This window comes from Streptococcus sp. 20925_1_44 (assembly GCF_041432435.1).
Lineage (GTDB): Bacteria > Bacillota > Bacilli > Lactobacillales > Streptococcaceae > Streptococcus > Streptococcus infantis.
On record NZ_JAPVZQ010000002.1, the window covers coordinates 57,672 to 115,342 of the forward strand.

Genomic DNA, 57,671 nt, shown 5'->3' on the forward strand with positions numbered 1-57,671 from the left:
GTTCAAAATAAGTATTAACTGCTGCTTTTAACTCAGGCAAACCTGAAGCCACCGTATAGAAAGAAGCACGTCCATCTCGAATGGCTGCAACCGCAGCATCCTGAATATTTTCAGGAGTATGAAAATCGGGCTGACCTAAAGTCAAGAAAAGAACGTCTTTTCCTTCAGCTTTTAACTTCTTTGCTCTTGCATCACTAGCAAGAGTAACGCTTTCTTCCATCTCTAAGACACGTTTGGATAATTTCATTGTTTCTCCTTTTCGACTAAGGCGCCAGATTCAAAATCTACCAGATAATAGTCTCCTCCAGACTTGATTTCCCAGACAGGTTTTTCAGCGTACCGTCCGAAAGTAATCTTGTCGATTTTAGTTGCTCCTTTTTCTCTGACAACTGCTTCTGCTTTTTCTTGAGAAGTACCATTTTCTAGTTGATATACGTAAATATTATTGCTACTTTTCTCTATTAAGACAGCAACTGGTTTCTGGTTCTTATCTTGGCCAAGAACACTATAATAGCTTTCTAAACCATTGAAGATATCAATCTGGCTAACCGTTTCTAGATTTGCATACTGCTTAGCGAGTCTTTCACCTTCTACCTTAGCAGTTCGATAAGGCTTCATGCTGAGCCATACCAAGTAGAGAAAGGAAGAAGTGATGACTAGAGTTAACAAAGTTATACCAATAATGTACTGAAATAATAGGGAATTTTTTTCTTTTTTCTGTCTCTTTTTCACTCGTCTATTTTACCATCTATCCTAGTGAATTACAAGTGAAGTTAGGGGAGGAATCTGGATTTTCAATCCGTTTTTAGGATATCATTACACAACTTCAAGCCGTGTTTTTATAGACTTTTCTACAGTCTTCATTTTTAATTAAAAACTTAGATTCTATTGATTTTATTTTCTGAGCATATCCCTTGCAAATGATTTTATCGTGTTGTAACATATGTTATAACAACAGAGTGATTCTGATTAAAAGATTGAAATTTAAAGGAGACTCCCTATGTCTAAAAAAGTATTGTTTATCGTTGGTTCACTTCGTGAAGGTTCATTCAACCACCAAATGGCACTAGAAGCTGAAAAGGCACTTGCTGGCAAAGCTGAGGTAAGTTACCTTGACTACTCAGCCATTCCTCTCTTTAGCCAAGACCTTGAAGTTCCTACACTTCCAGCTGTTGCAGCGGCTCGCGAAGCTGTTCAAGCTGCTGATGCTATCTGGATCTTCTCTCCAGTTTACAACTTCTCAATTCCAGGGACTGTGAAAAACTTACTTGACTGGCTTTCACGCGCCATTGACTTGTCTGACACTCGTGGAGCATCTGCTCTTCAAGATAAGATTATTACTGTATCATCTGTAGCTAACGCTGGACACGATCAACTCTTTGCGATTTACAAAGACCTCTTGCCGTTCATCCGTACACAGGTTGTTGGTGATTTTACCGCAGCTCGTGTCAATGATTCTGCTTGGGCAGATGGTCAATTAGTCCTTGAAGATAGCGTCGCTGCTTCTCTAGAAAAACAAGCTGAAGATTTACTTCAAGCTATTCAATAATAAAAAAGATAGTAGAAAATCTCATTTATACTATCTTTTAGTTTATTCAACAAATTCTCCAATCATACTATGTTTTAATGGCAAACTACACATTACCAAAAGGAAGATGAAGGAGGATTGAATCCAAAAGAGGGCTAAATCAAAAATTCCATGCACAGCAACTACTGTTAAGAATGAAAGATAAAGACCAACAATTGGACGCTTGCTCGGCTCCTGACTCATATCAATCAACATTCGAATTGGACCAGAAGAAGCTATTCCTAACAATACCGTTCCTACCACACCGTAACTCAATATCGTATCAATGTATATACTATGAGCATGTTCGTGATAAGGAGCAAAAATACGAGGATAGGAATGCATATAGGTTAGGGGACCCTCACCCCAGAAGGGATTTTGTTTGAATAAGGTCATACCAGCATTCCAGATTGACACTCGTTCTTCCATAGACGAATCGAGCGTTCCCATTCGAACTCCCAAATCACTCGAGAAGAGAAAGGCTAGACCAACACCAAAGACTCCGATACTGAGCCAGAAGGCACGCCAGTTCTTAATGGTAGTGAAAAGATAAATAATCGCACCAAAGATAATGGCTGGAAAAGCTGTTCTATTTTGGGTGAAATTCAAGCCAAACAAATTCGCAAAGATCGCAATGAGAGAGAAAATTCTCAACCATCTCAATCGAGTTGTACTAATTAGGTAAAATCCAATCATAATACAGAAGCAACAGATAATCCCATAATAATTAGGATTAAAGAAGGCTACTTCTGCACGGTTCTGATGCCAGACCTGCATCTTAGGTGATAAGAAAGTATAATCAAATTTCTTTACAATCTGAAAATGCTCTAAGGCTGCAAAAACTGATGCTAGCACACTAAGCGACATAACCGATTGCAATACCAATCTGAAAAACTTAGGGGTTAAATGGGCTTGGTAATAATAAAAGAAAATTGCAAAGAGGAACATTCCTAAAGTGGAAACCATCCCCATCACATTTTGAGCTAAAAGAGAGATAACACCACTATAGCCGATAAATAAAAGTAAGATAGAATGGTGGGATAATCGTTTTAATATCCCCTTCATCTCTCCTGTAAATATTAGACCTATTAAGTAGGCGATAAAAATAATAACGAAAATATAAAAAGGCAAGAAAATACTTAGAATAACAGCTAGTAAGACTAGCTCTTGCTTGGATAAGCCTTTCAATTTTTCAATGATACCTATTGATTTCACAACAGATCCTTTCTCTCTGCGCTATAAAGCTCAGATAAATAAACTATTAAAACATTTTACCATTTTTCAAATGATTTGAAAACCACTTTGTCCATGTCATCCTGACTAAAACTAGGTAAAATTTTATAACGAGCTAAGATATCTCTCAAAGCGCGCATCCTTTTTTAAAAATATGGTACAATAAATCTAGTTGTTCCAGAAAGGACCTAGTATGAAATCCTATCAAGAAGTTTACAAAATCTTAGCTCATGAAACAGATTATTTAAGCGGAGAGAAAATCGCTGAAATATTAAACCTCTCTCGCACCTCTGTTTGGAAGGCTATCCAACGTCTCCAGCAGGAAGGTTTAGAAATTGACAGCATCAAAAACCGTGGCTACAAACTTCTTCACGGTGACCTAATCTTACCTCAAGAAATAGAAGCTAACAGCCCAATCTCAGTTCAATTTAAACCTATCACCAAATCAACCCAGAGTGATGCTAAGGAGGCCATGGAAGCTGGTGCCAAAGGAGACACACTCTACCTATCAACAGGCCAAACTATGGGACGTGGTCGATTTCAACGCCCCTATTATTCTCCAGAACAAGGTGGAATTTACATGTCTCTCCACCTCAAGCCCAATCTCTCTTATCTAGATCTACCAGCCTATACACTCCTGACTGCAGCCGCAATTTATAAGGCTGTAAAAAACCTTTGTCTAATTGATTTAGATATCAAATGGGTAAATGATTTATACCTAAATCAGAAAAAAATAGCCGGTATTCTAACCGAAGCCATCACTTCTATCGAAACAGGCCTTGTTACAGATGTTATTATTGGTGTTGGTATCAACTTTTCTATCGCTGATTTTCCAAAAAACCTACAAGGGAAAGCTGGAAGTCTCTTCTCTCAAAATAGCCCAATCACTCGCAACGAGCTGATTGCAGAAATCTGGAAATGTTTCTACGAAACTGAGGCCGATGAGCTGCTTTACCTTTATAAAAAACAATCAATTGTTTTAGGCAAAGAAATTTCCTTTAAGAAAGATCAAGAAATCATCTCAGGAAAAGCTTGTGATATCTCTGACCAGGGTCAACTACAGATAGAATTAACGACTGGTGAAAGAATCTGGCTCAATAGTGGCGAAGTTTCGCTCACTAAATGGTGAAGATTTTTAAAAAATAAAAATCGACCTCTCTTTCGAGAAGGTCGATTTTCTTATCATTTATTTTTTCAAACGTTCAACATCACGCGCAATCACAAGTTCTTCATCCGTTGGGATGACAAGTACACGAAGTGTCGCAGCATCTGTAGAAATGTCTCCAGTTACTCCAAAGACATTTTTCTCTGGGTCTAGATCACAACCAAACCAAGAGATACCTGAAATAACTTTCTCGCGCACAAGAGTTGCATTTTCACCAACACCAGCAGTAAAGATAATAGCATCTGCCCCGTTTAGGACTGCCAAGTATTGTCCAATGTATTTTTGGATACGGTCAACATACATTTCAAAGGCAAGAATAGCATCGTGATTGCCTTCGTTCACACCATTCTGAACATCACGCATGTCACTTGATAAGCCTGAAACAGCCTGAAGACCAGATTCACGGTTTAGAATACGACTAATATCTTCTGGAGTCTTGAAGTCATCTGTATGTTCCATCAAATAAGGAATGATAGCTGGATCGATATCTCCAGTTCTTGTTCCCATCATAACACCAGCAAGTGGAGTGAATCCCATAGAGGTATCGATTGATTGACCTCCCTTAACAGCTGTGATAGAAGCACCATTACCGATATGGCAAGTGATCAATTTCAACTCTTCTAGTGGACGTCCCAAAAGTTTTGCTGCTTCTTGAGCAACGTACTGGTGACTTGTACCGTGTGCTCCATATTTACGAACCTTGTTTTCTGTATAGTACTTAGTTGGTAATGGATAACGGTATGCTTTTTCTGGCATTGTTGTATGGAATGATGTATCAAAGACTGCTACACTTGTAATATCTGGCAACAATTCTTTGAAGGCACGAATACCAGCTGCATTGGCAGGGTTGTGCAATGGAGCAAGAAGTCCTAGCTCTTCAATTTTTTCCAAGACATCGCCTTCAACAACTGTAGACTCTTTGAAGTACTCTCCACCTGCAACAACACGGTGTCCAACACCAGTAATTTCATTATAAGCTTTAATAATTTCAAAACGAATCAAGTCATCAAGTAAAATCTTAACAGCTAAGGTATGGTTTTCAATATCAAGAACTTGTTCTTCAGAACGACCATCAAACTTAACTGTTGAAACAGAATCCTTCAATCCGATTCGCTCAATTAAACCCTTTGCAAGCACCTTTTCTTCTGGCATTTGATATAGTTGCCATTTCAAGCTAGAGCTTCCAGCGTTAATTGCAATGGTTTTTGTCATAAATTTATTCCCCTTTTTAAGCGTTTTCAACTATTATACCAAAATTTGCACTAGATTTCATGCCCTTGACACCAATTTTGAAAATTTTCCTTAAATTCCATCAAAATTTCAGGGTCACGAAGACTGGTAAGTGGATAAACAAATGGTTCAACTCCTTCTCCTGTCTTCTTTTGTAGGACAAAAATGCTCTTAGACTGAGCTCCTTGGGCGAAGAGATCCTCGGGTAAGGCCACAATAGCCACTAGTTGGGCCTGTTCAGTGAGCCATGATTTCAACAGGTCACTCTGAGGACTTGTCAGGAGATCTGTTGGAGCTAGAAAAATCGCATAGACTCCTGTTCTGAGATACTTGAGTGATTGTTCCATTAACAAATGATGAGCATAAGTATGTTCATTCTTAGCCGCTACTTGATAACGTGAGGCTATCTGATCATCTGGATAGTAACCGACAGGCAGGTCGCTCACAATGATGTCACTTTCTTTTAATACTTGTGGACGTACTGCATCTCCTTGGACAAAGCCCATTTGAAGATCCATTACTTCCGCCATGCTTGCCGCCAAGTCAATCAAGAGGTCATCAAGTTCTATTCCCAGGTAATCTACCTTTTTGTTCATGGACGTTAAGAAACTAGCTCCCAGAATTCCCATCCCAGATCCCAATTCCAATAAGCTCACATTTTCAGCAGTGAAAAGTTGTTCAATGATAAAAATCATCAAGTGACCAACCGCATCCGGTGTGAACTGGTGATTGGCTTGAAGAGGTTCTGTTTGAGCTGCCTTCATTAACAAAAATTGATAGGTCCGTAACCACTCCTCTTTTCGAAGTGCCAAACGTTTCAAAGCTTGATTGTTTTTCTTGACATCTTCCAGATTTGTCTGACCATCCAGATAGATCCCATTTTGTTCAATCAAGGCATCATAAAAACTTGTCGCCAAATCGTTTTGAATGATTTGGACATTTTCTAGTAAATAGGTATATGCTTGTTCAATTTTTTCAAAATCCATAATCTTATCTTACCAAATTCAGAGCTGATTTTCCAGATTTTCATAATACTGAAAACAAATAAAAACCTCTGAGATGACTCTCAAAGGTTTATTCTACTATTTACTATTTTCAACAGCTGCTGTTACAAAAGCAGTGTAAAGTTCTTCTGGACGATTTGGACGACTTGAAAGCTCTGGATGGTACTGACAAGCCACAAAGAATTTGTTTTCTGGGATTTCAACAATTTCGACCAAGCGATTGTCTGGTGAAACACCTGAGAAGACAAATCCTGCACCTTCAAACTGTTCACGGAAGGCATTGTTAAACTCATAACGGTGACGGTGACGGCGTTGGACCACTTCTTTGTTATGATAAGCTGCCGCTGCCTTAGAACCACGTTTCAACTTAGAAGGATAAAGTCCCAAACGAAGGGTACCACCCATGTCTTCAACATCAATCTGATCACGCATAATATCGATGATTGGATATTTTGTATCAGGATTTAGCTCTGCTGAATTAGCCCCTTCAAGTCCCAAAACATGACGGGCAAACTCGATACAAGTCAATTGCATTCCCAAGCAGACTCCCAACATTGGTACATCATTTTCTCGAGCATAGCGAACCGCTTGAATCTTACCCTCAGTACCACGTTGACCAAAACCACCTGGAACGATGATTCCATCAGCATCAGCTAGGAGTTCTGCTACATTGTCAGCTGTCACATCGTTAGCATTGACCCAATCAATCTTGACTTCTGTATCATTGGCATAACCAGAGTGTTTCAAGGCCTCTACGACAGAAATGTAGGCATCTTGCAGCTCGACATACTTACCAACAAGAGCAATTTTGACTTGTTTTTTGAGATTCATGACCTTGTCAACCATAGCTGACCACTCTGTCATATCTGCTGCCGGTGCATCAATTTTCAAATGGTCACAGACGATTTGATCCATGCCTTGTGCTTGCAGATTAAGCGGGATTTGGTAAAGATGATCTACGTCTAAGGACTCGATAACAGCTTCTGGCGCCACATCACAGAACTGGGCTAGTTTGTTTTTAATCCCTTGTCCTGCTGGTTTTTCTGTACGAATGACTAACATATTTGGCTGGATTCCCAAACCACGCAATTCTTTGACAGAGTGTTGAGTCGGCTTAGTTTTCATTTCTCCAGCTGCCTTGAGGTAAGGAAGCAAGGTCGTATGGATATACATAACATTATCTGCTCCGACATCAGACTTCATCTGACGAAGCGCCTCTAAGAATGGAAGGGACTCAATATCTCCAACTGTTCCCCCAACCTCTGTAATAATAACATCAGAGTCAGTTGTTAGGGCAACACGCTTGATTTTTTCTTTCAAGGCATCTGTAATATGAGGAATGACTTGGACAGTTGCACCGAGGTACTCTCCACGACGTTCTTTACGCAGAACTTCGCTGTAGATTTTACCAGTTGTCACATTTGAATATTTGTTGAGATTGATATCGATGAAACGTTCATAGTGACCCAAGTCCAAATCTGTCTCAGCCCCATCATCTGTTACAAAGACTTCCCCGTGCTGGTAAGGGCTCATGGTTCCTGGGTCGATATTGATATAAGGGTCAAATTTTTGGATGGTTACCTTCAAACCACGATTTTTCAAGAGCCGTCCTAGGCTCGCCGCAACGATCCCTTTCCCAATAGACGACACCACACCACCAGTTACAAAAATATATTTCGTAGACATAGATTCCTCTTTCTAAAATGCTCAAAATCTTGTTCCCTAGAGGGGGACTAAGAAAACAAGACCTTCACCGATAACTACAATCCAGGATGATAATTTCCTCGGAAAAACAAAAATAGCTCCCTAGTAACTAGGAAGCTCCGACCTCAAAAAGAGGTGCCCGAACAATATCTTACCTCAATTTAGCTCATTTGTCAAATGTCATTCTTTACTAGATTTATAGTTCTACTGCAGAAAAGAAAACAACAAGGAGATTTCCTTGTTGTTTGGTATTATTCTTCTTCTTCCTCAGAATCTTCGTCATCTTCTTCAACGAGTTCGACATCTTCCCCAAGATCATCTGGTGCGATTTCGTTGATTTCAGCGTCGTAGGCTTCTACTTCGTTCTTCTCATCGTCTGGATTTTCATCATCATAAGAAAGAGCTGGATCTTCTTCGTAGGCATCCTCATCCTCTGGATCATCTGCACCATAATCAATGGCATCCGTATCTCCATCCATAAAGGCATTAACACGTTTTTTCTTAGCCTTAGGTGCTACTTCTTCATCGTCACTTTCTTCAAGAGCAATGATTTCTTCGTCAATTTCATCAACTCCATACCATGAACGAAGGCCCCATTTGTTATCTCCAAGAGAGATGAAGCTACCATCAAAGTTCAACTCTGTATAGAACAAAGGTAGTGCTTCGCGAATATCACTATTAGAGGTACCAAGATAGTTTTGGATTTCATTGACCAAATCGCTAAAATGCATTTCGTGGTCGCGACCACGTTGTTCCAAGATGGCACGAGCCACCTCAATCATAGATAGTTCACTTTTTTCTTGCCCAGCAAATACTTCTAATTCCAAAGCGTTTCTCCTCTTTTTTTACTACTAATGCCAGAGTATATAAACTCTGGTCTCATTTTATCACGTACTCTTTATTGTACGATAATTTTCTTTATTAGTCAAAGGTTTAGAAGAAATTAATGTGAAATATTTCAGCTAATTGAAAGACCTGGGAGATACACTCACAGGTCTATTGATTTATTCATGACACAAGGCCTCAGCCCAATGCCAACCACAAACTGCCAGAGGATCCCTACTGAGATAAAGGAACATTTATTGCGCCAGATTAAGTAAAAGGCCCCTTTCAGGTCCTGCCAGTAACTCCGTTTCATCTCAATCCCTTTCCTTTCCTTTTCTTTCATTCCCCTAGAATAGCGGAAAAGCCTCCCTTGTCAATGCGTTTCAAAAGAAAAAGGCTGGGTAAGCCAACCTTTTCTATTTATTCAGCTAAGAGCACTTCTTTGATGGTTTGTTTTTGGAGTTTTCTGTTGGATAGATAAAAGAGACTTTCATAAACCACAGCAAAACCGAGCAAGGTCCAAAGGCAGACATTCCAATCAAAGTTATGCTCAATCTTTTCAGGAACGGTGTCTTTGATCACACCAATCAAGATTTCCATGATACCGTATTGATAAGCCGTCCCAAGGCAAAAGCCTAGATAGGCCCACAAACGATAGGGAGCGAGAATATGACTTTGGCATTCACGATCTGTGTAGCCAAAAGCCTTCATGAGGGCCAAGGTTTCACGACTTTCTGAGACCACAATTCCCAATGACAAAAAGAGGATCGAGAAAGAAAGGATCAAACCAATCATGATCATCATGCTTTGGATGATCTCATCTGTGTAGTCCCTTAGACCAAAGGACAATTGAACCATGGCCGCGAAACACATGGAGCCAAAGACTACAAAAAACAGGATTGATTTTCTCCCCCAAATTAGTGACGAAGACAGCTCTTTTAGGAAGGATTTTTCTTTCTTAGGAGCACTTTTTTTCCTTTTGACCTTAATCGGTGTTGGGGATTTTTTCAATAGGCGAAGGGCCGGCGTTTGTAGTTTTCTTCTAGCATAGCCAATCGCAAGAACCATAAAGAAAGTCGTTGGCAGTATCACTAAAGCGACCAAGAGCTGCCAGTGAAAATGAATGGTAATGTCTGGCAAAATCCCCTTCTCATTGCGAAAGTCATAAAAATGACCCATCATAAGAAAAGAAGCGAAATAGCCAAAAAGCGCTCCAACTCCAAAACTGAGCCCAAAAACCCAAAATCGTTTCGCCAACTGGCCATTGCTATAGCCCAAAGCCTTTAAAATCCCTAATTGTTCCTTGTGGTCATCGACAAATTGTTTGATATAAAAACACATGAGAAGGATCGACGTCAAAGACAAGACAACCCCACTGACCATGGCCACCATCCAAGATAGCGAAACCAGGGCATCATAGTAGGTCTGAATCATCGGATTGGTTTTAGAAATCTCCAACTGCTCGATATCAAGATAAAAATTCAAGAAGAGATTGGCCACAAAAACCGCACAAGCCCCAATGATACTGACGACAACTAATTTTCGAATATCTTTTACTGAAAACATGGCTTACCATCCAATCTCATAGGCAGTCTGAGGCTGATCGTTGGTCACAACTTGGGTAATCTTGCCACTATTGACACGAATGATGGTTCTGGCCATATCCGCAATATTTTGGTTGTGCGTCACCATGATTAGAGTAAAGCCTAGCTTTTCCTTCAACTTCCAGATATAGTCGAGAATCTTGCGACCTGTTTCTTCATCCAGGGCTCCCGTCGGCTCATCTAAGAAAAGAATCTCTGGCTTTTTGGCTAAGGCACGAGCAATAGATACTCTCTGCTGTTCGCCGCCAGACAATTCACTCGGATACTTGTCCAGCTTATCGCCAAGCCCCAAATCCTCGATAATCTGCAAAAAATCATGATTGTCTGCCAGGTCAGCTCCCATCTTAACATTTTGTCTAACCGTGAGATTCGGCAATAAATAATACTGCTGAAAAATAAAGGCAATCTTATCACGTCTAAAGGCTGTTAATTGAGCATCTGTGAGTTGAGACAAATCCTGTCCTTGAATGAGAATATGCCCCTCATCTACCTTTTCTAATCCGGATAACACGTTTAAGAGGGTTGACTTTCCTGATCCAGAAGGACCTAGTATAACCACATCATCCTGGTCTTGAATCTGTAGATCAATCCCTTTTAAGACCTTTGTTTGTCCGTAGCCTTTGTATACATTTTCTAGTTGAATCATTTCTTTGCTACCATTTCTTTGATGAGAGATTGACAAACTTCTGTCAATAAACCAATCACTTCTTCCATGCTGAACTGATAAATACCAGAAGCAACCATAGAGGCCATGCCGTGTGAGTAGATGAATAGATGCTGGTACAGGCGACTAGCCTCCTCTAGCGTCAAAGGATAGTCTGCGACAATCGAATCCAGAACCAATTGGTAACTATGATCCTTCATGGGAAGAAAATCTTGAAAGCGACGAATCGGATCTTTGCTAGGATTTTGGAAAAGCAATTGAAAAAGTTGGGGCTCTTTTGAGGCAAACAGGATATAAGCAACCCCGACAGATCGAAAAGGCTTCTCATCTTCTAAGGCCTTGCGAATATACTCCACCACGACCATTTCCGCAGCAACAATAACCTCTGCTTGTAACTCAGCCATATTTACAAATTGCCCAAAAATGACTCTTGGTGTGGCTCCCAGTTTTTCCGCTAATGCTCGAGCCGTCAAACTAGCTATTCCCTCTTCTCTCACCAATTGTAAAGCTGTCCCAATCATAGCCTCTTTACTAAATTTAACCTTGGGTGGCATAAGACTCCTTTCGTGCAACGTTTGTTGCGCAACACTTGTTGCCTAAAATATTACCATAACAAAGAAAACTTGTCAAGAAAAATCTGTAAAGCATATAACAAAAAAACCAGCCCACTGATACAAGTGACGTCTGGTATACTAAATCTAGTCCCGAAGATTCGAACGGCGCTTGAAAACTTTACCCAGCAGAACCTCACACTAGCCATAGCCATAGATATCCGTTAGGTCAAGGTATTGATGCCAATCGACAAGGCCGCCTCCACCTCATCTTCACTCATCTGGCTGATTAGCATCATCCTAAAGACAATGATTAACAAATGCTCATTTTCAGCAACATCCATATAGTTCATGTCCTTCTCCTTTTCATTCTTTTTTCATTATAAAGTAAAGAAGACCAGACAGCAATGAATTCGTAAAACAAAAACACCTCCAGTATTCACTGAAGGTGTCTCTTTTAGTGATAGCTTAAAGCTCGTTTGAAGGTTTTCCAGATACCTAAATCATCTGTTTGGAGAACTAGGCTGGCATACATACGTCCGATAAAGGCGGTTGCAGTTACGGCAAATACAACTGTTATTGCAAGAGAGATCCAAGCCTCGATGCTATTTGCATAACCATTAATAGCTCTGAAAGGCATAAAGAAGGTTGAAATGAATGGGATATAAGACCCAATTTTCAAAATCAAATTATCCCCAGAAGCTCCTAGGGCAGTAACGCCAACAAAACCAGCTATTATCAAAATCATCAAAGGGGACAAGGCCTTACCAGAGTCTTCAGGTCGAGAAACCATAGAACCTAAGAAGGCTGCTAAGACCACATACATAAAGAGACTGACCAATACAAACAACAAGGTATTGACCGAAAAGGCTTCTCCCAAGTGGCTCAGAATACCTGAATTAGCCAAGAAAGGCATATCCTTAAAGAATAAGATAGCTCCAAGTCCGCCTACAACATAAATACCAATATGAGTCAAAATGACAAGAAGTAAGGCAATCATACGTGCGTAAAAGTAGTGACTAGCACGAATACTTGAGAAGACCACTTCCATAATTTTTGTCCCTTTTTCACTGGCTACCTCTTGAGCAGTGACACTGGCATAAGTAATCAAGATCATATAGAGGAAGAAACCCAGTCCTGCAGCCGCAAAGGTTTGGACCATCTTTTTACTTTCCTTAGATTCATCAATCTGCTCTGAGAATTGAATCGTTTGTGCCAAGTGCTGTTCCTGTTCCTGAGATAAATGTGCCTCCGAACGATTGAGTTGGTATTGGAGCTCATTCAACTTAGTTGTCACAGCTAACTTTATACCACTTTCAAGTGAGATTTCACCGTGATAGACTGCCTTGAGGACACTATCTTCTTGGACAATGGTCAAATAACCTTTTATTTTTTCATCCTTGATGGCTTCTTGTGCGCTTGCTTCATCCTTATAGTCAAAATTAATGCCATTAGTCGATTTAAGACTCTCTGTTATAGCAGGTACCGAACTAACTACTGCCACCTTATTATTCTGAGCTAGAGAGGAACCTTGGAGATAGCCAATCCCGCCAGACAAGCCGATAAAGAGAAAAGGCGAGATTACCATAAAGAAGAAACTCCAGGATTTGACATGACGAAAATAAGTTTCTTTGATTACAACCAACATATTTCTCATACTTCCACCCCTGATTCTAGTTTAAAGATTTCATCTATTGTCGGAGCTTGCTGGTCAAAGGTCGCGATATAGTGTCCTTGAGTCAAGATAGCAAAGAGCTCCTGTCCAGCATTTTCATCATCTAGGATGAGCTTCCAAATCCCCTGCTTGGTCAAGCTAGCATGTGTGACATGTGGGAGTTTTTCCAAGTCTTCCTGACTCTTTTCACTTGCAACAAAGAGTCGCGTTTTGCCGTATTGATTACGAACATCTTGGACTGGTCCATGCAAGACAACACGCCCATCACGAATCATAAGGATATCATCACATAGCTCTTCGACATTGGTCATGACGTGGTCTGAAAAGATAATGGTTGCACCACGTTCTTTTTCTTTGAGGATAACCTGCTTGAGCAATTCAGTATTGACTGGATCCAGACCACTAAAAGGTTCATCTAGAATGATCAGATCTGGTTCATGCATTAAAGTAATGATCAGCTGAATCTTCTGTTGATTCCCTTTTGAGAGACTCTTAATCTTGTCTGTCAATTTCCCCTTGACTTCCAGTTTCCCCATCCATTGAGGGAGTTTTTCTTTGACTTCTTTGGCATCCATGCCTTTTAACATGGCTAGGTAACGAACCTGCTCTAGAACTGTCAACTTAGGCATGAGACTACGTTCTTCGGGTAGATAGCCAATCCGAGCATAGGTTTCCTGACGAATTTCCTGGCCATCAAACTGAATTTCTCCTTGATAATCCAAAAATTTCAAAATACTGTGAAAAATGGTTGTTTTCCCAGCTCCATTTTTTCCAACTAGACCTAAAATTCTTCCAGGCTGAGCTTGAAAATCAACGCCAAACAAGACTTGCTTAGGGCCAAAGCTTTTTTCAAGATTGCGGACTTCTAACATAATCCACCTCCTACTAATCTTACCCTCATTATACTCCTTTTTTTAGTCATTACAAGGATTTATGTACATTTTTATTAGTAGAATTTACTAGGCATTTTTTATATCAAAACGAAGAAGATTCAACTTCATTTTTCTTTCCAATATTCGTCATTTACAAAGACAAAAAAATCCATCCCTCAGGATGGATTTTAACTGTTAACGCACTTCTGCATGCACTTTTTCTTCGAGTGATGCTTGGATTTTTTCCATATAGCGTGAGACTTCTTCGTCGGTCAAGCTATCTTCTGGATTTTGGAAGGTCAAGCTATAAGCCATGGACTTCATGCCAAGTCCTAGTTTTTCACCTGAGAAGACGTCAAAGAGTTTGATGTCTGTCAAACGTTTCACGCCTGCAGCTTGGATGGCATCAACCACCTCTTGGTGAGTCACTTCTGCTTTGAGGAGAAGAGCGATATCACGGCTGACTGCTGGGAATTTAGTAATTTCCACAAAGGCTGCTGCTGGTTGAAGGGCTTCTTCAATAGCTGAAAGGTTAAGCTCTGCCACATAAGTTTCTGGAATATCGTATGCTTTAGCTGTAACAGGGTGCACTTGACCGAGGAAACCGACTACTTGGTCCCCTAGTGAGATCAAGGCTGTACGTCCTGGGTGAAGGCTAGCGATTTCAGAGGTTGCTGTATAAGTCACTTCAAGACCCAAGCGAGCAAATAGAGCTTCCAAGATTCCCTTAGCGTAGAAGAAATCAACTGGTGTTGCTGCAGTTTGGAAGTCTTTTTCAGCGACTAAACCAGTCAAAGCAAAGGCGAAACTGTTGATTTCATTTGGCAAGTCTTCTTTTGGATTACCTGTTTGTTCAAAAACTTTTCCAATCTCATAAAGAGCCAAGTCTTTATTCTTACGTGCTACGTTGTAGGCAACTGTATCAAGGATACCTGAAACCATATTTTGACGGAGAACAGAACGGTCCACAGTCATTGGCCACATGAGCTCCGTTAAGTTACTTGGGGCAGTCGTAAACTCAACGGCTTTTTCAGGAGTTGTCAGAGCATAGGTAATGATTTCAGTCAAACCTGCTCCTTCAGCAATAGTCCGAACTTGACGACGGAGTTTTTGAGTCGCAGTCAACTCACCTGCTGTCCCATCGTCTTTTGGAAGACTAGTTGGCAAGCGGTCATAGCCATAGATACGTGCGATTTCTTCAAATAGATCCGCTTCGATAGTGATATCCCAACGGCGACGAGGAACGCTTACTGTGAAGCTGTCAGCATTTCCAGAAAGGCCAAATCCAAGACGACGGAAGACATCTTCTACATCGGCGTAGGAAAGCTCTGTACCAAGGACACGGTTGACGTCTGCAAGAGTGGAAGAAACTTCTACATCTGAAGTATCAAGTTGGCCTGCTGAAACAATGCCCTTACGAACGGTTGCACCTGCAAGCTCTGCAATCATGCTGGCTGCCGCATCAAGGGCTTCATTGACAGTCGCCACGTTGATGCCTTTTTCAAAGCGAGAAGATGATTCAGAACGAAGGTTGAGACGACCACTTGTCTTTCGGATAGATTTGCCATTGAAGACAGCAGCTTCAAGGACGACACGAGTAGATTTTTCAGAGATTTCTGTAGCTTGTCCACCCATGACACCTGCAAGAGCTACTGGTTTGTCAGCAACAGTAATCACTAAATCAGTTGCTACCAACTCACGCTCTTCCCCGTCCAAGGTCACTAATTTCTCACCAGCACGTGCTTCACGTACACGGATGTCAGTCCCTTCAAAGGTATCCAAGTCAAAGGCATGCATCGGTTGACCAAAGTAAAGCAAGATATAGTTGGTTACGTCAACCACATTGTTAATAGGACGGATGCCTTCGTTCATGAGGAGGTTTTGCAACCATTGTGGACTTGGTGCGATAGTCACATTGTCCAAAATACGAGCAGCATAGTAAGGAGCCTTGTCTGTGTCAATGCTGACAGAAAGAGCATCCGCTGCAGCTTGGTCTGTTTCTGAAAGAGCAAATTCTTTAAAGTTGACTGCCTTGTCGTAGATCGCTGCTACTTCGTACGCTACCCCACGCATAGAAAGAGCGTCTGCACGGTTAGGTGTGATAGAAAGCTCGATGATTTCATCATCCAAGTCTAGGTATGAGAAGACTTCATCCCCTGGAACGGCATCTTGAGGCAAGATTTGGATGCCATCTGCAAATTCCTTTGGTACAACGGAGTCAGAAATCCCTAATTCACCAAGTGAACAGATCATTCCGAGAGATTCCAAACCACGGATTTTCCCTTTTTTGATTTTGTAGTTGTCAGCGATGCGAGCTCCTGGAAGAGCCACCATCACCTTGATGCCTGCACGCACATTTGGTGCTCCACAGACGATTTGACGGGCTTCTTCTTCACCCACATTGACTTGGCAGACATGCAAGTGTGTTTCTGGCACATCTTCGCAAGACAAGACTTCTCCGACGACAATTTTTGAGAGACCAGCAGCAGGTGATTCCACACCTTCTACTTCGATCCCTGTGGTTGACATTTTTTCAGCCAACTCTTGTGATGGTACATCAATGTCCACCAATTCTTTTAACCATTTATATGATACTAACATAATTCTGAGCATAAGATCCCGATCAGCGAGACCTTTTCAATTCCTTTCTTTTTCTTCGAGTTAGCTCTTATCATTTTTCAGCGAGAGGAAATGACTAGAACTGTATAGGACTGTATTTCAGGTTTTCTTCTTATTTAAACTGTTCTGAGAATCGGACATCGCCTTGGTAGAATCCACGGATATCGTTGATTCCGTAACGAAGCATAGCGACACGCTCTTGACCAAGACCAAAGGCGAATCCTGAATAGACTGTTGAATCAATGCCACTCATTTCAAGCACGCGTGGGTGAACCATACCGGCACCCATAATCTCGATCCAACCGGTCTTCTTACATACGTTACAGCCTTCTCCGCCACACTTGAAGCATGAAACATCGACCTCAACAGATGGCTCAGTGAATGGGAAATATGATGGACGCAAACGGATTTGACGTTCTTTACCAAACATTTTTTGCACAATCAACTGAAGCGTTCCTTGAAGGTCAGCCATAGAGATATTTTTCCCTACAACCAAACCTTCGATTTGGTGGAATTGGTGACTGTGGGTTGCATCGTCTGTATCACGACGGAATACACGTCCTGGTGAGATCATCTTCAAAGGACCTTTTGAAAAATCATGGGCATCCATCGCACGCGCCTGAACAGGAGATGTGTGGGTACGGAGCAAGATTTCTTCTGTGATGTAGAAAGTATCCTGCATATCACGAGCTGGGTGATCTTTTGGAAGGTTCATACGTTCAAAGTTGTAGTAGTCTTGCTCCACTTCAAAACCATCCACTACTTGGTAACCCATCCCGATGAAGATGTCTTCAATTTCCTCACTAGTTTGTGTGAGGATGTGACGGTGACCAGTCGCAACTGGACGACCTGGAAGCGTAACATCAATGCTCTCACTTGCTAGTTGAGCTTCAACTTTCTTTTCTTCCAAGAGCTTAGCTGATTCTTCAAATGCAGCTGTCAAAACATCACGCGCTTCATTGACGTGTTTCCCGATAACAGGGCGCATTTCTGCTGATACATCCTTCATCCCTTTCAGGATTTCAGTAAGGGATCCTTTTTTACCAAGGACAGAGACGCGCAATTCTTGCAGCTCTTTTTCATTTTCAGCAGAAATCTGCTTCAAGCTAGCTAGCGTTTCTTCACGAAGCGCTTTTAATTGTTCTTCAATAGTTGACATAATTCCTCCATCAGTCTCTCGTAAGATAAAAAGAAAACCACATGCCAAAAACTCCACTCGGAGCGTTGACACGCGGTACCATCCGTTTTTATCTGACAAGTCAGACCTTTATTTCTGAATCCATAGGCAAGTGAATTCACCCAGCTTTCATATAGAGAGCTTTCAGTCACGGCTCTCCTCCCTGATATACTTCCCCTGAGATACTAGTCTTGCAGATTCCTATTTAATTACTATTCATTTTATCAAATTTCAAGCATTCTTGCAAGATATTTTGCGACTAATCAACATAGTCCCCACCTTCAAAGCCGTAATACTCTTCCAAGCTGAGACCACTTGCAGCGATTTCCTTGGCTTCTTTTCCGACGTAGCGAAGGTGCCATTCTTCAGCCATATAGCCTGTTTCTTTTTCCTTACCTTTGAGATAGCGAACGACAAAACCATAGTCAGCAGCATGATCTAAAAGCCATTGGGCAGCTTTTTCTTCTGTCACCAAATCACCATCTGTACCGATAAGGTCAAATGCTAGTCCAGTTTGGTGTTCACTATATCCAGGTCGTGCAGAATAGCGGTCAGCCTCTGCCTTTCCGTCTTTGTTGACATAGTCCTGATAAAGTTGAGTTTGAGTTTCATAACTTCTGAAACCACTATAGTGGTCGCTGATTGGGAAACCTGCTTCCTGCATAGCAGCAATAAGCTTCAACAACTCCGCCTTTGCTGTAGGATTTTCTCCAGGATTATAGTCCTTAGACAAGGGATAATGCTTATTAGCGATAACAATCTCATCGTACTTCCCTTGAACGCTATAGTAATCTCCCTTATTAACTACTTCTGCCTTTTTCTGGCTTGCTTCCTGAGATTTACTACCGACAGTCCCTTCTTGGACGGTTTTTTCTTCAGTTGAAGTCTGCGTTTCTGAAGTCGCTGGCTTTTCTTGCGAACAAGCTGCCAATGTCAAGGCCAGCAATCCTGATAATACAAGGTATCTTTTTTTCATTGTTTATCCTTTCATTTCTATCATTTGGTCCAAAGTTTCAGATAAGGTTTCAACCAAACCTTCTAATTTGCTTCCCTTAACCTGATATTCTTCAGCGACCATTTCTTCCCAAGGAACCCACCAAACTGGACCACGACCATTAAGACCGTGTCCCTTCATATCACCCTCTCGTCTTGGAAAAATATGCCAGTGGGCATGTGCATCACCGTTTCCCAACAACTCTACATTCATCTTTTGAGCAGAAAAAGCCTTAGAGGCAGCTTCTTGGACCAAGCTCATTTCCTCTAAAAATCGTAGTTTGACAGGAGTATCCATATGGTGTAATTCTGTGACATGTTCTTTTGCTAGGAATAAAGTGTAGCCTTCAAAATACTGGTGATCTCCAATGACAACATAGCCTGTTTCCAGTTCCTTCACAAAGTAAGGATTTTCCCCTGACTTAATCCATTCAATTCGTTGGCAAATCAAGCACATCTTAGTCTACCAATCCACTCTTAAGATATGCGTCCACCATACGCTCAGTAGCAAGAACAGAATCAATATGAGTCCGCTCATAAGAGTGACTAGACTCGATACCCGCTCCGAGAAGGGCATGTTTGACTTCTGCTCCAGCTGACATAGCTGCAGAAGCGTCTGAACCGTAAAATGGATAGATATCGAGTTTAAATGGAATATCCTGCTCTTTTGCCAAGGCAACCAGATGTTGACGGAATTCGTAGTGATAAGGACCTGAAGCATCTTTGACACAGATTGACACTGTGTACTCATCCGTCTGCTGGTCATCTCCCATTGCTCCCATATCTACTGCTAGATATTCGACAACTTGACTTGGGATACTTGAGTTAGCACCATGGCCCACTTCTTCAAAGACTGAAAAAGCAAAATGGGTGGTGACAGGAAGTTCAACCCCCTCTTCCTTATAGACTTTAAGGAGATTTAGAAGGATAGCTGCACTGACCTTATCATCCAAATGACGCGATTTGATAAAGCCTGTCTCAGTTACGACAGTTCGTGGGTCAAAGCTGATAAAGTCACCAACCTCAATACCAAGTGCGCGTGTTTCTTTTTCATTGGTCACTTTTTCGTCCAAACGCACTTCCATATTGTCCTGCGTGCGTTCAGCAGTGCCAGCGTCCTTGTATACATGACAAGAAGTCTGGTGGATCAAAATGGTACCTGAAATAGTCTTACCTGTACTAGCCACATGAACTGTACAGTTTTCTCCTTCAATCATATTCCAAGGGTAGCCACCAATACGGTCCATTTTAAGACGACCATCTGGTTTAACAGCGCGAACGATAGCTCCCAAGGTATCCACATGAGCGGTCACATAACGCTGTTGCTCGTCATTTTTACCTTTGACAGTAACATTGACACCACCTTTGGCAGTACGGATTGGTTGATAACCTAGTTTTTCAAGAGTCTCAACCAAATAATTCGTAATTTCACGTGTAAAACCTGTTGGCGATGCGATAGCAGTTAGTTCTTTGATATATTCTACAGTTTGATTCATTTCTTCACCTCTTTCTACCATTATATCACTTTTCCCATTTTAGTATGTGTAAAAAGGAAAAACGAATATACTTTGATTGCAAAAGTATTTTATGATATAATGAAAAAAGTTCTTATGATGAAAGGAAAAAATATGAACAGATATTTCAAAATGACGCTTCTCTTAGCCTTACCGTTGGCATTCTTGTTGGGATGTTCTAAACAATCATCAATAACTTCTAACTCCTCAAAAGCAGAGACAACTGAGGTAAAAACGACTGAAGCTGAAACTACAGAAAAGAAAGCTGAATCAAAAACTGTAGTCTTTGTTCATGACAGTAATCCAGGAAGACATTCTACCTTGACATATACTGTTGAGGGTGATGACGTTATGAAACAAGAAGTTTATAATGTTTTTGAACCTGAGATACTCAATAAGAGCGCTGATGAGCTTAAAGAACTTATCGTGAAAACTTATAAAGGGTATGAGGGAATCAAAGGTGTTACACAAAATATCGAATTCAAAGATGGAAAAGTCATCCATACCATGGTCATTGACATGACTGTAGTCAATCTTGATGAGATGAAAAAAGCAATGCCTAATGAATATTCAGGAGCTGGAAAACGTGTGAGTTTTTCAAAAACTAAAAAGATGCTTGAGGGCCTTGGATATACTGAAAAAACGAACTAAGAGTAATAAAAAAACCTTGGCATAAGCCAAGATTTTTTTTATTCCATCTCAAAAGCTTCACTCTTTTGCTTATTTGGAAGAACAAGGGAAAGTAAAATCCCAATGATCGCTGGTACTAACCATGGCAATGAAGCCTTAGCAAATGGTAGAGCATTCACAATATTGGCAAGGAAAGTCACTTCAAATGAACTTCCCAAGACACTAGCTACGGCAATAGCTGTAACAAGACCCATCGTCATTTGCATGCCTGGTTTTGAAAGTGGTACAAATTTGTTCACAATCACAATCATAACAATCACAATGGTAATTGGATACAAGATAACTAGGACAGGGATAGAATATTTGATGATTGCATCAAGACCAAGGTTGGCAATGGCAAAACCAATCAAGGTAAAGACAGTCGCATAAACCTTATAGCTGAGTTGTGGGAAACGTCCGTTAAAGAATTCAGCAGTTGAAACAATCAAACCTACAGTCGTTGTGAAGCAAGTTACTGTTACCATGGCTGCTAGGAATAATTGAGCTGTTGAACCAAAGATTTCTTGGGTCGCTTGTGACAAGATATAAACCCCTGGAGTTCCACCCTTCATCGCTTCTTCTGTCATTGGGAAGTGATTTCCAAGGAAACCTAGGCCAATGTATAGAGCACTAAAGCCAAGCGCTACGACAATTCCGACTACCCAAATGGTTGAGATGTACTCTTTCTTACTCGAAAATCCAAGTTGTTTCAAGGTTTCAACCGCGATTACACTAAAGGCAACAGATGCGAGAGCATCTAGAGTATTATATCCTTCAAGGAATCCTGCTCCAAATGCTGAAGCTTGATAAGCTGCTGTAGCTGCTTGTGGAGCATTTCCACCATATTTGAGGGCTCCAAGGATTACCAAGATGATAATTAAGAGGGCAAAAACTGGTGTCAAAACACGACCGATACGATCCAAAATCTTTGAAGGATTAAGCGCGATTAAGAATGCTGCAACAAAGTAGATAAGGGTAAAGGCAATCAAGCCTAGACCTTTGTCAGCATCTGCCAAGAGGGGACTAATCCCTACTGCATAAGAAGTTGTTGCAGTACGTGGAATGGCAAAGAATGGACCAATCGACAAGTACAAAACTGCTAGATAAATCGTTGCAAACCAAGGAGAAATCTTTGTAGAAATCTCATAGATATATCCCTTAGGATTTAAGGTTCCGATAATCAAGGTCAAGACGGCAAGTCCAACACCTGAAAGTACAAATCCTGCAATGGCAGGGAGAAAGTGTTCCCCAGATTGAGCACCTAGGGTAGGGGGGAAAATCAAATTACCCGCACCAAAAAATATTCCAAACAGGAGTAATCCTGTTAAAGCACCTTTTTTAGCCATAAACTCTCCTTATAAAAAATAAAATACTTTCTTAGTATAACATGATTAAAGGCTTGAAAAGGCTATCTCGGAATAATTTTAAAATGTTTTCAATTTTCTGATTTTTAGAGCAAATAAACTCCCTTTAAAACCTTTCTTATTTTCGGTCTTAAAGGGAGTTTTTTCTTATTCTAAGGCATCCATGCCACCTTGGACATTGATAACCTCATATCCTTGTTCTGCTAAAAATTGACAAGCGCGAGCTGAACGCATTCCTGATTTACAAATCACATAGTAAAGATTATCCTTATCTAGTTGTTTATAAGTATCAGCTAATTGGCTGAGAGGAAAATTACGAGCGCCTTCTAAATGAAGAGTCTCAAATTCCTCTACTTCTCTCACATCTAATACAGAAAGCGACTCTTTCTGGTATAGTTGGTAAAAATCATTAAAAGTAATTTCTTTCATTTTTCTTCTCCGAGAATTTTTTGAATTCTTTCTTTCAAGTTAGGCAAAACATCTGCTTCAAACCAAGGATTCTTTTTCATCCAGATTTGGTTCCGAGGTGACGGGTGAACCAAAGGGTAATAATCTGGCAAATAATCCTTAAAGCGATGCACACGGTCTGTTACCTTGCCACTAACTTTCTCATGCAGATAGTAAGCCTGAGCATACTGACCAATCAAAAGCGTCAATTGAATATCTGGTAATTCTTTTAAAAGTTTAGGGTGCCACTTTTCTGCAAAACCAGGTCTAGGCGGTAAGTCACCGGATTTTCCATGCCCTGGAAAATAGAAATCCATTGGCATAACTGCAAAATAACCTGACTTGTAAAAAGTATCTTCGTCCACACCCAACCACTCTCGCAAGCGGTCGCCACTTTTATCCTTCCAGTAAAGCCCCGCTTCTTGGGTTTTTAGCCCAGGTGCCTGCCCAATGATATTGATACGAGCTGTTTTAGGAGCAGCAAAGAGAGGTTCGATTCCTTGCTCAGTATAGTGTTGATTTTGTGGATCAGCCATGATGGCTTGTTTGATTCTTTCGATTTGAGACATCTACTCTCCCTCCAAAAAGAAGTCTAAGCATAAAATCTCAGACTTCTATAGCATTATTTGATCAATTCATAGATAGCTTCAGCGTAGATGGCTGCTGCACGGAAGAGATCATCCAAGGCGATAAATTCGTTGGCTTGGTGCATGGTATCGATAGAATCTGGGAACATAGCACCGTAGGCTACACCACGCTCTAAGAGACGGCCAAATGTTCCGCCACCAATAACTTGTTCATGCCCTTGAAGACCTGTTTGTTTTTCATAAACATTTAACAAGGTTTGGACAAGCGGATCTTCCATTGGTACATAGTGAGGTGTGTGACCATGTTCAGAAAGGCTAACTGAATCAACTGGCAAGGTTTCAAGAACTGACTTGATTTGCTCTGGACTTGTTCCTTTTGGATAACGGAAGTTAAGGGCAATGGTATTGTCAGCACTTGTTTCATCAAAGCGGAAGACACCAGCATTCATAGAAAGGGCACCCATCTTTTCATCCACATGAGCCACATTCAAATTTTTACCTTCATGGTCATTTAAGAGAATCTTTCCTGCAATGTCAAGGAAGTCTTTTGCAGCTCCTTCAAAGGCAAATTGGCTGAGGAAGAGGGCTAGGTAAGTTGCACCATTGACACCTGAAGCAGGCATAGCACCGTGGGCAGATTTACCGATAATTGTAACCTTGTACTTACCATTCTCTTCTTGAATGTCTCCTCTAAGCTTGTGCTCTGCAACAAAGACATCTAGTTTCGCTTGCAAATCAGCCAAGTCACCTGAAACAACTGCCGTTGCTGATTCTGGCACCATGTTTTCACGCAAACCACCTGTGAAGCTGTGAAGACGAGCTGCACCCTTGTTTTCACCAGCAAAGTGGAGGTATTCTGTGATATTTCCTTTTTCACCATTAATAATAGGGAATTCAGCATCTGGAGAGAAACCAAAATCTGGCTTCGCAAGTCCTACATGCTCAAAGTAGTAGTCCATGTCTGCCCAACCTGATTCTTCATCAGTTCCGACGATAAAGCGAACTTTTTTAGAAGTTGGAAGTCCCAATTCTTTGATGATTTTTAAACCATAGTAACATGCAGTTGTAGGACCCTTATCATCTGAAGCACCACGCGCATAGAGACGACCATCTTTGATAGTTGGAGTGTAAGGATCAGTATCCCATCCACTACCTGCTGGCACTACGTCCATGTGGGCAAAGATTCCGAGAACTTCTTCCCCTTCACCAAACTCAAAATGTCCTGCATAGTTGTCGACATTTTTTGTTGGGTAACCATCACGGTCTGCGATTTCAAGGAATTTCTCCAAAGCTTTTACTGGACCAGGTCCAAATGGGTGCTCCGCATCTGCCTTACTGTCATCACGTTCTGAGTTGATTTCTAAAAGGCTAAACAAGTCAGCCAAGAGGGCTTCTTTACGTTTTTCTACTTCTGCTGTAAAATCAATAACTGTCATTTTTACTTCCTATCTTTTTTCGATAATTTCGTCTACTGGCAAGCGGTAGCTTGGTTCCAACTTCTCGTCTGTGTATCCTACTGTGATCAAAAGTTCTGGACGGAAGCGTTCTTCAACTTCCAAGACTTCATTGGCTTTTGATTTATCAAAACCAAGGATAATGTTTGATCCGATTCCCTGGTCAGTCAATGCAAGGACTAAGTTCATCGCAACCAACCCTGCATTAAGGGCTAGGTAGTCACTGATTTGTTGTTCATTGTAACGCGCAAACTCTGCTGGAAGATTTTTCATAAAGTACTGAAGTTGTTCTTCTGAGAAGTTCTTTGCTCCACCAACACGGGCAATCTTGCGAGCTCGTTTAGCTAGGTCAGTATCTGTAAACAAGGCAATGGTTACAGGGGCAGATGCTACTTGCTCAAAGTTTGAACCGTAAGCCAATTTTGCTAGTTCAGCATTTCTCTCGCGAACCACAACAAACTTCCAAGGCTGACTGTTGTGAGCACTCGGTGCCAAGGTTGCGATTTCAATAGCTGTTCGAACATCCTTGGGATCAACTGGTTTATCAATAAAATGCTTAGTCGCATGACGTTTTTTATTTAACTCAAGAAATTTCATAATTGATTTCCTTTTCTATTTCTACTGCTTCCATTTTACCACATTCTGAAAGAGCTTGCAGAGATTTTTCATTTGTGGCCTAAATTATCTTTTTCTTATCTGATTTACATTTTAGATTACAAACTCAAACTGAAAATTATAATATTTTTCTATCACTTCCATAAAAAATATATATTGGCTATTTGATTGATTGTCTGGTAAGCTAGGTATCATGAAGTAAAGGAGATTCTTATGAAAAAATTATTCTTATTCTTAGCTATCAGTCCCTTGTTGGTCGCCTGTGGACAATCTAAACAGGAAAGTGCTTCAACTTCTACTACTAGCCCTAAAACCATTGTCGTAGCCACTGCCGGAGACATCCCACCTTTTGACTTTGAAAAAGATGGTAATTTAACTGGATATGATGTTGAAGTTTTAAAAGCGGTTGATGAAAAACTGGACCAATACAAGATGGAATTTCAAAAAACAGCTTGGGAGAGTATCTTCCCTGGAGTTGATGCTGGCCGTTACCAAGCTGCTGCCAACAACTTGAGCTACACCAAAGAGAGAGCCGACAAATACCTCTACTCGCTACCTATCGCAAAAAATCCTTTGGTTCTTGTGAGCAGAAAAGACAAGGCTCTTACCTCTCTTCAAGACATCGCTGGTAAAACTACTCAGGATGACACTGGAACCTCTACTGCCAAGGTTGTTACAGACTGGAATCAAAGCCACTCCGACAATCCTGCTACCATCCAATATTCTGGCGAAGATGTGGCTAAGCGTCTGACTGACCTCGCCAACGGTGAATTTGATTTCCTAATCTTTGATAAAATCTCTGTTCAAAAAATTATCCAAGACCGAGGTTTAGACTTGAACGTAGTCGACTTGGAGAGCAATGATAATCCAAACAACTACATCATCTTCTCAAGCGACGAAAAAGAATTTAAAGAACAATTTGACAAGGTCCTTAAAGAACTCTACCAAGATGGAACCCTTGAAAAACTCAGCAAAACCTATCTCGGTGGTTCCTACCTACCAGATCAATCTCAATTACAATAAGATATACTAAAAACGATTGGCTCGTCCAATCGTTTATTTAGTATCTGTTAATTAAAGCAACTCTTACAAAAAATCAAAATAGTTCTTCACATCCTCCACATAGCCATGCTTTTCAATTAAACTAGCTAACAAATCTCTGTTATGGCCTTGATAGTTGTCCTCACGTCGCAACTCTTCATACATTTCGATAAAAGGAAGGCCTTTCTCCTTGGCTGATTCTAACTCTGCTTCATAATCATAGGCAACCTTACGAAATTGGATATTGACCAATTCACCATTTTCAACTTCGAGTAAGGCATACTGGGCACGGTGATTTTTTAACCCTTCCCAATCAAAATAAGGCATACCAATCGAACCTGGATTGATGATTTGTTGACCTTGGCTACCATAACGAAGCAACTGCTTGTGAACATGACCATAGACGGCTACATCAGTAGTTTCATCAAGTAACTGGTCAAATTTTTTGGTATCATTTTCAACCAGCAAATCACCACCATAATTTTTCTCAGGTAAATTATGTGAAAGAGAAAAGCGCAAACCTTCTGCTTCTTTCTTGGCTACCATAGGTAGATTTCTCAACCAATCAATATGCTCTGGGTTTAGACGCTCCATCAGATACTGGGTCAATCGCATAAGCTGGATTTCTTGGGGATCCTCTAAACCATATTGCCCATCTAAAGCCTCTAACACGCAATCATCCCAGTTGCCTCGAACAGATGCTGTAATGGGAAGGTCTTTTAAAAGAGCCACCAAGTCATTTGCTCCCGGCCCAGGAAGAAAAATATCTCCCAGAAGCCAATATTCAGTCGCTCCCAAATTTTTAGCGTCCTCAAGCACTCCAGCTAAGGCTGTTGTATTGCCATGAATGTCTGATAAAATTGCAATCTTATGGTTCATTTTACACACTCTCTTTATTAATATTTATTTATTCTAGCTATCCCTTACACCGTTATAGGTCTGCACCTTTTTTCATTTCACTTCTCCGTGCTAGGGGTTCTTTTAGTTCCTTAAATATCGTATATACTCTACTAATACGTAGATGAGGATTGTTAAACAAATGATAATCTCTAACCAAACGAGAAGGTTGAGGACCGGAAACTGAAGAATGCCTTGGGACATTTTCAATGAAGTTGCTGTGATGATGGTTGGAAAGGTTAGGGCTGAGAAGGCTGGTTGGAAACCTTGTTTTAAAATCCTTGGCAAGCGACTAAGGACAAAGAAAAAGAAGGTCTGTGATGCAAGGATCATAACTAGTAAAATCCAACTAGGAAGACTGTATCCTCCTACTCTCACTAATGCTGCCAAAAGGAGAGAAAATGGAGCACAATAAATTCCTTCTTGTCCCAGCAAAGCGAGCGGTAATGGATTTTTCCTCAAATCTTGATAAATTAGAGGGTAAAGGATAAGTGTTAAGATAAAACCAAAAATCCAAGCTCCATAGGCAATCCCAACAATGCCTACCACGGGGTAGGTCAAACTTGCTACTGCTATTCCTACATAAAGAACCGTCCAAGTTGGTGTTGCACTGGCCCTTTGTTTAACCAAGACATAGTTCTTTGTAAAGTATAAAATGAGGTAAACGTCTAGAAGAAAAGCAAACCACCAGAGAATCTGTGCAACAATGCTCATGTTCGGGGGTAAGATTCGTAATAAATACGTTGATAAAATCATCCCTGCCATGGGAAAGGTTGCCATTCCTGACAAAACAGGGGCTTTCTTTAATTCTTGCTTACTTTCATGCCAGTTATTGAGGTGGCTTGCCAAAAAATAAAACCATAAAATCAAGCCTGACAAACTAAAGATGTGTGATAAAAGCGGAAAAATATCCAAGATGAGATTTCCTGCTCCAGCCAATCCCAATAAGCAACCTGAAAAGGCTAAGGGGAGTTTTTTCATACCAACCTCCGAAAATGACGTTACTATCAGTATAGCATAAATAAAGCTCAGCTAGACAAGCCTTCATCAATTTTTTTGCTATAAAACGATTGTCCCCTTTTAAAATACTCACTAACAATAATGATTAAAATAAATTCATCAAAAAAGTACCTATCATTTGATGGGTACTTTTTTGACATTTCATTCTATAGTTTGGTTAGCCTTTAAAGGTAACGATAGTCGCTCCAGAACCACCTGCATTTTGAGGTGCATAGCCAAAGCTCTTGACTTGCTTGTTTCTTTGGAGATATTTGGTTACTCCTTCGCGGATGACTCCTGTACCGATACCATGGATGATGTCCACTTGGGCCATGTTGTTGAGTAGGGCTTGGTCGATAAAGACATCCAAGGCTTCCATAGCTTCCTCATAACGTTTGCCACGAAGGTCTAGTCGAGCCTGTGGTGCTTTACCAGCAGCACGCTTGACCACGTTAACTTGTTTTTTCTTGACTGGCGCTTCTTGCTGAGCCTGAACCAAGTCAAACTCTTTTTCTTCAAGCGTCATCTTAATCAAGCCAACTTGAGCTTCCCAGCGACCATCCTTGAGTTGATTAGTCAAGGTACCTCGTTGACCATAGCTTAAAACGATGATATCATCTCCAATTTTTGGAGCTCGTTTTTTCTTAGCCTTTTGGAGGACTTTATTTTTAGAAAGATCTACTTTTTCAGGTGCTAACTTCTTGAGTTTGGCCTTGGCTTCGATAATTTCATGTGGTTTCAGTTGAGATTTACTATGAAGATTTTTAAGAATATCATCACTTTCTGCCAGAGCTAAGTCAACAATCTCCGAAGCTTGCTCACGCGCCTTATTGAGTTCTGTTTCCTTCTCACGATTGAGCTCGTTGTAGAGTTTTTTAAGCGCACGGTTCATCTTGAGGTTTTCTTGCTCGACTTGGCGAATATTCTCAAGACGTTTACGGCTTTCAAGCGTCTGCTCTTCCAATTGTTCAATAATGCGATTGACATCATTGTCTTGATTAATCTGCTTGCTGGCATCGCCTACAATGACATCTGACAAGCCGAGACGTTTAGCAATCTCAAAGGCGTTGCTTCGACCAGGTACGCCTTGCATAAAGCGATAGGTCGGGCGCAAGCTAGCTGTATCAAACTCCATGCTGGCATTCTGAACATAAGCCGTTTCAATCCCATAGGCCTTAAGTTCAGGATAGTGAGTGGTTGCCATAGTCTTGACCTGACGCAAGCGCAAGTCCTCTAGGATAGACATGGCAAGGGCAGCACCTTCTTGAGGATCTGTACCAGCTCCAAGCTCATCTAGTAACAAGAGCGAGTTTTGATTGACCTTACCAAGAATATCTACAATATTAGTCATGTGACTAGAGAAAGTTGAAAGACTTTGTTCGATGGATTGTTCGTCTCCGATATCCGCAAAGACCTCCTCAAAAATCCCTACACGACTTCCCTTATCGGCTAAAATCGGCAAACCAGACTGAGCCATCAATTGCGTCAAACCTAAGGTTTTGAGCATAATGGTCTTACCACCCGTATTGGGACCAGTTATGACGATGGCTGTTAAATCCTTACCAAAGTGTACATCATTAGCAACAGCATTTTGCACCAAGGGATGGCGAACATGAAGAAGTTGAATCTCCTGTCCTTCAGAAACTTGAGGAACCACTGCTCCTGTCTCTTGGATAAAGCGGACCTTAGCCCGAATCAAGTCCAAATGTCCAATAATCCAGGCATCATTTGCGATTTCAGCTGCATGCGGTCTTACTCGTTCAGAGAGTTCCTGAAGAATACGCATCATCTCATAGCGTTCATCCGCACGCAGACTGGCGATTTCTTCGCTCAGCTTGACTACTTCACGCGGTTCGATATAGACAGTGTTCCCGCTGGCAGAAATATCATGAACCACACCGGCAATCTTATTACGATAGGTGTTTTTGACAGGAAGAACCTGGCGACCATTTCTACTAGCGATGATACCTTCAGTCAACATCTGAGCCTTTTGTTTAAGAAGGTCTTGCAAGACGTCACGAACTTGGCTCTCACTATCATGGATTTTACGACGGATTCGTGCTAGTTCTTCACTAGCAAAATTCTCAATAAATCCAGCTTCATTGATGGCTTGGAGATTGCCCTGTAGATGTGGGAAATCATGAAGTTTCTCAAACCAATTTGCCAAGTGGTCCAAGCGGACATTTTCAAGATTATCATAGAAATTTTTCAGTTCACGGCTGGCAAATATGACACGTTTGAGAAGGAGAAATTCCTCTATGTTGAGATCAGCACCCATCTCCAAACGTTTGCAGGTAGCCGCAATATCTTTTGTTGCAGAAATACTGAAATGAGGATGCTCAACAAAGAGTTCTTGCATTTCCTTCATCTCTGCAAAGGCCTGTCTAATTTTATCAGCTTTATCTGTTGGGACTAGCTCTTTTAACTGTTCTAGTCCTTGTTCCGTCAAAAGATGAGGTTCAAATAAAGCCTTGACCTTGTTAAATTCTAACGTTTCTAGTATTTTTGTATTCATCTTATTTCCTTAGTATAAAAGTTATGGCTTTTCTTATTTTTAACTCTTTAAATCAATCTCTTACTTTTCGAAATTGTAAACAAAAGGCTAGGAATAGTTCCCGCCCTTTTTAACCGATTAATTTAGTAACCCAAAGCTGTTTAATAAAATTAGTTGTGAATGGAATGCTTTGGATGATATGTCTAGCTACAAAGCTATTTTCAAGTGAATTTTGAACAATTTGTAATGGCACAGTCGCGAGAATCGTTAGCATCATCTGGAGGACAAACAAGGTCACACCGATTGATAGCACACCCGCACCGATACGATAGTATTTCCCATCAAGTATCTTACTTGGTACTAGGTTTAGAAAAAGACCAAGCAAACGGCCGATGCAGTAAAAAATCGTAAAGGCTAAGAGGAAGCCAACGCCTGCATAAAAAACCTTATCTAGATGGAAAAGTTGATTGGATGGGAAAAAGAAAGTTCCCTGTCCTTCCTGCGGATTAGCATAAGGGATTAATAAATTGAACTTCTGCCCTAAAGCTAGGTAATATTTGCTTGCAAAATAAGCAGAGACAATCGTTGCTACAAGATAATATGCTTGCAAAATAATTCCTCTGCGGTAGCCAATATAAAAGCTCCAAGCAAGGATTAATAAGAGTAGAATGGAAATCATAGGGAATCCTCAATCTTACTCTGCTCTTGTTTAGCCGCAACCACTTTATAACGGAGCGATTCTAACTCTTGCTCCTTATCATCAAATTCAATCTCACGGCTGAGCTGTGTTGACAAGCAGTTAACTGCTAAGAGAATAGCTACTGTCTCATCATCAGCTCCAGGCATTTGTTCTTTGATTGCTTCATACTTTTCCGTCGCAACTTTAGCAATCTCCTCCATGAAAAGATTGTCATGTTCAGTTGTCAGCGTTAATGTTTTTTTCCCAAATGTAAACTTGAATCGATTTAAATTTGCCATAAAATTCACCTCAAGATATTATACCAAATTTCACTTAATTTGTCAGTTTTTACCAATTCTAGCGCTTTTATGGTACAATAGAGACTATGGCAAGTATCACATTAACTCCGAGTGAAAAGGAAATTCAGGCTTTTGTTCAAAAGCATGAACATGCACTCACTCCTAGTAAAAATCCCTATATTCGCTACTTTTTAAAACTTCCTCAAGCCAGTGTTTCCGTCTATACATCTGGGAAAGTCCTCTTGCAAGGAGAAGCCGCTGAAAGATACGCTAGCTTTTTTGGTTATCAAGTAGCACAAATAGTTAGCGGGCAAAATTTCCCCTTGGTTGGAACAGATGAAGTTGGAAATGGTTCCTACTTCGGTGGTCTGGCTGTAGTGGCGTCATTTGTAACTCCTGATCAGCATGACTTTTTACGAAGACTCGGGGTTGGAGATTCTAAAACACTAACTGACCAAAAGATTCGTCAGATTGCTCCCCTTCTTAAGGAGAAGATTCAACATCAAGCACTCCTTCTTTCGCCAAGTAAGTATAACGAAGTCATTGGAGAACGCTATAATGCTGTTTCTGTCAAGGTAGCTCTTCACAATCAAGCAATCTTTCTCCTCCTTCAAAAGGGAGTTGAGCCTGAAAAAATTGTTATTGACGCCTTTACCAGCTCACAAAATTATGAAAAATATCTAAAAAATGAAGCCAATCATTTTCCTAATCCAGTCACGCTAGAGGAAAAAGCTGAGGGCAAGTACTTGGCTGTTGCAGTTAGCTCCATCATTGCGCGTGATCTCTTCCTAGAAAATCTTGAAAACTTAGGACGAGAGTTAGGCTATCAACTTCCAAGTGGTGCTGGAGCTGCTTCTGACAAGGTAGCTAGCCAAATACTTCAAGCATATGGAATGAAAGGGCTCGGCTTCTGTGCAAAGCTGCATTTTAAAAACACAGAAAAAGCCAAGCAACTTCTAGAAAGGTAAAAGTATGAATTATTTTAAAATATTTTTAAAAGAGTGGGGAATTTTCTTCCTGATTATTGCATTAGTAGGTCTCAGCCGTCTCTTTCTCTGGAGCAATGTTCGTGTAGAAGGACACTCTATGGACCCTACTCTAGCTGATGGAGAAATTCTCTTCGTTGTCAAACATCTCCCTATCGATCGCTTTGATATAGTTGTCGCTCATGAGGATGAAGGGAATAAAGATATCGTGAAGCGAGTCATCGGATTGCCAGGTGATACCATCCGTTACGAAAATGATAAGCTCTACATCAACAATCAAGAAACCGATGAGCCTTACCTAGCAGATTATCTCAAACGCTTTAAAGAGGATAAACTCCAATCAACCTATACCGGAGATAGCTGGGATGGGAAAAAAGGCGAGTACTTCAGAAGTCTTGCTGAAAAAGCTGATGCCTTTACCTTAGATGTTAACTTCAATACTAGCTTTACCTTCACTGTTCCAGAGGGACAATACCTCCTACTTGGTGATGACCGTCTGGTATCTAGTGACAGTCGACATGTTGGTACTTTTAAAGCAAAAGATATCATTGGAGAGGCTAAATTCCGTTTCTGGCCACTCAAACGTATCGGAACATTTTAAGAACACTAAGAGGCCGAGAAATATAAATCTCAGCCTCTTCTCATTCTATTCTGAATGATAGATTTCATTCAGGAATGTAAAGGAATTATATGGAAGTCTATTTTACAGGTACGATTGAACGTATTATTTTTGAAAATGTCAGCAACTTTTACCGTATTCTCCTTTTAGATATAGATGATACCAATGCTGAGGACTTTGATGATTTCGAGATCATTGTTACAGGGACCATGGCTGATGTTATCGAGGGAGAAGAATACACTTTCTGGGGGCAGATTGTCCAACACTCCAAATACGGAGAACAACTGCAGATTTCCCGTTACGAAAGAGCAAAACCAACTAGTAAGGGATTGGTCAAATATTTCTCTAGCAGCCATTTCAAGGGGATTGGTCTCAAAACTGCCCAAAAGATTGTGGAACTCTATGGGGAAAATACTATCGATGAAATCCTAGAACATCCTGAAAAACTTGAGACTATCTCAGGGCTGTCTTCTAAAAGTCGTGAGGCCTTTGTATCCACACTCCGTCTCAACTACGGTACAGAAATGGTCTTGGCCAAGCTTGCCAACTATGGCATTCCTAATAAATTAGCTATTCAAATTCAGGATACCTACAAAGAGGAAACCATCGATATCGTTGAGAACTATCCTTACCAGTTGGTAGAAGATATCAAGGGTTTGGGTTTTACCATAGCTGACCAATTGGCACAAGAATTGGGCATTGAAAGCCAGGCACCTGAACGTTTCCGAGCAGGACTCATTCATAGCCTTTTAAACGCTTGTATGGAAAGTGGGGATACTTATGTTGAAGCTAGAGACTTATTAGAAAAGACTCTAAATCTACTGGAATCCTCACGTCCTGTAGAACTAGAACCAAGTCAACTTGCTCAAGAATTGTCCAATCTCATTGAAGAAGAAAAAGTTCAACAAGTTGACACCAAAATCTTTGACAACAGTCTCTTTTTCGCTGAAGAAGGGATTCATAATCACCTCATTCGTATCCTTGAAAAAGAAGAAACCGATAAACAAGAAACAGAAATCATCCAGGAGCAGATCGCAATTGTTGAGGAAGAATTAGGCATCCAATACGATGCCATTCAAAAACAGGCAATCTGCGATGCTATCCAAAACAAGGTCTTTATCCTGACCGGCGGACCTGGTACTGGAAAAACCACTGTTATCAATGGGATTATTGCCGTCTATGCTCTATTAGAAGGTCTGGACCTTCGAAAGAAAAGTAATCTACCGATTCTCCTTGCTGCTCCAACTGGTCGTGCGGCTCGTCGCATGAATGAACTAACAGGCTTGCCGAGTGCAACCATTCACCGCCACTTGGGTATGACTGGTGACGACGACACAAGCCATTTAGAAGATTATCTAGATGCTGACTTTATCATCGTAGACGAGTTTTCTATGGTAGATACTTGGCTAGCCAATCAACTCTTCTCAAATATCTCCTCTACTAGTAAAATTCTCATCGTTGGAGATAGTGATCAGTTGCCATCGGTTAGCCCAGGCCAAGTTCTGGCTGACTTGCTCCAGATTCCAAGTATTCCTCAAACACGCTTGGAACGAATTTATCGTCAGAGCGAAGAATCAACCATTGTCACACTTGCGAGTCGGATTCGTCAGGGAATTTTACCTGCAGATTTCACTCAGAAAAAAGCAGACCGTTCCTACTTTGAAATCGCTAGTAACCAGATCCCAGCGACCATTGAAAAAATCCTAGACGCTGCCATCAGAAGTGGCATCCCTGCACGAGACATCCAAGTTCTAGCTCCTATGTATCGTGGTACAGCAGGAATCGATGCCATCAATCAACTCATGCAAGAACTGCTCAATCCTCTTCAAAAAGGACAGATTAGTTTTGAAGCAAGTCAGTTTCAGTATCGTAGTGGAGATAAGGTCATTCATTTGGTTAACGATGCAGAAGTCAACGTTTTTAACGGAGACCTAGGCTACATCACGGACCTCATTCCTGGAAAATACACTGAATCTAAACAAGATGAAATAATGATTGATTTTGATGGGAACGAAGTCGTCTATCCACGCAACGAATGGTATAAAATTCGTCTTGCCTACGCCATGAGTATCCATAAATCTCAAGGAAGTGAATTCCCAGTTGTGTTTCTTCCCATCACCAGCGCTAGCAAGCGCATGCTGGAGCGTAACCTCATCTACACTGCTATTACTCGGGCTAAAAGCAAACTCATTCTACTCGGTGAACTTCAAGCCTTTGATTATGCGACTAAACATATTGGAACTGCTCGAAAAACCTATCTGATTGAACGTTTCAGCGACTTAACTGAAAGCTCTGAAGAAATAAATGAGCCAATTCTTGAAACAGAAAACCAGATTGATCCTCATCAACCTTACATCCTGACTGAAGAAAACTGGACTAGTATCCCAGCCATGATTGGGATTAGCCAAGATGACCTTGATGAGTTTTTCGGAAAATAAAGCACAAAAAAACCACCGGATTCGGTGGTTTTTTATCTTTTCAGATTATTTTACTGTTGCAGTGCTTGTGATCAATTCAACAGCTTTTTTGATTGTGATATCGTGTTTCAACATGTCGGCTGAAAGCAAGCTTTGTACTTGGGCAACTTCCATGTTGTAATCTGCAGCCAATTGCTCGATTTCTTTTTGGATTTCTTCTTCAGTAGCGTCAAATCCTTCAGCTTTCGCAACTGCTTCGATAACAAGGTTAGTCTTAGTGCGTGACTCAGCTTCTGCTTCGTATTGTTTGTGAAGGTCTTCTTGAGTAGTTCCAGTGATTTGGAAGTACATATCAGGGTTGATACCTTGACGTTGCAAGTTTCCAAGGAACTCATTTACTGAGCGGTGAACTTCTTCGTGGATCATTTCTTCTGGAAGTTCTACGATTTCAGCGTTTTCAACTGCTTTATCAATTGCTGCACCTTCAACGGCATCATTGTAAGCTTCTTCTTTAGCAGTAGCTAATTCTTTGCGGTATTTTTCTTTCAATTCGTCAAGAGTTTCAACCTCTTCGTCGATATCTTTTGCAAGTTCATCGTCAAGAGCTGGAACTTCTTTAGCTTTAACTTCGTGGATAGTTGTTACGAATTTAGCTTCTTTACCTGCAAGGTCTTCTGCTTGGTAGTCTTCTGGGAATGTTACGATAACGTCAACAGTTTCACCAGCTGAATGTCCAACTAATTGGTCTTCGAAACCAGGGATGAATTGACCTGAACCAAGTCCAAGTGAGAAGTTTTCACCTTTTCCGCCGTCAAATTCAACACCGTCGATAGAACCAACAAAGTCGATAACAACAGTGTCGCCTTCTTCAGCAGCACCTTCTTTGATCACCAATTCAGCCAAGTTGTTGCGTTCACGTTCGATACGCTCTTCAACATCAGCGTCAGTTACTTCTTTATCTACATCAACTGATACTTCAAGGTTTTTGTATTCACCCAATTTTACTTCAGGTTTTGTAACAACTTCTGCAGTGATAACCCAATCTTGACCTTTTTCCATAGAAGTTACGTCAATTTTTGGTTGAGCAACTACTTCAAGACCAGCTTCTTTAACAGCTGCTTCATAAGCGTCTGGCAAAAGAGCGTTCATTGCATCTTGGTAAAGTGCTTCTTCACCAAATTTTTGGTCGAAGATAGGACGTGGAAGGTGACCTTTACGGAAACCTGGAACGTTAAGAGTTTTCTTTACTGAGTTAAAAACACGGTCCAATTCTGGTTTGATTTGGTCTTGAGAGATAGTGAAAGTCAAGACACCACGGTTTGTTTCTTTGTTTTCAAATGATACAGACATTCTGTCATTTCTCCTTAAAATTTTTAATACAGTCCATTATACCACATAGTAGCGAACTTTTTCAAGTAATGGATGCGCTTTTCGTCCATGCTTCAGTTACATCCTATGTCCCCTAAAATTCATCAGAACCCACTAGATGATGTTGAAAAGCATAAACTGCTGCCTGGGTACGATCACTGACCTCAAGTTTGGCTAGGATATTGGAGACATGGGTCTTGACTGTCTTTAGGGAGATAAAGAGCTCATCTGCAATGCGCTGATTTTCATAACCCTTGGCAATCAGTTGAAGGACATCGCGTTCTCGCGCAGTTAATTCTTCGTGAAGTTCCATATGATTGCGGTAGTATTCTACTTTCTTACTCACCTCTTGTTCGATTGCTAGCTCTCCAGCTGCCACCTTTTGAACAGCATGGAACAATTCATCGGCACTTGATGTCTTGAGCATATAGCCTTTAGCCCCAGCATTTAAGACTGGCATGATTTTTTCATTGTCTAGATAAGAGGTCACAATCAAAATTTTAGCCTCTGGCCATTCTTTGAGAATAGCTAGAGTTGCGTCAATTCCGTTGACTTCAGGCATAACAATATCCATGACGATCACATCTGGACGAAGCTCCAAGGCCATGGAAATCCCTTCGGCTCCATTAGTTGCTTCTCCAACAACCTCTACATCATCTTGTAGTTCAAAATAACTTTTTAAACCAAGTCGCACCATTTGGTGGTCATCTACTAATAATAGTTTCATTTTATTTCCTTTTGTTCGTCAATCAAGCAAGGGGATCCGAATATCCACTGCCAAACCCTGCTTGGGTGCTGTTAATAGTTGTATGCTCCCTGCCATATCTTCCACTCGTTCTTTGATATTGCGTAGTCCATAGCTTAGTTCATCAACATCATCTAACTGAAAACCGAGACCATTGTCTACTACCTTCAACTGCAATTCAGTTTCCGTTTGATAAAGATAAACATCTAGACAAGAAGCTTGGGCATGACGGAGAGTATTACTAATCAATTCTTGGACGATACGAAAGACATGCTCCTCAATCTTTTTAGGCAGTTCGTCTACCTGATATTTAAAACTGACTTTGAGTTCACTTTTTTCTTCCAATTCTTTGAGAAGCAACTGAATCCCCTCAACTAGACTCTTTTGTTCCAATTCTATCGGTCGCAAATGCAAGAGTAGAATACGCAAATCTCTTTGGGCTGTCTCCAAAATAGCTGTTACACTCTGGAGTTGTGTCTGCATCTTCTCTTTGTCTAATCTGGAAGCTTGTTGACTGAGTCCTGATAAAATCATATGGGCAGCAAAAATTTCTTGGCTAACCGTATCATGCAAGTCACGCGCGATTCGCTTGCGCTCCTTTTCAATAATCACTTCTTCCTTGATCAAGGCTTGATTGTCCGCTTTTTGAATGGCTTCTGTCAATAAACCAAGCTTGCCTGATAAGTTTCTAAAACTTGCGTCTAAATCAGCATCTCCAAGGCTTTTAATATCTTTACCAGTTAGCAGACGTTTAAGATTTGCTTGGATTCTTCTTCTTGAAATTTCGTCAACCATTGTCCAAAATAGGACCAATAAAAAAGCTAGGGCAAGACTAAACATCAAAGCTAGAAATAGGACTTTTTCTGTCTTTTCCAAATCTTGGAAGAGAGAAGTCCATTCCAAATCTAAGACCTTAAAAATACTTCGAAATAGAAAAGCAACAAAGAGAAATGAGGTGAGACCAATTAAAATATAGGGTTGCTTTTTCATCCTCTCACCACCTCAACATCTCCAACCATAGTTGTCAAAAGAATCTTAACACTCTTGGGACTCTTGAGATAGTCTCTGGTTTCTTGATGAAATTGCTCATTACGCAAAGCACGTTTAGGCTGGTCAAAAAAGGTTAAATCTCCGTACAGAGAATTAACACTAAGGCTGACTTCAACATCCACTGGTACGATAATTCTAGTCGTACCGACAAGTTTCCTCAAGATGATGACATTATCATGATTGCTCAAAATCACGTGCTCTAGATGAATGGTATCCTTCCCCATGAGACGAAAAAGATTGATATCATCAAAGCGGCAAGTCTGGTAGCTTGAGAAGTGATGAAGATTTCCAAACCAGCGATTCTTCTCCCTCTTTACTGTCACAACATCTTCAAAGACCAGATTGGTATCTTCTCTTTCCTGGTTCATCATAGGGTAAAGCAGGAACAGGCTGTATATCAAGGCCACAAAGATGGCTAAAATGACAAAGGGATTAAGCATGATGATAAAGAAAAATAGGATGCTCACCGCCACTAAAATAAAGTTATTTCCCTGCTTTCCAGTATAATATCGAATCAGCAGTAAAAACAAGAGCAAAATCAGTAGAAAACGGGAAAAATGCTCTGATACCATCATAATCAGAGCTCCTGTCAATAAACAAGCTTCAATAAATAGAAAAATTTGAAATTTTCGCATGTATCCGTCCTCTCCATTTAATTGTATCACAAATCCCAAAAGTCACATCAGTCTGAGGAATGATAAAGAGACCGGGACTAAAATCCCGATCTCCTTACATTTGGTCTTTTGCTTCTTTTAATTTTCCATATAAGAGATAGTCGACCTCTTGCAAATCCTCAATTTTTTTACAATTAAGGGTACACATAATCAAGCGTAGGTCTTCCTTCCAGCTTTCAATAATGGAAATAACGACATCAACAGAGTAATTCTCAACCAGCTCTAACATAGTGCGTGATAGACCAACTGCCTTGGCTCCAAACACTAAGCATTTGATGATATCTAGTGGATTGCGAACTCCTCCACTAACCAAAAGTTCCATCTTGTCTTTCCAGTCTTGGGCATTCAGAAGAGCTTGCATGGTCGATTGACCCCAGTCATTTAGGTAGTCACGCTGTCCACCGCGACGGTTTTCGATATAGGCAAAGCTCGTTCCCCCACGACCAGACAAATCAACGGTTCGTATTCCCATCTCATAAGCCTTAGCAATGGTTTTCACATCCATGCCAAAGCCGACTTCTTTTAAAACAAGAGGCACAGAAATCTGATTAGCATAATCTTTCAGATTATGCTGCCATAATCTAAATTGACGCTCACCTTCTGGCATGAGCAATTCCTGCATGACATTAACATGAACTTGTAAGAGAAGGGGAGTCATCTCTTTGACTGTTTGTAATCCTAGTTCTACAGGTTTGTCTAAGCCAATATTGGTTCCAAGAAGGAGATCAGGGTAACTAGTTTTGACTGAAAAAGAGTCATCTGAAGGATCCTTAAGAGCGGCACTGTAAGAACCTGTTACAAATAAAATCCCACAGGCTTCAGCCACCTGGGCTAATTTTTGATTGATTTCTTTACCCTTTTCACTCCCACCTGTCATGGCATTGATATAAAAAGGAAAGTCCCATTTTCGCCCTGCAAATTCTGTCGAAAGATCAATTTCATCTAAATCATACATGGGTAGTGAAGAATGAATCAATTCAACTTCATCAAAACTATTATATGAACTTTTTTGTTCTAGGGCATAGCGGATGTGTTCATCCTTCCGATTTGTCGTCATGTCCCATCCTTTCTTGATACAAGAGCTCAATTCCTAAATCAGCCCAGCGTTTTTTTAGCAATGTGGTCGAATCTTGGTCAAAGCTAAGTGCTATCCCACAGTCTCCACCACCAGCACCACTACTTTTAGCGACAGCTTTTAAGTCTTGGCTAGCATTTTTTAATTGCCTGAGCAAAGGTGTGTAAATATCTGAATTCAAGCCTTCTAAAAGTTGACTGGCTTGTTCCAGCAAGTCAATAATGGTTTCTTCTTGACCTACATCCAAGGCCTTTACCAAGTTAGCTACTGTTTCTTTTGAAGCCTGTAAAAAGCTAGAATTCATATTATCCTTGATTTGCTTGACCATGTGACTAGACACAGCTACTTCCTTGGTCCAACCAACCAGAAAATCAAATTTCAAAGTTGGTTCTACACTCCTAATATAAAAGCCCCAGTCACGTGCTAATACAGCTTGCAGTTCTTCCTTTTCTAGCCATTGTGCCACTTTCTCGCGGTCAAATGACTGATAGAGGACGAGGTTTTCTGATACGATACAGGCAATGTCCCCCATGGAGCCATTGTCCCCACGTTTAAGAAGTACAGCACTCGCCAATTTAAACAAAAGGTATCTTTCGGCTGGTCTATCATAAAAAGCAAGCATGGCCTTGATAACCAAAACAACCACACTGCCACTAGAACCTAGGCCAAATTTCTTCCCGTCGCGTTCCATTTTCCCACGAATATCTAAAGAAAAAGGCTGCAGTTCAACTCCTTGGGCAGTTAGATACTCCTCCACCAAGGCAACTGTTTCTTGAATCAAGGTATAAGAGGAATCCGGTCGCAAGTCTACACTATAGGAAAACATATCTGAGTAGAGTCGATAATTATTAGACGCTTTAATCTCAGCCGTCATATAGATGGGAATAGCCTTTATTAGCGCCAACTGTCCTGGTTCTAAAATGGCATACTCCCCAGCCCAATAGAGCTTCCCACAAGTTTTAACAATCGTCATCTTGGCTCAAATCCTTTGTTTTTGAAACGATTAAGCGATAGCGTTGACCTAAAAGTTCTGACAAATGTTCCAAGTCCTCTTCCAAGCAAAGAACCTTGACATTAGGGCCCGCATCCATGGTAAAGTAGCAAGATTCTCCTTGTTCTCTAAGCTGACGAACAAAATCCATAGCCTCATAACTAGCATCTGTCAGATAAGAGAATGATGGAGTGGCTGTCTTTGTCGTAGCATGCATAGCCAAGGCGTTCTTCTCTGTCAATTCTCCAACTTTCTTAAAGTCATTTTCCTTGAGGTAGACTAACATATCCTTGTAATCTTGTTCAGATTGACGAATCCACTCATCAAAAGTCGTAGAAGTCTCCACACAGAGCTTCATCCCATCTCGACTGGAAATTGGTTTTTTCTGGTCTTCCAAGATCAACATAATCATAGCTAGTTTCAAGTCAGTTTCGACAGGATAAATCTCTCCACTATCCTTGTCCCAGGCTGCCAAGGGGCCATAAAAACTACGAGATGAAGAACCCGATGCAAACTTAGCTTCCAAGGCCAATTCTCTGCGATTCAGCCCAAGTTGGAAATATGCGTTACAAGCTTTGACCAAGGCAGATAAACCACTGGAACTTGAAGAAAGGCCTGCTGCTGTTGGCATATTGTTCTTCGTATCGATGCGAACAAACCCTGCTCCTTCAGGACGGTAGCGGTCAATGATTTTACTCATCTTGTCATGCTCAGCTTCATTTTGCAATTGACCATTGATGTAAAAGGCATCCGCCTTTGCATCTGCTGGTAAAGGAGAAAGTGTCGTCTCCGTATACATATTTTCTAAAGTCAGAGAGATACTGCTAGTCGCAGGAACCATCTCTTTTTCTGCTTTCTTTCCCCAATATTTAATAATAGCAATATTGGCATAGGAACGTACTGTTACAGGCTTTCGATCCATGTCTGAACAGCTCCTTTCTCTTCTAATCTTTCAGCTAAATCTTGAGCTTGGTGATAGTCGGCTACTAAGGCTATGATACAGCCACCTAAACCACCACCACTCATCTTAGCACCTAAAGCTCCATGTTGAAGAGCAGATTCAACCAAGGCATCAGCCTCAAGGCTACTAACTCCTATTTCTTTTAGATTTCCATGTGCTTTTGTTAAAATGTCTCCCAGCATCACGGCATCTCTTGCCTTTATTGCTTCTTCTGCTTGCTGGGTCAACTCTCCAAGTGCATACAAGAAAGGTAAAGCTTCCTTACCCTTGCTCTCTACAACTTGAATAGCTTCACGAGTGTGTCCATAGACTCCTGTATCTGCAATGACCAGATAAGCCGACAAGTCCATGGCTAGTTCTTCAAAACCAACATTCTTGATAAAACGAATAGGCTGGTCACTAAGGCAAGTCTTGGCATCCAATCCACTAGGATTCATATGCGCAATCATCTCAGCGCGATTGACCAGAATTTCTAACACATCATGTGGAAGTTCTGCTTCAAAATAATCAAATACCGCGCGAATAGCCGCAATGCTAATGGCTGCCGAAGAACCCATTCCACGTTTTTCTGGAATAGCAGAGTCAATTTGGCAACGAATGTAAGCATCTTTGATATTTAGATACTCTAGGGAAGCATAAACTGCCATGGACAAGGTGTCCTCTTCAAAAAGACGCCATGGTGTCCCTGCCGGTACAACCCGACAAGTCACCTCTACCTCTAAAAGAGGCAAAGAGATGGCTGGATAGCCGTAAACGACTGCATGCTCTCCTATTAAAATAATTTTACTATGTGCCTGACCGACACCAACTTCTTTTGTCATTTAATCCTACTATCAGACGAAAATCATCTGTTTCTAGATAAAATTTTAGAACTTTATTCCTTTCTATTTTATTATATTTTCACAAAAAAAGCGATTGTTTCCTTCACAATCGCTTGTTTTCATTACTGGACCCACTCGCCATTATAGTTGACGTAGTAGCCATCTACTGTAGTATTCACAGCTAGGGCACCTGATCTATAGGCATAGTACCATTTACCATTAACTTGGAACCAGCCTGTCTTCATATCGCCATTACTTGCATTGAGATAGTACCAAGTTGAACCATCTTGAAGCCAGCCTGTCACCATAGCTCCTGATGAACGGAGGTAATACCAATAGCCATTGATAGAAGCCCAACCTGTCTTCATATCCCCATTTTCAGCATCAAGATAATACCAAGTGGAACCTTCTTGGTACCAGCCAGTTGCCATAGCTCCTGATGAACGAAGATAGTACCACTTGTTACCAAGGTATTGCCAACCAGTTTGCATTGTAGCAGTTGTTGGATCTAGATAGTACCAAGTTGAATCATCGTTTATCCAGCCACGTGCGAGCTCCCCAACAGTCAATCTGTTGATGCGAGAATCAAAGCCACCATCCTTCTGTAAATAATACCAGTGCCCCTCATCATGAACCCAACCGGTTTTTAAGGTGTGATAACTTCTTTGGTCTTCAAAATAGTAGACTCGTTTCTCAGTAGAGCTATCATATTGTTCACCATGGTGTTTGTTGGTATTTGTAGCAGTTTTTGCTTCTAAAACTTGCTTACCAACAAATTCTTGTAGTACCCCATCTTGACCAAAGTAAAACCAATCTGGTCTAAAAGCAACATCTTGCCTTATAGAAGAACCAATCGTAACCCCTTCGTGTGGAGCAGGTATATATTGCCAGCCGACAACCATCTCTCCAGATAAAGGATCAAAATAATAGTACTTACCATCAATCACTCGCCAGTAGGTTTCTTTGAGTTCCCCCTTCTTGTAGTAGGTTCTACCATTTTCTTGGACAAATTGCCAGCCTTCTGAATCAGCATCGTCCGCAAATACTGTATTTGTTGCTAACAGACCAAAGAAAAATACTGCTAGTCCAACTTGCATCATTTTTTTCAAAAATTTCATTCTTGCTTCCTCCAAAATGATTATAGCAAAGACTGAACTATATGTCAATATATAATAATTTCAAAAAAAGCAGTTACACAAGGTAACTGCTTTTCTATTCTTGCATGGTGTAACCCACACCACGCACGGTTTTAATGTAACTCTTTTGACCTTTTACGTCAAGTTTGCTACGTAGATAACGGATATAAACATCCACGATATTGGTTTCGGTCGCACTTTCATACTTCCAAACACTTTCCAGCAACTGCTCTCGAGTTAAAACTTTCTTGCTTCCCATAAGGGTAGCCAAAAGGTCATATTCACGACGTGTGAGGGCAATCATTTCCTCACCACGATAGACAGTATGATGTTCTACGTCCATACGCAGATTGCGATAAGATGTCGGAACCTTCATTTGACTACAGTGTTGGTCGATAAAATCCCGACCTCGGAAAATTGCTGCAATACGAGCCACCAAATCATCAATAATGACTGGCTTGTAGATATATGAAACAGCGAAACGCTGGATTGTTTCAAGTTGGTCTTGCAATTCTTCTCGATGGTCCAAGACTATAATAACCGAAGCTGGCTTAGTCCGACTCAACTGTTCTGCAAAACCCTGGGCTGTCATATCCCCTAGATGAGCATTCAGTAAAATCAAGTCATAGTCAGTCTGAAGAGCCATGGAGAGGGCTTTTTGGCCCTCTTCTACCTGATCAACTCGGTATTGCTCTTTTTGGAGTTCCAGACTTAAAAAATGAGCTAGATTTCTTTCTTTCTCAAGTAATAAAATCCGTTTCCCCATGGCTGACCTACTTATTTTTCGTCATACCAAGAGTAGTGGAATGTTCCTTCTTTGTCTTTACGTTGGTATGTGTGGGCACCAAAGTAATCACGTTGTGCTTGGATCAAGTTTGCTGGAAGGTCAGCTGAACGGTAGCTATCAAAGTAAGTGATGGCAGCTGAGAAGGTTGGTACTGGTACGCCTGCTTGAACAGCAAGAGCTACGATATCACGAACTGATTGTTGGTACTTAGCTGTTACATCCAAGAAGTACTCATCCAAAAGAAGGTTAGCAAGATCTGCATCACGGTTGTATGCATCTGTAATCTTTTGCAAGAAACGAGAACGGATGATACATCCATCGCGCCAGATAGAAGCGATATCTGCAAATGGCAAGTTCCAGTTGTTTTCTTTAGAAGCTACACGCAATTGCGCAAAACCTTGTGCGTAAGAGATAATTTTTGAGAAGTAAAGGGCTTGACGGATCTTTTCAATCAACTCAGCCTTGTCTCCTTCAAATTTGAAAGCAGCTGGTTTTGGAAGTACCTTGCTAGCGTGTACACGTTCTTCTTTATAAGTTGAAATGTAGCGCGCAAATACTGACTCAGTAATCAGTGACAATGGCACACCAAGGTCAAGAGCTGATTGGCTAGTCCATTTACCTGTTCCCTTGTTTCCTGCAGCATCCAAGATGTAGTCTACGATTGGACCATCTTGACCTTCGTCGTCTTTGCGTCCAAGGATATCCGCAGTGATTTCGATCAAGTAGCTGTCTAATTCCCCCTTGTTCCATTCAGTGAAGATTTCAGCCATGTCTTCTGCAGAAAGTCCAAGCAAGTGTTGCATCAAGTCATAACTTTCTGCAATCAATTGCATATCACCGTACTCGATACCATTGTGGACCATTTTCACATAGTGACCAGCTCCATCAGGACCGATGTAAGTCACACATGGTTTACCATCTTCTGGTGCTTTTGCAGAGATTTCTTCAAGAACATCTGCTACTAATTCATATGCTTCTTTTTGTCCACCAGGCATGATAGAAGGACCTTCAAGGGCACCTTTTTCACCACCAGAGACACCTGTACCAATGAAGTTGATACCAGAGTTCGCCAACTCTTCATTACGACGGATAGTATCTTTGTAGAACGTGTTTCCTCCGTCAATCAAGATATCGCCTTTATCCAAGTGTGGAAGAAGGGCTTGGATGGTTGCGTCTGTACCAGGTCCTGCTTGAACCATGAGCATGATACGACGTGGTTTTTCAATTGAGTTTACGAAGCTTTCGATATCATAGCTTGGCACAAAGTTCTTTTCAGGATGGCAAGCAACAACATCTTCTGTTTTTTCTTTACTACGGTTATAGATAGCAACTGTGTATCCACGAGATTCAATATTAAGGGCAAGGTTACGACCCATTACGGCCATACCAACAACACCAAAGTTTGCTTTTGTCATGTGACACTCCTCTTATTTAATAAGTTTTATTTTATCACGTTTATCTGTGAAAAGAAAGAATTTTATAACAATTTGACTAGTAGTCTAAATCATCCGCATGGCCAGAACCATTCCCAACAAAGTATCCTGTCTTACAGTTTAGAGTGAAGAGATAAGTTCCATCTGGTTTGTAAAGATTGTAATATCCATTGCCATTCACAATATTTACACGTTCCAAGATATATTGGTTTCCAGTGATATATCCACGCGCACGGGATGTCTCAAGGATTTGTTCAAGAACACCATCTGCAAAGGTCCAGGCAGGATTACTACTATCGTTTACAGCAGATTGATTGTACGGTACTCGGCTAGCGCTTCTTTGCAAATTAACACCTTCGCTTGACAAGCCACTATTAGTAGATGCCGCAGTATCACTTGTTGAAGTAGATGGACTGCTTTCTGTTGTTGGGCTTGACGCTTCCTGGCTCGCTGCTGTTGTCGAAGCAGTTGTTGAGGCCGTTGTTGAGGCCGTTGTTGTACTTGTTAATTGACTCTTACCAAGGCTGATTGCTTTATCAAGCAGTTTATCAATTTCTGTATTACCAGTCTTGATTTCCGTGAATTTAGCATCCGCTTTGATTTTTGCATTTGTATCCAAGACACCATCTGTAATAGCTGGAGTTTCAAATTGAGAGTTCACTTCTTGGATAGCCTTTATTTGGGTTTCTAGACTATCATATTTTGATTTGGCTAGAGTATGTTCTCTCGCTCCTTCTAGTTTATCTAGAAGTTCTTTCAATTGATTCAGTTGACTAAACTGGCTATTTTTAAGAGCCGTTTTGTTTTCATCAGTATAAAACGTGTCGTAGAGCGTATTAAATTGTTCATAGACTGACTGATTGCTTACCAAACCTGAATCCGCCGCCTTCGTTTGAAGCTCTTGAGAAGAACGCGTAATCTGACGATAAACGTAATAGCCACCTCCAAAAATCAAGAGGACTAGCAAAATAATGATTGATAAAATTGCCCATTTCTTTTTATTTTGTGGTTCATCATCTGCTTGAGCAGAACGAGACAAGGGTTGAAGTTGATCTTCATTTTCCTCATAAACCACTGCAACTTCGGAGTTATCAACCTCAGCCATTTCCACAGCTTCCAATTCATCCTTAAAAGGTTGCTCGAGAACTCTGGTTTCCTCTTCTTCGACTTCTTGGGCAACGATTTCAGTTGTATCTGTGGCTACTGCAAGAGCAATTGCTTCCTCTTCCGGACTTAACACATTTTCTTGTTCAGCAGTTTCTCTCACTTCTTGGATCATATCATCCAAGCTTTGAGTAGACTCCTCTTTTTTCGTTTGTAAATTTTCAAATTTGTCTGCTTCGATTTCTTCACGGTGTTGCTTGATATATTTATCTAAGATGGTATCATCTGGAGTCACACCTGCTTCAACCTCTTCGTTCTTACGAATAGCCTGACCAACCGTTAAATCTTTAGCCTCTTCAAATTCAAACTTAGATTCTTGCTCACCCTTGTGATGGCGATTGCGTCTTTTCTTACTCATTTGCATTCCTTTCCACTTTGACATCTTGTCTTTTCACTCGTTGACCAAAATATTGATATAAATCAACTTTCAAAGTACCGTTATAGAGTTTCCGTTTTTTATCTGCCTGACTACCATATTTACTTTCAAAAGCTTCATCACTGGTCAGGATAAATTTACTCCAGGTTTTAAGTGGTGCAAATACCTCTCCCATCTCAGCATAGAGCTTTGTTACTCCTGCGTCATCTAATAAGCGTTCCCCATATGGTGGATTCGAAATAATAACTCCATTAATCTTATCTGTTCGCAAATCCTGCACGCGCATCTGCTTAAAGTGGATATCCTTAGAAACCCCCGCAGCCTGAGCATTTGCCTTAGCAATTTCCACCATGCGGCCATCGATATCACAGCCCATGATGTCTAGCTCAATCTCACGATTAATCTTCTTGCTAGCTTCCGTACGAATCTCCTGAATCAAACGATCACTAACCCAATTCCATTCTTCGAAAGCAAAGGAACGGCGTAAGCCTGGCGCCATATTACGAGCAATCATAGCTGCCTCAATACAGAAGGTTCCTGAACCACAGGTTGGATCAATCAAAGGTTTATCTGGATACCAGTTTGATAATTGCAGAATTGCTGCTGCCATATTCTCTTTAATAGGAGCACCACCTTTTTCAGTACGATAACCTCGTTTGAAAAGACTAGAGCCACTTGTGTCAATCATGATAGTCGCAACATCTTTAAGAATTGAAACCTCTATTTTAAACTCTGGACCATTTTCCATCAAGGGAACGCCTTCTGGTCGAGCATAATGTTTCTGCAATTTCTTGACAACTGCCTTTTTAGAAATAGCTTGAACACTAGGTTCATTATGAAGTTTTGATTTGACACACTTAGCCTTTGAAATTGGAAAACGCGCTCCAAGTGGTAAATAGTTTTCCCAATCTAAGGCAAAAACTCCTTGAAAAAGTTCTTCAAATGTTTTTGCAGGAAAAGTCCCAACAACAATCTTAATCCTATCTGCAGCTCGTAGCCACAAATTAGTTTCAATAATTGTCTTTACATCTCCTTCAAAGCGAACGCGACCATTCTCAACTTGACAGTCATAGCCAAGTGCACGCACTTCCCGACCTACAACAGCCTCTAAGCCTGCTGCAGCAGTCGCGATTAAATTAAATGTTTGTTTCATGTCAGTCTTTAAAGACCTTTCTCTTGTTCACCTTTAAAAAATGAGGTTGAGAAAATTTCTCAGCCCCAACCTATATGCAATTTTCTATAAGCCATGTTTTGTTCCAGAAGTGACTAGGACCACTTCTTTCGATAATCATCTGTCTACCACTAACAGCTAGAAGCTGCTAGCAGTCAGAGTACTACGTTCGTTTCCGCGCACTCCATGCCCCGACCAAAATTTGGGTTGCTAGCTTGAGGGGTTTACCGCGTTCCACTCTCTCTGTTTCCAGAGAGACTTCGTCACTGTGGCACTTTCAGAGCTACTAAAACATATCCGAAAACTTAGTCTATTCACTCGCCGTAACGATTTCTCGTCCCTAGGCTTATGGTTTCGCCTAGCACAAACACTACAGGCATCACAGCCTGTGCTAGCATGGACTTTCCTCATGAAAAGATAAACTCTCCACGCGATTATCCAAAAATTGCACAACTGTATGATTCTTAGAAATCAGAATTTTCTACGATTTGTTTGCCAAATACTTCTTTTTCAAGACGATTCAAGCGTTTCAAGATATCAAAGTTAGTCATAGAAGTCGTACTTCCAAGCTCAGCAGGCTCAGACGTTACAGATACAGGTTCCACTTGAGGTTTGTTCGCCAATTGTTCTTTCAATTCTGCGACTTCCAAACGCAATGATTTAACCAACGCTGCATAAGTTTCATAATCCTTGATAACGTCATCTAAGAATTCATCTACCTCTGCTTTACTGTATCCACGTACTTCTCTTCCGAAATCCTGCTCAAAAATATCCTTTGCTGTAAAAATAATACTTGCCATGTCTCTCTCCATTCTCAGTTACTAGTATTATTATATAAAAAAAGGCAAACAAAAAGCAAGGTCAAAGCCTCAATTTTCGGAAAAATTTTCGGCTATTTCGTTTAAATCCTCAAATGTTAATCTTTTTGTAATATAGTTGTCTTTCTTTTTCATCAGTTCGTAAAAAAATCTCAGTTTTGTTTCGTTTTCTTGATCATAAAAAAGATAGGCTCCATCTGTATTTTCAAGTAAAAAAATCTGGTAATCTCTCAATTGGCTTTTATGCTCATAAGCCGGATAGGCATACTTGATAAAATCGACTTGTTTAAAATCACTCAATTTGATCTGATTTGCTTCATTCCAATTCGAGCCATGTGTTTCAAAATCAAAAATAGTCGCTAGTTGGAATCCATAGTCATCTTTCATTTCCTTGGCGACTTCTAAAACCCAATGTTCAAAACCAAGAGAACCTGTAAACACTAGCCATTGCAACCCTTCCTCAGCCAATCTTTCCAAATCTCTTCGAATGGCTTTTTTGATAATTTTTAAGCGAATGTCCTTTTCATTAAACACTCCTAAATCAAAAGCTGAGTATCCCAAAACCAAGGCTGTATGCATTTTTTCACCCTTTCTGAAAACCTTTGTGGTATAATAGAGTGATGTTATTGTACCAATAAGGAGGACTATGGTCAACTATCCACATAAACTTTCATCTAAACCAAGCAAAACTTCTCTACCTCAAACTAAAAATTTCGCAAATCGAGGTATGAGCTTTGAAAAGATGATTAATGCTACCAATGACTACTATCTATCACATGGAATAGCAGTCATTCACAAAAAGCCAACCCCAGTTCAGATTGTTCGGGTCGACTACCCTCAACGGAGTCGCGCTAAAATTGTTGAAGCCTATTTTAGACAAGCTTCAACTACTGACTACTCGGGTGTTTATGAAGGATTTTACATTGATTTCGAAGCAAAGGAAACCAGACAAAAAAATGCTTTCCCGATGAAGAACTTCCATTCTCATCAGATACAGCATATGGAACAGGTTCTTGAACAAAAAGGAATTTGCTTCGTCCTAATCCATTTTTCTTCTTATCAGGAAACATATTTATTACCGGCGATTGACCTTATCCGTTTTTATCAACAGGATATGGGGAAAAAATCAATGCCGCTTGATTATATTCGAGAGCATGGTTATGTGATTGAACAACAAGCCTTCCCTCAAATACCTTATCTCGATATCGTCAAACAACATTTACTAGGTGGTAAAACAATATGAACAAACAACTTATCTGGCGCATTGCTAAATATCTAGGAATTGGATTTTTAGCAGCCTTTATTGCTGCAATATTGATTGGTGGAAGTGTCTTTTTCTACTATGTATCTAAAGCACCTGAACTTTCTGAAAGCAAACTTGTCGCAACAACTTCAAGTAAAATTTACGACAGTAAAAACGAATTGATTGCTGACTTAGGAGCTGAGCGCCGTGTCAATGCTCAAAGCAATGAAATTCCTATTGAACTGGTTAATGCAATTGTCTCTATCGAGGATCACCGTTTTTTTAACCATAGAGGAATCGATAGCATTCGAATAGCTGGAGCTTTCCTGCGAAACTTAACTAGTAGAGGTGGCCTCCAAGGTGGTTCAACCTTGACGCAACAGTTGATAAAATTAACTTACTTTTCAACTTCTTCATCAGACCAAACAATCTCACGTAAGGCCCAAGAAGCTTGGCTAGCTATTCAGTTAGAAAGAACTGCAACTAAACAAGAAATTTTGACATATTACATCAATAAGGTATACATGTCAAATGGTAACTATGGTATGCAAACTGCAGCTCAAAGTTACTATGGTAAAGATTTAAAAGACCTATCAATTCCACAACTCGCTCTTCTAGCCGGAATGCCACAGGCACCTAACCAATACGATCCTTATTCTCATCCAGAAGAAGCAACAGAACGTCGTAATCTAGTCCTATCAGAGATGCAAAAGCAAGGTTATTTAACAGCTGAACAATATGAAACGGCTATAAATACACCTATTACTGATGGTTTACAAAGTCTTAAAGGAAGCAACTCCTATCCTCCATACTTAGACAATTACCTCAAAGAAGTGATTGAACAAGTTGAAACAGAGACAGGCTACAACCTTTTAACTACTGGAATGGATGTCTACACTAACGTAGACCAAGACGTTCAAAAGCGTCTTTGGGATATATACAACACAGATGAGTATGTTTATTATCCGGATGATGAACTTCAGGCAGCTTCTACTATCGTAGACGTTACAAATGGTAAAGTTATTGCTCAGCTTGGTTCAAGACACCAGTCAAGCAATGTATCCTTCGGACTCAATCAGGCCGTTGAAACCAACCGTGACTGGGGTTCTACTATGAAACCAATCACAGATTATGCACCTGCACTTGAATACGGAATTTACGACTCTACCGCATCAATCATAAAAGATGCCCCTTATAACTATCCTGGAACAGATATTCCTGTTTATAACTGGGATAAAGCATACTATGGAAACATCACACTACAATATGCAATCCAACAATCGCGTAACGTACCTGCCGTTGAAACACTTGAAAAGGTTGGTTTAGACAAAGCCAAGACTTTCTTGAATGGTTTAGGCATTGACTATCCGGATATGCACTATGCCAATGCTATTTCAAGTAACACGACTGAGTCAAACAAAAAGTACGGAGCAAGTAGTGAGAAAATGGCTGCTGCTTACGCTGCTTTTGCTAACGGTGGTATCTACCATAAACCAATGTATATCAACAAGATTGTCTTTAGTGACGGTAGCTCAAAAGAATACGCTGATCCTGGTACTCGTGCCATGAAAGAGACAACCGCCTATATGATGACAGAAATGATGAAGACTGTCTTGGCATACGGAACGGGTCGTGGTGCTTATATGTCTTGGTTACCTCAAGCAGGTAAGACGGGTACATCTAACTATACAGATGATGAAATTGAAAATTACATTAAGAGATACGATTATGTCGCACCTGATGAAATGTTTGTAGGATATACCCGCAAATATTCAATGGCTGTCTGGACCGGTTATTCAAACCGCCTCACTCCAATCGAAGGAGATGGATTTAGAGTAGCGGCCAACATCTACCGATCAATGATGGAGTACCTTTCCGAGGATGATCACCCAGGTGATTGGACAATGCCTGAAGGTCTATATCGTAATGGTGAGTATGTTTTTAAAGTTGGCGCTCGTAGTAACTGGATCCCTCAAACAACCCAACAAGCTACTACAGAAGCTCCTACTACAACAACCGAAAATCAAACTACAGTAGCTGAAACTACTAGCCCAAATAATGGACAAAACCAAACTGTTCCAAATACAAATCAAAATCAAAATCCTCAAGGACAACAATAATCTTAAAAGACCTAGGAAACATCTTCCTAGGTCTTTTATTAATGAAAAAGTGGAGTTAATTACTAACTCCACCTTCTTTTATTTTACATGGTTTGCAAGATCTTCTTGCGCTTTTTTATTAGATTCTTCTTTTTCCTTCTTCCATTTATCTTGAGCTTTTTGATATTCATCAGCAGTTACTGGTTTATCTTGAAGTTCAAGGTACTTGTACAAGAGGGCTTCACTCATACCCTTGTTACCTGAGTATGCAAATGGAAGGGTGAATGGCACCATCTTAGACAACATTGGACGTCCAGTTTGAGAAGTTGTTGGAATAATCAAAGCGCTATCTGTCAACCAAGCTTGGGCAGCGGCATATTTATCATAACGTTTTGAAACATCTGTGACTTCATTGTCAGCTTCAACAACCATCTTTTCGTAATCTTCCAAACCAACTTGTTTGGCAGCAGCGTTGTTTGTACCAGCATCAAATCCTAGATAAGTCTTAGTATTTTCACCAACAGATGGTTTGATGATATCAAGGTAAGTAGATGGGTCAATGTAGTCTGGTGACCAACCAACGTTATCTGAGAGATCCCAATCTTCTCCAGCAGCTGTTTCAGCAAAGTAGGTAACATTAAGAACTTCATCTTTTTGAAGCTGTTGAATATCAATAACGACATTGTCAGTTCCTAATGTTGCTTCAAGTGATTGTTTCAATGACTGAACACGTTGAACTTTTGTAGTATTAGTTTGGTCAACTGGCATATCCAAATGAATTGGGAATTGAACGCCTTCTGCTTGGAGAACTGTCTTAGCCTTAGCAAATTCTGCTTTCGCTTTTTCAGGATTGTAAAGACCATCTTGAGCGTCATCTAGATTGACATCTTTCCACTCATCACCATAGGTTACCAATTTTTCTTTAACTAATTCACCAAAGTTTTTACCATCAGCTTGAACAAATGTTGGTGGTACAAACAAATTACGAAGAAGTTTGCTTGCTCCACTTTCTCCATTTACTTGAGAAGCATAAGCAGTTCTATCAAAACCAAAGGCGATGGCTTGACGGAAGTCTTTGTTTAGGAGAGCTTTTTTAGTTGATGTCTTTTGCTCATCTGTAGTCTTAGAAGTGTACTTGTAAGACTGACGGTCAATATTTGTCCCAACTAAGAAAGTAGCAGAATCTTGTGGTGTATAAACGATGTTATCCTTAAACTCTTTTTCAAGTTCAGGATATCCTGCACTTGTTGGGAAGAGACGAGCCATTGAGAAGCCGCCATCCTTAAAGGTGTCTGCAAGTTTTCCTGTATCTTGACCATCCCAGAATGATAGTTTTACTTTATCAATATGAACATTGTCCTTATCCCAGTAGTTTGGATTCTTTTCAAATTCTACTGAAGATTTTGCTACCAATGATTTCAACAAGAAAGGACCGTTGTAAAGAATACTGCTTGGATCAGTTGCTTTGGCAAAGTCACTTCCTTTAGAAGTAAGGAATTCTTCATTGACTGGTGCAAGAATACCCATGGTTGTCTTAGAGTTCCAGAAGCTTTCTGGTTTATTCAAAGTGTATTGAACAGTTTGATCATCAATTGCCTTGATTCCAACTTCTGAGAAATCTTTTACTTCACCTTTGACATAAGCGTCAAGACCTTTAATAGATTCTTGAACAAGATAAAGGGCTTCTGACTTATTATCAGCTGCATATTTAAGACCTGTTACAAAGTCTTGAGCTTTCACAGGTGCATACTCTTCACCTTCAGAAGTGTACCACTTAGCATCTTTACGGATTGTATAAGTGTAAGTCAAACCATCTTGAGATACTGACCAGTCTTCTGCCATAGATGGCACGAAGTTCCCGTAACGGTCATTCTCCATCAAGCCATCAACAACATTACTTGTGATATTAGCAACCGCAGCCTTACCAGTTGTCAGATAGTTGAGGCTGTCTGGATCTGTTTCATAAACGTAAGAAAAAGTTTTCTCACCTTTTGCACTAGAGCCTGAACCTGAACAAGCTGCCAAAACACCTGACGCTAACAGAGTCACTCCTGCTAGGGCCATTACTTTTGAAAATTTCATAATAAACTCCTTTATGACTTTTTATACATTATAGTCCCTTTTCAGCCATGTGTCAATACAATTTTCAGAATTTTTCAAATTGATTTGAAAATATTTTCTTCCTCCATTTCTAATATGAAAATCTTTTTAGGAAAATTTCAATCATTGACATTTATCAACTATATCTTTATGATATAATGAAAGAAGAAAGTTGAAAGGAAATACCATGTCAAAAGAAGTTATTGTTGAAAGTTTTGAACTTGATCATACGATTGTAAAAGCTCCTTATGTCCGATTGATTGGAGAAGAGACTGGACCGAAAGGAGATATCATTTCTAACTTTGATATCCGCTTGGTTCAACCAAATGAGGACTCTATCCCTACTGCTGGACTTCATACTATTGAGCACCTCTTGGCTAAGCTAATTCGTACTCGCATCGACGGTATGATCGATTGTTCACCATTTGGATGTCGTACAGGGTTCCATATGATTATGTGGGGACGTCATTCTAGCGCTGAAATCGCAGGTGTCATCAAGGATTCATTGAAAGAAATCGCTGAAACAACAACTTGGGAAGATGTCCCAGGAACAACTATTGAATCTTGCGGAAACTACAAGGATCACAGCCTATTTTCAGCTAAAGAATGGGCAAAATTGATTCTCCAAGAAGGAATCTCAGACGATGCCTTTGAACGTCATGTCATCTAATAATAAAAAAAGAAACCAGCTTTTGAACTGGTTCCTTTTTTTATTTTCTAAATCTTGATTTAGGCTTTTTCACGAATGACCAAAACACCATCTTCCATGTCAGCTTCTAGGTGTTTAGCATCAAGGTTATCCAAGTGGAAGTCTGTGACTTTGTCACGGATTTGTTGTTCAACCACCCGACGGAGTGGACGAACACCCATCACTTCATCATATCCTTCCTCAGTCATGTATTCTTTAGCAGCTTCGCTCACTGCCAAGTCAATGTCTTTCTTAGAAAGAGTCTTATTGACATCAATCAACATCAAATCAACAATCTTAGAAAGATCTTCCTTGCTCAAATGTGAGAATTCGATGACAGCATTGAAACGGTTGAGGAATTCTGGACGGAAGTAAGGTTTCAAACGATCCATAAGTTCTGGTTTATCAGCATCTTCTGTCAAGTTAGCTTCATAACCAAAGCCTGCATTTGAAGTTGCGATAATCACAGTATTCTTGAAGTTGACAGTGTTACCTTGACCATCTGTCAAACGACCATCATCCAAGACTTGGAGGAGAAGGGTGATGACTTGAGGGTCAGCCTTTTCAATTTCGTCGAGAAGGACGATTGAGTATGGATTGCGACGGACGCGTTCTGTCAAAGTATTGTTATTGTCATCATAACCAACATAACCTGCAGTTGTACCAATCAATTTAGAAACGGCTGTACGATCGCTGTATTCTGACATATCCAAACGGATGATAGCATCCTTAGTTCCGAACATATCAAGAGCCAATTGTTTAGCCAACTCAGTCTTACCAACACCAGTAGGACCTACAAAGAGGAAGCTACCGATTGGACGGTTTCCTTCGTCAAAACCTGCACGGTTACGACGGATAGCTTTTGCTACTGCTTCAACAGCTTTATCTTGACCGATGACTTTGGTTTGCAAACGGTGACCCATATCTTTCAAGCGTTCAATATCAGTTGCACCCATTTGTGATACTGGAATACCAGTCATACGTTCTACCGATTCAGCTACATCATT

At 40.6% G+C, this 57,671-nt stretch carries 55 protein-coding genes and 1 other RNA gene (2 of these 56 cut by a window edge); 10 read left to right on the top strand and 46 right to left on the bottom strand.

Translation table 11 applies throughout. The features are described from left to right. Both O3643_RS03095 and O3643_RS03100 read right to left on the bottom strand, forming a co-directional pair. On the bottom strand, positions 1-247 hold the 5' portion of the coding sequence (locus O3643_RS03095) for a pyridoxal phosphate-dependent aminotransferase (protein WP_006151527.1). It extends 932 nt beyond the left edge of the window; 247 of the gene's 1,179 nt are visible here — the first part of the coding sequence; the start codon lies at positions 245-247; its stop codon lies beyond the left edge, outside the window. Continuing rightward, positions 244-732, bottom strand: coding sequence for a DUF5590 domain-containing protein (locus O3643_RS03100; protein WP_371499782.1), 489 nt, complete (start codon positions 730-732; stop codon positions 244-246). Before O3643_RS03100 ends, O3643_RS03095 begins: the two co-directional genes overlap by 4 nt. A gap of 268 nt (positions 733-1,000) precedes the next feature. Here O3643_RS03100 and O3643_RS03105 point away from each other — a divergent pair, with 268 nt between their 5' ends. Continuing rightward, positions 1,001-1,549 (top strand): NADPH-dependent FMN reductase, encoded by a 549-nt coding sequence (locus tag O3643_RS03105; RefSeq protein WP_371499784.1) that lies wholly within the window; start codon positions 1,001-1,003, stop codon positions 1,547-1,549. Between the two features lie 42 nt (positions 1,550-1,591). Here O3643_RS03105 and O3643_RS03110 read toward each other — a convergent pair whose 3' ends face one another. Continuing rightward, positions 1,592-2,782: an O-antigen ligase gene (locus tag O3643_RS03110; RefSeq protein WP_004252136.1), complete on the bottom strand. Its 1,191-nt coding sequence runs from the start codon at positions 2,780-2,782 to the stop codon at positions 1,592-1,594. Between the two features lie 211 nt (positions 2,783-2,993). Here O3643_RS03110 and birA point away from each other — a divergent pair, with 211 nt between their 5' ends. Continuing rightward, positions 2,994-3,929, top strand: coding sequence for a bifunctional biotin--[acetyl-CoA-carboxylase] ligase/biotin operon repressor BirA (gene birA / locus O3643_RS03115; RefSeq protein ID WP_371499786.1), 936 nt, complete (start codon positions 2,994-2,996; stop codon positions 3,927-3,929). Between the two features lie 57 nt (positions 3,930-3,986). Here the strand turns inward: birA and O3643_RS03120 are convergent, their stop codons facing one another. The 15 genes from O3643_RS03120 to O3643_RS03190 form a co-directional block, all read right to left on the bottom strand. Continuing rightward, a complete protein-coding gene (locus O3643_RS03120) occupies positions 3,987-5,177 on the bottom strand; it encodes an acetate kinase (protein WP_371499788.1) in 1,191 nt (396 codons plus the stop codon). A gap of 50 nt (positions 5,178-5,227) precedes the next feature. Continuing rightward, positions 5,228-6,181 carry a class I SAM-dependent methyltransferase gene (locus tag O3643_RS03125; protein WP_371499790.1) on the bottom strand — a complete coding sequence of 318 codons (954 nt, stop codon included), beginning with the start codon at positions 6,179-6,181 and terminating at the stop codon, positions 5,228-5,230. Positions 6,182-6,277: 96 nt separating this feature from the next. Beyond that, a complete protein-coding gene (locus tag O3643_RS03130; RefSeq protein ID WP_371499792.1) occupies positions 6,278-7,885 on the bottom strand; it encodes a CTP synthase in 1,608 nt (535 codons plus the stop codon). 269 nt (positions 7,886-8,154) lie between these two features. Next, positions 8,155-8,730 carry a DNA-directed RNA polymerase subunit delta gene (gene rpoE, locus O3643_RS03135; RefSeq protein ID WP_006152209.1) on the bottom strand — a complete coding sequence of 192 codons (576 nt, stop codon included), beginning with the start codon at positions 8,728-8,730 and terminating at the stop codon, positions 8,155-8,157. Between the two features lie 418 nt (positions 8,731-9,148). Further along, on the bottom strand, positions 9,149-10,294 hold the full coding sequence (locus tag O3643_RS03140) for an FtsX-like permease family protein (protein ID WP_371499794.1): 1,146 nt from the start codon (positions 10,292-10,294) through the stop codon (positions 9,149-9,151). 3 nt (positions 10,295-10,297) lie between these two features. Continuing rightward, positions 10,298-10,978, bottom strand: a complete 681-nt coding sequence (locus O3643_RS03145; protein WP_371499796.1) for an ABC transporter ATP-binding protein — start codon at positions 10,976-10,978, stop codon at positions 10,298-10,300. After that, on the bottom strand, positions 10,975-11,550 hold the full coding sequence (locus O3643_RS03150; protein WP_371499798.1) for a TetR family transcriptional regulator: 576 nt from the start codon (positions 11,548-11,550) through the stop codon (positions 10,975-10,977). Before O3643_RS03150 ends, O3643_RS03145 begins: the two co-directional genes overlap by 4 nt. Before the next feature lie 221 nt (positions 11,551-11,771). Then, on the bottom strand, positions 11,772-11,900 hold the full coding sequence (locus tag O3643_RS03155; RefSeq protein WP_371499800.1) for a glutamyl-tRNA amidotransferase: 129 nt from the start codon (positions 11,898-11,900) through the stop codon (positions 11,772-11,774). 104 nt (positions 11,901-12,004) lie between these two features. After that, positions 12,005-13,204, bottom strand: coding sequence for an ABC transporter permease (locus O3643_RS03160; RefSeq protein ID WP_371499802.1), 1,200 nt, complete (start codon positions 13,202-13,204; stop codon positions 12,005-12,007). After that, positions 13,201-14,094 carry an ABC transporter ATP-binding protein gene (locus O3643_RS03165; protein WP_371499804.1) on the bottom strand — a complete coding sequence of 298 codons (894 nt, stop codon included), beginning with the start codon at positions 14,092-14,094 and terminating at the stop codon, positions 13,201-13,203. Before O3643_RS03165 ends, O3643_RS03160 begins: the two co-directional genes overlap by 4 nt. A 195-nt stretch (positions 14,095-14,289) precedes the next feature. Next, positions 14,290-16,695 carry a phenylalanine--tRNA ligase subunit beta gene (pheT, locus tag O3643_RS03170; protein WP_371499806.1) on the bottom strand — a complete coding sequence of 802 codons (2,406 nt, stop codon included), beginning with the start codon at positions 16,693-16,695 and terminating at the stop codon, positions 14,290-14,292. A 130-nt stretch (positions 16,696-16,825) separates the two neighbouring features. Then, positions 16,826-17,872 carry a phenylalanine--tRNA ligase subunit alpha gene (pheS, locus tag O3643_RS03175; protein ID WP_371499808.1) on the bottom strand — a complete coding sequence of 349 codons (1,047 nt, stop codon included), beginning with the start codon at positions 17,870-17,872 and terminating at the stop codon, positions 16,826-16,828. Positions 17,873-18,149: 277 nt separating this feature from the next. Then, on the bottom strand, positions 18,150-18,866 hold the full coding sequence (gene ldcB, locus O3643_RS03180) for an LD-carboxypeptidase LdcB/DacB (protein ID WP_371499810.1): 717 nt from the start codon (positions 18,864-18,866) through the stop codon (positions 18,150-18,152). A gap of 3 nt (positions 18,867-18,869) precedes the next feature. Further along, positions 18,870-19,340, bottom strand: a complete 471-nt coding sequence (locus O3643_RS03185; RefSeq protein ID WP_371499812.1) for an HIT family protein — start codon at positions 19,338-19,340, stop codon at positions 18,870-18,872. Between the two features lies 1 nt (position 19,341). Further along, positions 19,342-20,400 (bottom strand): M42 family metallopeptidase, encoded by a 1,059-nt coding sequence (locus tag O3643_RS03190; RefSeq protein WP_371499814.1) that lies wholly within the window; start codon positions 20,398-20,400, stop codon positions 19,342-19,344. 111 nt (positions 20,401-20,511) lie between these two features. Here O3643_RS03190 and O3643_RS03195 point away from each other — a divergent pair, with 111 nt between their 5' ends. Continuing rightward, positions 20,512-21,048 (top strand): DUF1307 domain-containing protein, encoded by a 537-nt coding sequence (locus O3643_RS03195; RefSeq protein WP_371500088.1) that lies wholly within the window; start codon positions 20,512-20,514, stop codon positions 21,046-21,048. Between the two features lie 38 nt (positions 21,049-21,086). On the opposite strand, the gene brnQ is transcribed toward O3643_RS03195, so the two are convergent. From brnQ to O3643_RS03220, 5 genes are all read right to left on the bottom strand, one after another. Next, positions 21,087-22,412, bottom strand: a complete 1,326-nt coding sequence (brnQ, locus tag O3643_RS03200; RefSeq protein WP_371499816.1) for a branched-chain amino acid transport system II carrier protein — start codon at positions 22,410-22,412, stop codon at positions 21,087-21,089. A 165-nt stretch (positions 22,413-22,577) separates the two neighbouring features. Further along, entirely contained in the window at positions 22,578-22,859 is a 282-nt protein-coding gene (locus O3643_RS03205) for a rhodanese-like domain-containing protein (RefSeq protein ID WP_371499818.1), read from the bottom strand. Beyond that, positions 22,856-23,446, bottom strand: a complete 591-nt coding sequence (locus O3643_RS03210; RefSeq protein WP_371499820.1) for a uracil-DNA glycosylase family protein — start codon at positions 23,444-23,446, stop codon at positions 22,856-22,858. The genes O3643_RS03205 and O3643_RS03210 overlap by 4 nt, the downstream gene beginning before the upstream one ends. Positions 23,447-23,499: 53 nt before the next feature. Further along, complete coding sequence (pepV, locus tag O3643_RS03215; protein ID WP_371499822.1) at positions 23,500-24,900, bottom strand: dipeptidase PepV; 1,401 nt, start codon at positions 24,898-24,900, stop codon at positions 23,500-23,502. Positions 24,901-24,909: 9 nt separating this feature from the next. After that, positions 24,910-25,515, bottom strand: coding sequence for a nitroreductase family protein (locus O3643_RS03220; protein WP_195183804.1), 606 nt, complete (start codon positions 25,513-25,515; stop codon positions 24,910-24,912). A 231-nt stretch (positions 25,516-25,746) separates the two neighbouring features. Here O3643_RS03220 and O3643_RS03225 point away from each other — a divergent pair, with 231 nt between their 5' ends. Next, a complete protein-coding gene (locus O3643_RS03225; protein ID WP_250306866.1) occupies positions 25,747-26,556 on the top strand; it encodes an amino acid ABC transporter substrate-binding protein in 810 nt (269 codons plus the stop codon). Between the two features lie 63 nt (positions 26,557-26,619). Here O3643_RS03225 and O3643_RS03230 read toward each other — a convergent pair whose 3' ends face one another. From O3643_RS03230 to zapA, 5 genes are all read right to left on the bottom strand, one after another. Next, positions 26,620-27,453 (bottom strand): metallophosphoesterase, encoded by an 834-nt coding sequence (locus O3643_RS03230; RefSeq protein WP_250306865.1) that lies wholly within the window; start codon positions 27,451-27,453, stop codon positions 26,620-26,622. A 102-nt stretch (positions 27,454-27,555) separates the two neighbouring features. Continuing rightward, positions 27,556-28,452, bottom strand: a complete 897-nt coding sequence (locus tag O3643_RS03235; protein WP_371499825.1) for a TDT family transporter — start codon at positions 28,450-28,452, stop codon at positions 27,556-27,558. 196 nt (positions 28,453-28,648) lie between these two features. Next, positions 28,649-30,985 (bottom strand): endonuclease MutS2, encoded by a 2,337-nt coding sequence (locus tag O3643_RS03240; RefSeq protein WP_371499827.1) that lies wholly within the window; start codon positions 30,983-30,985, stop codon positions 28,649-28,651. 109 nt (positions 30,986-31,094) lie between these two features. Continuing rightward, a complete protein-coding gene (locus O3643_RS03245) occupies positions 31,095-31,643 on the bottom strand; it encodes a CvpA family protein (RefSeq protein WP_254733595.1) in 549 nt (182 codons plus the stop codon). Continuing rightward, entirely contained in the window at positions 31,640-31,942 is a 303-nt protein-coding gene (gene zapA, locus O3643_RS03250) for a cell division protein ZapA (protein WP_004252047.1), read from the bottom strand. The genes O3643_RS03245 and zapA overlap by 4 nt, the downstream gene beginning before the upstream one ends. Before the next feature lie 86 nt (positions 31,943-32,028). Here zapA and rnhC point away from each other — a divergent pair, with 86 nt between their 5' ends. From rnhC to O3643_RS03265, 3 genes are all read left to right on the top strand, one after another. After that, complete coding sequence (rnhC, locus tag O3643_RS03255; protein WP_371499830.1) at positions 32,029-32,910, top strand: ribonuclease HIII; 882 nt, start codon at positions 32,029-32,031, stop codon at positions 32,908-32,910. 4 nt (positions 32,911-32,914) lie between these two features. Next, the gene (lepB, locus tag O3643_RS03260) at positions 32,915-33,529 is read left to right on the top strand and encodes a signal peptidase I (RefSeq protein WP_006152198.1); all 615 of its coding nucleotides are present in this window, start codon (positions 32,915-32,917) and stop codon (positions 33,527-33,529) included. An 89-nt stretch (positions 33,530-33,618) separates the two neighbouring features. Then, a complete protein-coding gene (locus O3643_RS03265; RefSeq protein WP_371499832.1) occupies positions 33,619-35,985 on the top strand; it encodes an ATP-dependent RecD-like DNA helicase in 2,367 nt (788 codons plus the stop codon). A 45-nt stretch (positions 35,986-36,030) separates the two neighbouring features. Here the strand turns inward: O3643_RS03265 and tig are convergent, their stop codons facing one another. The 16 genes from tig to O3643_RS03345 form a co-directional block, all read right to left on the bottom strand. Then, positions 36,031-37,314, bottom strand: a complete 1,284-nt coding sequence (gene tig / locus O3643_RS03270; protein WP_371499834.1) for a trigger factor — start codon at positions 37,312-37,314, stop codon at positions 36,031-36,033. A gap of 112 nt (positions 37,315-37,426) precedes the next feature. Further along, a complete protein-coding gene (locus tag O3643_RS03275) occupies positions 37,427-38,059 on the bottom strand; it encodes a response regulator (protein WP_371499836.1) in 633 nt (210 codons plus the stop codon). Between the two features lie 18 nt (positions 38,060-38,077). After that, positions 38,078-39,067, bottom strand: a complete 990-nt coding sequence (locus O3643_RS03280) for a sensor histidine kinase (RefSeq protein ID WP_371499838.1) — start codon at positions 39,065-39,067, stop codon at positions 38,078-38,080. Beyond that, positions 39,064-39,762 (bottom strand): cell wall-active antibiotics response protein LiaF, encoded by a 699-nt coding sequence (gene liaF / locus O3643_RS03285; protein ID WP_371499840.1) that lies wholly within the window; start codon positions 39,760-39,762, stop codon positions 39,064-39,066. Before liaF ends, O3643_RS03280 begins: the two co-directional genes overlap by 4 nt. 94 nt (positions 39,763-39,856) lie before the next feature. Further along, positions 39,857-40,858, bottom strand: a complete 1,002-nt coding sequence (fni, locus tag O3643_RS03290; protein ID WP_371499842.1) for a type 2 isopentenyl-diphosphate Delta-isomerase — start codon at positions 40,856-40,858, stop codon at positions 39,857-39,859. Then, positions 40,836-41,849 carry a phosphomevalonate kinase gene (locus O3643_RS03295; protein WP_371499844.1) on the bottom strand — a complete coding sequence of 338 codons (1,014 nt, stop codon included), beginning with the start codon at positions 41,847-41,849 and terminating at the stop codon, positions 40,836-40,838. The genes fni and O3643_RS03295 overlap by 23 nt, the downstream gene beginning before the upstream one ends. Next, positions 41,836-42,789, bottom strand: coding sequence for a diphosphomevalonate decarboxylase (gene mvaD, locus O3643_RS03300; protein ID WP_371499846.1), 954 nt, complete (start codon positions 42,787-42,789; stop codon positions 41,836-41,838). Before mvaD ends, O3643_RS03295 begins: the two co-directional genes overlap by 14 nt. Beyond that, positions 42,771-43,649, bottom strand: a complete 879-nt coding sequence (gene mvk, locus O3643_RS03305) for a mevalonate kinase (protein WP_371499848.1) — start codon at positions 43,647-43,649, stop codon at positions 42,771-42,773. Before mvk ends, mvaD begins: the two co-directional genes overlap by 19 nt. Positions 43,650-43,771: 122 nt before the next feature. Continuing rightward, the gene (cbpF, locus tag O3643_RS03310; protein ID WP_371499850.1) at positions 43,772-44,767 is read right to left on the bottom strand and encodes a choline-binding protein CbpF; all 996 of its coding nucleotides are present in this window, start codon (positions 44,765-44,767) and stop codon (positions 43,772-43,774) included. Positions 44,768-44,861: 94 nt separating this feature from the next. Next, positions 44,862-45,551, bottom strand: coding sequence for a response regulator transcription factor (locus O3643_RS03315; RefSeq protein WP_006147978.1), 690 nt, complete (start codon positions 45,549-45,551; stop codon positions 44,862-44,864). An 11-nt stretch (positions 45,552-45,562) separates the two neighbouring features. Further along, entirely contained in the window at positions 45,563-46,987 is a 1,425-nt protein-coding gene (gndA, locus tag O3643_RS03320; RefSeq protein WP_045614364.1) for an NADP-dependent phosphogluconate dehydrogenase, read from the bottom strand. 76 nt (positions 46,988-47,063) lie between these two features. Then, the gene (locus tag O3643_RS03325) at positions 47,064-48,527 is read right to left on the bottom strand and encodes a cell division site-positioning protein MapZ family protein (protein ID WP_371500090.1); all 1,464 of its coding nucleotides are present in this window, start codon (positions 48,525-48,527) and stop codon (positions 47,064-47,066) included. After that, positions 48,520-49,698, bottom strand: a complete 1,179-nt coding sequence (locus tag O3643_RS03330; RefSeq protein WP_371499853.1) for a class I SAM-dependent RNA methyltransferase — start codon at positions 49,696-49,698, stop codon at positions 48,520-48,522. Before O3643_RS03330 ends, O3643_RS03325 begins: the two co-directional genes overlap by 8 nt. An 82-nt stretch (positions 49,699-49,780) precedes the next feature. After that, an RNA gene (rnpB, locus tag O3643_RS03335) (RNase P RNA component class B) lies at positions 49,781-50,162 on the bottom strand. An 18-nt stretch (positions 50,163-50,180) separates the two neighbouring features. Further along, positions 50,181-50,516: a cell division regulator GpsB gene (gene gpsB, locus O3643_RS03340; RefSeq protein WP_006152068.1), complete on the bottom strand. Its 336-nt coding sequence runs from the start codon at positions 50,514-50,516 to the stop codon at positions 50,181-50,183. Positions 50,517-50,585: 69 nt separating this feature from the next. Continuing rightward, entirely contained in the window at positions 50,586-51,113 is a 528-nt protein-coding gene (locus tag O3643_RS03345) for a DUF1273 domain-containing protein (protein ID WP_006152179.1), read from the bottom strand. Between the two features lie 67 nt (positions 51,114-51,180). Between O3643_RS03345 and recU the strand changes: the two genes are divergently transcribed. Together recU and pbp1a are read left to right on the top strand one after the other, a co-directional pair. After that, complete coding sequence (gene recU, locus O3643_RS03350; protein WP_006150093.1) at positions 51,181-51,777, top strand: Holliday junction resolvase RecU; 597 nt, start codon at positions 51,181-51,183, stop codon at positions 51,775-51,777. Then, complete coding sequence (gene pbp1a, locus O3643_RS03355) at positions 51,774-53,897, top strand: penicillin-binding protein PBP1A (protein ID WP_371499856.1); 2,124 nt, start codon at positions 51,774-51,776, stop codon at positions 53,895-53,897. Before recU ends, pbp1a begins: the two co-directional genes overlap by 4 nt. Before the next feature lie 78 nt (positions 53,898-53,975). Here pbp1a and O3643_RS03360 read toward each other — a convergent pair whose 3' ends face one another. Beyond that, complete coding sequence (locus O3643_RS03360; RefSeq protein ID WP_371499858.1) at positions 53,976-55,958, bottom strand: peptide ABC transporter substrate-binding protein; 1,983 nt, start codon at positions 55,956-55,958, stop codon at positions 53,976-53,978. A 205-nt stretch (positions 55,959-56,163) separates the two neighbouring features. On the opposite strand from O3643_RS03360, the gene O3643_RS03365 reads away from it, so the two are divergent. Further along, entirely contained in the window at positions 56,164-56,646 is a 483-nt protein-coding gene (locus O3643_RS03365) for an S-ribosylhomocysteine lyase (RefSeq protein WP_371499860.1), read from the top strand. Between the two features lie 59 nt (positions 56,647-56,705). On the opposite strand, the gene O3643_RS03370 is transcribed toward O3643_RS03365, so the two are convergent. Next, a protein-coding gene (locus tag O3643_RS03370) for an AAA family ATPase (protein WP_371499862.1) crosses the window boundary here: on the bottom strand, positions 56,706-57,671 show its 3' portion. The gene runs 1,137 nt beyond the window's last position; only the last 966 of its 2,103 coding nucleotides appear in the window; the start codon falls outside the window, past its right edge; the stop codon is at positions 56,706-56,708.

Excerpts from the sequence above, each read along its gene's own strand:
- O3643_RS03105 (WP_371499784.1), top strand. The coding sequence starts at position 1,001 with ATGTCTAAAAAAGTATTGTTTATCGTTGGTTCACTTCGTGAAGGTTCA.
- birA (WP_371499786.1), top strand. The coding sequence starts at position 2,994 with ATGAAATCCTATCAAGAAGTTTACAAAATCTTAGCTCATGAAACAGAT.
- O3643_RS03120 (WP_371499788.1), bottom strand. The coding sequence starts at position 5,177 with ATGACAAAAACCATTGCAATTAACGCTGGAAGCTCTAGCTTGAAATGG.
- O3643_RS03125 (WP_371499790.1), bottom strand. The coding sequence starts at position 6,181 with ATGGATTTTGAAAAAATTGAACAAGCATATACCTATTTACTAGAAAAT.
- O3643_RS03130 (WP_371499792.1), bottom strand. The coding sequence starts at position 7,885 with ATGTCTACGAAATATATTTTTGTAACTGGTGGTGTGGTGTCGTCTATT.
- O3643_RS03140 (WP_371499794.1), bottom strand. The coding sequence starts at position 10,294 with ATGTTTTCAGTAAAAGATATTCGAAAATTAGTTGTCGTCAGTATCATT.
- O3643_RS03145 (WP_371499796.1), bottom strand. The coding sequence starts at position 10,978 with ATGATTCAACTAGAAAATGTATACAAAGGCTACGGACAAACAAAGGTC.
- O3643_RS03150 (WP_371499798.1), bottom strand. The coding sequence starts at position 11,550 with ATGCCACCCAAGGTTAAATTTAGTAAAGAGGCTATGATTGGGACAGCT.
- O3643_RS03155 (WP_371499800.1), bottom strand. The coding sequence starts at position 11,900 with ATGAACTATATGGATGTTGCTGAAAATGAGCATTTGTTAATCATTGTC.
- O3643_RS03160 (WP_371499802.1), bottom strand. The coding sequence starts at position 13,204 with ATGAGAAATATGTTGGTTGTAATCAAAGAAACTTATTTTCGTCATGTC.
- O3643_RS03165 (WP_371499804.1), bottom strand. The coding sequence starts at position 14,094 with ATGTTAGAAGTCCGCAATCTTGAAAAAAGCTTTGGCCCTAAGCAAGTC.
- pheT (WP_371499806.1), bottom strand. The coding sequence starts at position 16,695 with ATGTTAGTATCATATAAATGGTTAAAAGAATTGGTGGACATTGATGTA.
- pheS (WP_371499808.1), bottom strand. The coding sequence starts at position 17,872 with ATGTCAACTATTGAAGAACAATTAAAAGCGCTTCGTGAAGAAACGCTA.
- ldcB (WP_371499810.1), bottom strand. The coding sequence starts at position 18,866 with ATGAAAAAAAGATACCTTGTATTATCAGGATTGCTGGCCTTGACATTG.
- O3643_RS03185 (WP_371499812.1), bottom strand. The coding sequence starts at position 19,340 with ATGTGCTTGATTTGCCAACGAATTGAATGGATTAAGTCAGGGGAAAAT.
- O3643_RS03190 (WP_371499814.1), bottom strand. The coding sequence starts at position 20,400 with ATGGTAGAAAGAGGTGAAGAAATGAATCAAACTGTAGAATATATCAAA.
- O3643_RS03195 (WP_371500088.1), top strand. The coding sequence starts at position 20,512 with ATGAACAGATATTTCAAAATGACGCTTCTCTTAGCCTTACCGTTGGCA.
- brnQ (WP_371499816.1), bottom strand. The coding sequence starts at position 22,412 with ATGGCTAAAAAAGGTGCTTTAACAGGATTACTCCTGTTTGGAATATTT.
- O3643_RS03205 (WP_371499818.1), bottom strand. The coding sequence starts at position 22,859 with ATGAAAGAAATTACTTTTAATGATTTTTACCAACTATACCAGAAAGAG.
- O3643_RS03210 (WP_371499820.1), bottom strand. The coding sequence starts at position 23,446 with ATGTCTCAAATCGAAAGAATCAAACAAGCCATCATGGCTGATCCACAA.
- pepV (WP_371499822.1), bottom strand. The coding sequence starts at position 24,900 with ATGACAGTTATTGATTTTACAGCAGAAGTAGAAAAACGTAAAGAAGCC.
- O3643_RS03220 (WP_195183804.1), bottom strand. The coding sequence starts at position 25,515 with ATGAAATTTCTTGAGTTAAATAAAAAACGTCATGCGACTAAGCATTTT.
- O3643_RS03225 (WP_250306866.1), top strand. The coding sequence starts at position 25,747 with ATGAAAAAATTATTCTTATTCTTAGCTATCAGTCCCTTGTTGGTCGCC.
- O3643_RS03230 (WP_250306865.1), bottom strand. The coding sequence starts at position 27,453 with ATGAACCATAAGATTGCAATTTTATCAGACATTCATGGCAATACAACA.
- O3643_RS03235 (WP_371499825.1), bottom strand. The coding sequence starts at position 28,452 with ATGAAAAAACTCCCCTTAGCCTTTTCAGGTTGCTTATTGGGATTGGCT.
- O3643_RS03240 (WP_371499827.1), bottom strand. The coding sequence starts at position 30,985 with ATGAATACAAAAATACTAGAAACGTTAGAATTTAACAAGGTCAAGGCT.
- O3643_RS03245 (WP_254733595.1), bottom strand. The coding sequence starts at position 31,643 with ATGATTTCCATTCTACTCTTATTAATCCTTGCTTGGAGCTTTTATATT.
- zapA (WP_004252047.1), bottom strand. The coding sequence starts at position 31,942 with ATGGCAAATTTAAATCGATTCAAGTTTACATTTGGGAAAAAAACATTA.
- rnhC (WP_371499830.1), top strand. The coding sequence starts at position 32,029 with ATGGCAAGTATCACATTAACTCCGAGTGAAAAGGAAATTCAGGCTTTT.
- lepB (WP_006152198.1), top strand. The coding sequence starts at position 32,915 with ATGAATTATTTTAAAATATTTTTAAAAGAGTGGGGAATTTTCTTCCTG.
- O3643_RS03265 (WP_371499832.1), top strand. The coding sequence starts at position 33,619 with ATGGAAGTCTATTTTACAGGTACGATTGAACGTATTATTTTTGAAAAT.
- tig (WP_371499834.1), bottom strand. The coding sequence starts at position 37,314 with ATGTCTGTATCATTTGAAAACAAAGAAACAAACCGTGGTGTCTTGACT.
- O3643_RS03275 (WP_371499836.1), bottom strand. The coding sequence starts at position 38,059 with ATGAAACTATTATTAGTAGATGACCACCAAATGGTGCGACTTGGTTTA.
- O3643_RS03280 (WP_371499838.1), bottom strand. The coding sequence starts at position 39,067 with ATGAAAAAGCAACCCTATATTTTAATTGGTCTCACCTCATTTCTCTTT.
- liaF (WP_371499840.1), bottom strand. The coding sequence starts at position 39,762 with ATGCGAAAATTTCAAATTTTTCTATTTATTGAAGCTTGTTTATTGACA.
- fni (WP_371499842.1), bottom strand. The coding sequence starts at position 40,858 with ATGACGACAAATCGGAAGGATGAACACATCCGCTATGCCCTAGAACAA.
- O3643_RS03295 (WP_371499844.1), bottom strand. The coding sequence starts at position 41,849 with ATGACGATTGTTAAAACTTGTGGGAAGCTCTATTGGGCTGGGGAGTAT.
- mvaD (WP_371499846.1), bottom strand. The coding sequence starts at position 42,789 with ATGGATCGAAAGCCTGTAACAGTACGTTCCTATGCCAATATTGCTATT.
- mvk (WP_371499848.1), bottom strand. The coding sequence starts at position 43,649 with ATGACAAAAGAAGTTGGTGTCGGTCAGGCACATAGTAAAATTATTTTA.
- cbpF (WP_371499850.1), bottom strand. The coding sequence starts at position 44,767 with ATGAAATTTTTGAAAAAAATGATGCAAGTTGGACTAGCAGTATTTTTC.
- O3643_RS03315 (WP_006147978.1), bottom strand. The coding sequence starts at position 45,551 with ATGGGGAAACGGATTTTATTACTTGAGAAAGAAAGAAATCTAGCTCAT.
- gndA (WP_045614364.1), bottom strand. The coding sequence starts at position 46,987 with ATGACAAAAGCAAACTTTGGTGTTGTTGGTATGGCCGTAATGGGTCGT.
- O3643_RS03325 (WP_371500090.1), bottom strand. The coding sequence starts at position 48,527 with ATGAGTAAGAAAAGACGCAATCGCCATCACAAGGGTGAGCAAGAATCT.
- O3643_RS03330 (WP_371499853.1), bottom strand. The coding sequence starts at position 49,698 with ATGAAACAAACATTTAATTTAATCGCGACTGCTGCAGCAGGCTTAGAG.
- gpsB (WP_006152068.1), bottom strand. The coding sequence starts at position 50,516 with ATGGCAAGTATTATTTTTACAGCAAAGGATATTTTTGAGCAGGATTTC.
- O3643_RS03345 (WP_006152179.1), bottom strand. The coding sequence starts at position 51,113 with ATGCATACAGCCTTGGTTTTGGGATACTCAGCTTTTGATTTAGGAGTG.
- recU (WP_006150093.1), top strand. The coding sequence starts at position 51,181 with ATGGTCAACTATCCACATAAACTTTCATCTAAACCAAGCAAAACTTCT.
- pbp1a (WP_371499856.1), top strand. The coding sequence starts at position 51,774 with ATGAACAAACAACTTATCTGGCGCATTGCTAAATATCTAGGAATTGGA.
- O3643_RS03360 (WP_371499858.1), bottom strand. The coding sequence starts at position 55,958 with ATGAAATTTTCAAAAGTAATGGCCCTAGCAGGAGTGACTCTGTTAGCG.
- O3643_RS03365 (WP_371499860.1), top strand. The coding sequence starts at position 56,164 with ATGTCAAAAGAAGTTATTGTTGAAAGTTTTGAACTTGATCATACGATT.